55 protein-coding genes and 1 tRNA gene (1 of these 56 only partly in view) are annotated in these 57,671 nt (G+C 44.6%); 28 read left to right on the top strand and 28 right to left on the bottom strand.

Annotated elements, in window-relative coordinates; all coding sequences use genetic code 11:
* The 12 genes from LZG74_RS01340 to LZG74_RS01285 all read left to right on the top strand — a co-directional run.
* Positions 1 to 950 carry the final stretch of a sialate O-acetylesterase gene (locus LZG74_RS01340; protein ID WP_233794857.1) on the top strand. The gene continues 1,201 nt to the left of window position 1, outside the view, so only the last 950 of its 2,151 coding nucleotides appear in the window; the start codon falls outside the window, past its left edge; its stop codon occupies positions 948 to 950.
* 197 nt (positions 951 to 1,147) lie between these two features.
* Positions 1,148 to 1,522 (top strand): NADH-quinone oxidoreductase subunit A, encoded by a 375-nt coding sequence (locus LZG74_RS01335; protein ID WP_026629367.1) that lies wholly within the window; start codon positions 1,148 to 1,150, stop codon positions 1,520 to 1,522.
* 26 nt (positions 1,523 to 1,548) lie between these two features.
* Positions 1,549 to 2,091, top strand: coding sequence for an NADH-quinone oxidoreductase subunit B (locus tag LZG74_RS01330; RefSeq protein WP_233794856.1), 543 nt, complete (start codon positions 1,549 to 1,551; stop codon positions 2,089 to 2,091).
* Between the two features lie 6 nt (positions 2,092 to 2,097).
* A complete protein-coding gene (locus tag LZG74_RS01325) occupies positions 2,098 to 2,598 on the top strand; it encodes an NADH-quinone oxidoreductase subunit C (protein WP_233794855.1) in 501 nt (166 codons plus the stop codon).
* Positions 2,599 to 2,616: 18 nt separating this feature from the next.
* Positions 2,617 to 3,843: an NADH dehydrogenase (quinone) subunit D gene (nuoD, locus tag LZG74_RS01320; RefSeq protein ID WP_026629370.1), complete on the top strand. Its 1,227-nt coding sequence runs from the start codon at positions 2,617 to 2,619 to the stop codon at positions 3,841 to 3,843.
* Between the two features lie 13 nt (positions 3,844 to 3,856).
* Positions 3,857 to 4,354, top strand: coding sequence for an NADH-quinone oxidoreductase subunit NuoE (gene nuoE, locus LZG74_RS01315; RefSeq protein WP_233794854.1), 498 nt, complete (start codon positions 3,857 to 3,859; stop codon positions 4,352 to 4,354).
* A 23-nt stretch (positions 4,355 to 4,377) separates the two neighbouring features.
* Positions 4,378 to 5,718, top strand: coding sequence for an NADH-quinone oxidoreductase subunit NuoF (gene nuoF, locus LZG74_RS01310; protein WP_233794853.1), 1,341 nt, complete (start codon positions 4,378 to 4,380; stop codon positions 5,716 to 5,718).
* Complete coding sequence (locus tag LZG74_RS01305; RefSeq protein ID WP_233794852.1) at positions 5,718 to 7,235, top strand: glycosyltransferase family 39 protein; 1,518 nt, start codon at positions 5,718 to 5,720, stop codon at positions 7,233 to 7,235. Before nuoF ends, LZG74_RS01305 begins: the two co-directional genes overlap by 1 nt.
* Positions 7,236 to 7,256: 21 nt before the next feature.
* On the top strand, positions 7,257 to 8,372 hold the full coding sequence (locus LZG74_RS01300) for a 2Fe-2S iron-sulfur cluster-binding protein (RefSeq protein WP_233794851.1): 1,116 nt from the start codon (positions 7,257 to 7,259) through the stop codon (positions 8,370 to 8,372).
* A gap of 42 nt (positions 8,373 to 8,414) precedes the next feature.
* Entirely contained in the window at positions 8,415 to 9,494 is a 1,080-nt protein-coding gene (gene nuoH, locus LZG74_RS01295; protein WP_233794850.1) for an NADH-quinone oxidoreductase subunit NuoH, read from the top strand.
* 15 nt (positions 9,495 to 9,509) lie between these two features.
* Positions 9,510 to 10,103 (top strand): NADH-quinone oxidoreductase subunit I, encoded by a 594-nt coding sequence (locus LZG74_RS01290; RefSeq protein ID WP_233794849.1) that lies wholly within the window; start codon positions 9,510 to 9,512, stop codon positions 10,101 to 10,103.
* Positions 10,104 to 10,137: 34 nt separating this feature from the next.
* A complete protein-coding gene (locus LZG74_RS01285) occupies positions 10,138 to 10,656 on the top strand; it encodes an NADH-quinone oxidoreductase subunit J (protein ID WP_233794848.1) in 519 nt (172 codons plus the stop codon).
* A 251-nt stretch (positions 10,657 to 10,907) separates the two neighbouring features.
* Here the strand turns inward: LZG74_RS01285 and gcvP are convergent, their stop codons facing one another.
* The 3 genes from gcvP to LZG74_RS01270 all read right to left on the bottom strand — a co-directional run bounded on the left by gcvP (position 10,908) and on the right by LZG74_RS01270 (position 15,492).
* A complete protein-coding gene (gene gcvP, locus LZG74_RS01280) occupies positions 10,908 to 13,802 on the bottom strand; it encodes an aminomethyl-transferring glycine dehydrogenase (protein WP_233794847.1) in 2,895 nt (964 codons plus the stop codon).
* A 132-nt stretch (positions 13,803 to 13,934) separates the two neighbouring features.
* Entirely contained in the window at positions 13,935 to 14,141 is a 207-nt protein-coding gene (locus LZG74_RS01275) for a hypothetical protein (RefSeq protein WP_233794846.1), read from the bottom strand.
* A 94-nt stretch (positions 14,142 to 14,235) separates the two neighbouring features.
* Entirely contained in the window at positions 14,236 to 15,492 is a 1,257-nt protein-coding gene (locus LZG74_RS01270) for a metallophosphoesterase (RefSeq protein WP_233794845.1), read from the bottom strand.
* 83 nt (positions 15,493 to 15,575) lie between these two features.
* Here LZG74_RS01270 and LZG74_RS01265 point away from each other — a divergent pair, with 83 nt between their 5' ends.
* Positions 15,576 to 15,809, top strand: coding sequence for a hypothetical protein (locus LZG74_RS01265; RefSeq protein WP_409014418.1), 234 nt, complete (start codon positions 15,576 to 15,578; stop codon positions 15,807 to 15,809).
* A gap of 12 nt (positions 15,810 to 15,821) precedes the next feature.
* Here the strand turns inward: LZG74_RS01265 and LZG74_RS01260 are convergent, their stop codons facing one another.
* Positions 15,822 to 16,382, bottom strand: coding sequence for a YqgE/AlgH family protein (locus tag LZG74_RS01260; protein ID WP_233794844.1), 561 nt, complete (start codon positions 16,380 to 16,382; stop codon positions 15,822 to 15,824).
* Between the two features lie 119 nt (positions 16,383 to 16,501).
* On the opposite strand from LZG74_RS01260, the gene LZG74_RS01255 reads away from it, so the two are divergent.
* The gene (locus LZG74_RS01255; RefSeq protein ID WP_233794843.1) at positions 16,502 to 17,026 is read left to right on the top strand and encodes a gamma carbonic anhydrase family protein; all 525 of its coding nucleotides are present in this window, start codon (positions 16,502 to 16,504) and stop codon (positions 17,024 to 17,026) included.
* A gap of 3 nt (positions 17,027 to 17,029) precedes the next feature.
* Here the strand turns inward: LZG74_RS01255 and LZG74_RS01250 are convergent, their stop codons facing one another.
* Both LZG74_RS01250 and LZG74_RS01245 read right to left on the bottom strand, forming a co-directional pair.
* Positions 17,030 to 17,659 carry a DedA family protein gene (locus tag LZG74_RS01250; RefSeq protein ID WP_233794842.1) on the bottom strand — a complete coding sequence of 210 codons (630 nt, stop codon included), beginning with the start codon at positions 17,657 to 17,659 and terminating at the stop codon, positions 17,030 to 17,032.
* 51 nt (positions 17,660 to 17,710) lie between these two features.
* Complete coding sequence (locus LZG74_RS01245; RefSeq protein WP_233794841.1) at positions 17,711 to 19,627, bottom strand: ABC-F family ATP-binding cassette domain-containing protein; 1,917 nt, start codon at positions 19,625 to 19,627, stop codon at positions 17,711 to 17,713.
* A 138-nt stretch (positions 19,628 to 19,765) separates the two neighbouring features.
* On the opposite strand from LZG74_RS01245, the gene LZG74_RS01240 reads away from it, so the two are divergent.
* The 3 genes from LZG74_RS01240 (at position 19,766) to LZG74_RS01230 (ending at position 22,442) form a co-directional block, all read left to right on the top strand.
* A complete protein-coding gene (locus LZG74_RS01240) occupies positions 19,766 to 20,752 on the top strand; it encodes a formylglycine-generating enzyme family protein (protein ID WP_233794840.1) in 987 nt (328 codons plus the stop codon).
* A gap of 23 nt (positions 20,753 to 20,775) precedes the next feature.
* Positions 20,776 to 22,122 carry a Gfo/Idh/MocA family protein gene (locus LZG74_RS01235; protein WP_233794839.1) on the top strand — a complete coding sequence of 449 codons (1,347 nt, stop codon included), beginning with the start codon at positions 20,776 to 20,778 and terminating at the stop codon, positions 22,120 to 22,122.
* 125 nt (positions 22,123 to 22,247) lie between these two features.
* A complete protein-coding gene (locus LZG74_RS01230; protein WP_233794838.1) occupies positions 22,248 to 22,442 on the top strand; it encodes a hypothetical protein in 195 nt (64 codons plus the stop codon).
* Here the strand turns inward: LZG74_RS01230 and aroC are convergent.
* Both aroC and LZG74_RS01220 read right to left on the bottom strand, forming a co-directional pair.
* Complete coding sequence (aroC, locus tag LZG74_RS01225; RefSeq protein ID WP_233794837.1) at positions 22,439 to 23,518, bottom strand: chorismate synthase; 1,080 nt, start codon at positions 23,516 to 23,518, stop codon at positions 22,439 to 22,441. The genes LZG74_RS01230 and aroC overlap by 4 nt on opposite strands.
* 7 nt (positions 23,519 to 23,525) lie before the next feature.
* Complete coding sequence (locus LZG74_RS01220; protein ID WP_233794836.1) at positions 23,526 to 24,929, bottom strand: BatD family protein; 1,404 nt, start codon at positions 24,927 to 24,929, stop codon at positions 23,526 to 23,528.
* A gap of 105 nt (positions 24,930 to 25,034) precedes the next feature.
* Between LZG74_RS01220 and LZG74_RS01215 the strand changes: the two genes are divergently transcribed.
* Positions 25,035 to 25,241 (top strand): hypothetical protein, encoded by a 207-nt coding sequence (locus LZG74_RS01215; RefSeq protein ID WP_084439472.1) that lies wholly within the window; start codon positions 25,035 to 25,037, stop codon positions 25,239 to 25,241.
* Positions 25,242 to 25,315: 74 nt separating this feature from the next.
* On the opposite strand, the gene LZG74_RS01210 is transcribed toward LZG74_RS01215, so the two are convergent.
* The 6 genes from LZG74_RS01210 to LZG74_RS01185 form a co-directional block, all read right to left on the bottom strand.
* Entirely contained in the window at positions 25,316 to 27,079 is a 1,764-nt protein-coding gene (locus LZG74_RS01210) for a tetratricopeptide repeat protein (protein ID WP_233794835.1), read from the bottom strand.
* Between the two features lie 90 nt (positions 27,080 to 27,169).
* A complete protein-coding gene (locus LZG74_RS01205; RefSeq protein WP_233794834.1) occupies positions 27,170 to 28,126 on the bottom strand; it encodes a substrate-binding domain-containing protein in 957 nt (318 codons plus the stop codon).
* 221 nt (positions 28,127 to 28,347) lie between these two features.
* Positions 28,348 to 29,172, bottom strand: a complete 825-nt coding sequence (locus LZG74_RS01200) for an energy transducer TonB (RefSeq protein WP_233794833.1) — start codon at positions 29,170 to 29,172, stop codon at positions 28,348 to 28,350.
* Positions 29,173 to 29,201: 29 nt separating this feature from the next.
* Positions 29,202 to 29,783 (bottom strand): biopolymer transporter ExbD, encoded by a 582-nt coding sequence (locus LZG74_RS01195; protein ID WP_026629394.1) that lies wholly within the window; start codon positions 29,781 to 29,783, stop codon positions 29,202 to 29,204.
* Between the two features lie 36 nt (positions 29,784 to 29,819).
* Positions 29,820 to 30,434 carry a biopolymer transporter ExbD gene (locus tag LZG74_RS01190; RefSeq protein WP_233794832.1) on the bottom strand — a complete coding sequence of 205 codons (615 nt, stop codon included), beginning with the start codon at positions 30,432 to 30,434 and terminating at the stop codon, positions 29,820 to 29,822.
* Between the two features lie 61 nt (positions 30,435 to 30,495).
* Positions 30,496 to 31,335 (bottom strand): MotA/TolQ/ExbB proton channel family protein, encoded by an 840-nt coding sequence (locus tag LZG74_RS01185; RefSeq protein WP_026629396.1) that lies wholly within the window; start codon positions 31,333 to 31,335, stop codon positions 30,496 to 30,498.
* 619 nt (positions 31,336 to 31,954) lie between these two features.
* Between LZG74_RS01185 and gatC the strand changes: the two genes are divergently transcribed.
* Entirely contained in the window at positions 31,955 to 32,242 is a 288-nt protein-coding gene (gene gatC, locus LZG74_RS01180) for an Asp-tRNA(Asn)/Glu-tRNA(Gln) amidotransferase subunit GatC (RefSeq protein ID WP_233794831.1), read from the top strand.
* Positions 32,243 to 32,267: 25 nt separating this feature from the next.
* On the opposite strand, the gene LZG74_RS01175 is transcribed toward gatC, so the two are convergent.
* The 3 genes from LZG74_RS01175 to ruvX all read right to left on the bottom strand — a co-directional run bounded on the left by LZG74_RS01175 (position 32,268) and on the right by ruvX (position 34,224).
* Positions 32,268 to 33,065 carry an amidohydrolase gene (locus LZG74_RS01175; protein ID WP_233794830.1) on the bottom strand — a complete coding sequence of 266 codons (798 nt, stop codon included), beginning with the start codon at positions 33,063 to 33,065 and terminating at the stop codon, positions 32,268 to 32,270.
* A 110-nt stretch (positions 33,066 to 33,175) separates the two neighbouring features.
* Entirely contained in the window at positions 33,176 to 33,760 is a 585-nt protein-coding gene (def, locus tag LZG74_RS01170) for a peptide deformylase (RefSeq protein WP_233794829.1), read from the bottom strand.
* Between the two features lie 50 nt (positions 33,761 to 33,810).
* Positions 33,811 to 34,224, bottom strand: coding sequence for a Holliday junction resolvase RuvX (gene ruvX / locus LZG74_RS01165; protein ID WP_233794828.1), 414 nt, complete (start codon positions 34,222 to 34,224; stop codon positions 33,811 to 33,813).
* A 119-nt stretch (positions 34,225 to 34,343) separates the two neighbouring features.
* Here ruvX and recJ point away from each other — a divergent pair, with 119 nt between their 5' ends.
* A complete protein-coding gene (gene recJ / locus LZG74_RS01160; RefSeq protein ID WP_233794827.1) occupies positions 34,344 to 36,056 on the top strand; it encodes a single-stranded-DNA-specific exonuclease RecJ in 1,713 nt (570 codons plus the stop codon).
* Between the two features lie 42 nt (positions 36,057 to 36,098).
* Entirely contained in the window at positions 36,099 to 36,830 is a 732-nt protein-coding gene (lptB, locus tag LZG74_RS01155) for an LPS export ABC transporter ATP-binding protein (RefSeq protein WP_233794826.1), read from the top strand.
* A 357-nt stretch (positions 36,831 to 37,187) separates the two neighbouring features.
* Here lptB and LZG74_RS01150 read toward each other — a convergent pair whose 3' ends face one another.
* Together LZG74_RS01150 and recO are read right to left on the bottom strand one after the other, a co-directional pair.
* Positions 37,188 to 37,904, bottom strand: coding sequence for a hypothetical protein (locus LZG74_RS01150; protein WP_233794825.1), 717 nt, complete (start codon positions 37,902 to 37,904; stop codon positions 37,188 to 37,190).
* Positions 37,905 to 37,972: 68 nt separating this feature from the next.
* Positions 37,973 to 38,668, bottom strand: coding sequence for a DNA repair protein RecO (gene recO / locus LZG74_RS01145; RefSeq protein ID WP_233794824.1), 696 nt, complete (start codon positions 38,666 to 38,668; stop codon positions 37,973 to 37,975).
* Between the two features lie 227 nt (positions 38,669 to 38,895).
* On the opposite strand from recO, the gene LZG74_RS01140 reads away from it, so the two are divergent.
* Together LZG74_RS01140 and LZG74_RS01135 are read left to right on the top strand one after the other, a co-directional pair.
* Positions 38,896 to 40,788: an amidophosphoribosyltransferase gene (locus LZG74_RS01140; protein WP_233794823.1), complete on the top strand. Its 1,893-nt coding sequence runs from the start codon at positions 38,896 to 38,898 to the stop codon at positions 40,786 to 40,788.
* Positions 40,789 to 40,919: 131 nt separating this feature from the next.
* Positions 40,920 to 41,435: a DUF6265 family protein gene (locus LZG74_RS01135; protein ID WP_233794822.1), complete on the top strand. Its 516-nt coding sequence runs from the start codon at positions 40,920 to 40,922 to the stop codon at positions 41,433 to 41,435.
* A gap of 50 nt (positions 41,436 to 41,485) precedes the next feature.
* On the opposite strand, the gene LZG74_RS01130 is transcribed toward LZG74_RS01135, so the two are convergent.
* The 8 genes from LZG74_RS01130 to LZG74_RS01095 all read right to left on the bottom strand — a co-directional run bounded on the left by LZG74_RS01130 (position 41,486) and on the right by LZG74_RS01095 (position 49,741).
* The gene (locus LZG74_RS01130; protein ID WP_233794821.1) at positions 41,486 to 41,932 is read right to left on the bottom strand and encodes a DMT family transporter; all 447 of its coding nucleotides are present in this window, start codon (positions 41,930 to 41,932) and stop codon (positions 41,486 to 41,488) included.
* 23 nt (positions 41,933 to 41,955) lie between these two features.
* Positions 41,956 to 42,267: an NADH-quinone oxidoreductase subunit NuoK gene (gene nuoK, locus LZG74_RS01125; RefSeq protein ID WP_026629408.1), complete on the bottom strand. Its 312-nt coding sequence runs from the start codon at positions 42,265 to 42,267 to the stop codon at positions 41,956 to 41,958.
* Positions 42,264 to 42,782, bottom strand: a complete 519-nt coding sequence (locus LZG74_RS01120) for an NADH-quinone oxidoreductase subunit J (RefSeq protein ID WP_233794820.1) — start codon at positions 42,780 to 42,782, stop codon at positions 42,264 to 42,266. The genes nuoK and LZG74_RS01120 overlap by 4 nt, the downstream gene beginning before the upstream one ends.
* 11 nt (positions 42,783 to 42,793) lie before the next feature.
* The gene (locus LZG74_RS01115; protein ID WP_233794819.1) at positions 42,794 to 43,777 is read right to left on the bottom strand and encodes a 4Fe-4S dicluster domain-containing protein; all 984 of its coding nucleotides are present in this window, start codon (positions 43,775 to 43,777) and stop codon (positions 42,794 to 42,796) included.
* 116 nt (positions 43,778 to 43,893) lie between these two features.
* A complete protein-coding gene (locus LZG74_RS01110) occupies positions 43,894 to 44,520 on the bottom strand; it encodes a thioredoxin family protein (protein ID WP_233794818.1) in 627 nt (208 codons plus the stop codon).
* Between the two features lie 46 nt (positions 44,521 to 44,566).
* On the bottom strand, positions 44,567 to 45,832 hold the full coding sequence (locus LZG74_RS01105) for a glycosyltransferase family 4 protein (RefSeq protein ID WP_233794817.1): 1,266 nt from the start codon (positions 45,830 to 45,832) through the stop codon (positions 44,567 to 44,569).
* Positions 45,789 to 47,633 carry an alginate lyase family protein gene (locus LZG74_RS01100; RefSeq protein WP_233794816.1) on the bottom strand — a complete coding sequence of 615 codons (1,845 nt, stop codon included), beginning with the start codon at positions 47,631 to 47,633 and terminating at the stop codon, positions 45,789 to 45,791. The genes LZG74_RS01105 and LZG74_RS01100 overlap by 44 nt, the downstream gene beginning before the upstream one ends.
* The gene (locus LZG74_RS01095) at positions 47,630 to 49,741 is read right to left on the bottom strand and encodes a bi-domain-containing oxidoreductase (protein WP_233794815.1); all 2,112 of its coding nucleotides are present in this window, start codon (positions 49,739 to 49,741) and stop codon (positions 47,630 to 47,632) included. Before LZG74_RS01095 ends, LZG74_RS01100 begins: the two co-directional genes overlap by 4 nt.
* Before the next feature lie 116 nt (positions 49,742 to 49,857).
* Between LZG74_RS01095 and LZG74_RS01090 the strand changes: the two genes are divergently transcribed.
* The 5 genes from LZG74_RS01090 (at position 49,858) to LZG74_RS01070 (ending at position 57,404) form a co-directional block, all read left to right on the top strand.
* Entirely contained in the window at positions 49,858 to 51,015 is a 1,158-nt protein-coding gene (locus LZG74_RS01090) for a Gfo/Idh/MocA family protein (protein WP_233794814.1), read from the top strand.
* A 249-nt stretch (positions 51,016 to 51,264) separates the two neighbouring features.
* Complete coding sequence (locus tag LZG74_RS01085; RefSeq protein WP_233794813.1) at positions 51,265 to 51,699, top strand: hypothetical protein; 435 nt, start codon at positions 51,265 to 51,267, stop codon at positions 51,697 to 51,699.
* Between the two features lie 63 nt (positions 51,700 to 51,762).
* Positions 51,763 to 52,146, top strand: coding sequence for a hypothetical protein (locus LZG74_RS01080; protein ID WP_233794812.1), 384 nt, complete (start codon positions 51,763 to 51,765; stop codon positions 52,144 to 52,146).
* 28 nt (positions 52,147 to 52,174) lie between these two features.
* Positions 52,175 to 55,264, top strand: coding sequence for a T9SS type A sorting domain-containing protein (locus LZG74_RS01075; protein ID WP_233794811.1), 3,090 nt, complete (start codon positions 52,175 to 52,177; stop codon positions 55,262 to 55,264).
* A 208-nt stretch (positions 55,265 to 55,472) separates the two neighbouring features.
* Positions 55,473 to 57,404: a T9SS type A sorting domain-containing protein gene (locus LZG74_RS01070; RefSeq protein WP_233794810.1), complete on the top strand. Its 1,932-nt coding sequence runs from the start codon at positions 55,473 to 55,475 to the stop codon at positions 57,402 to 57,404.
* Between the two features lie 90 nt (positions 57,405 to 57,494).
* Here the strand turns inward: LZG74_RS01070 and LZG74_RS01065 are convergent.
* Positions 57,495 to 57,569 (bottom strand) — tRNA-Val (locus tag LZG74_RS01065).
* Between the last annotated feature and the right edge of the window lie 102 nt (positions 57,570 to 57,671).

The raw sequence follows: 57,671 nt of genomic DNA, 5'->3' as shown, positions 1-57,671 counted from the left end.
CGAACCCTGCTCCAATCCCTGATATCGAAGCAGCTTGTGTAACTGAAAATAATGCTGTTACCATCACTTTACCAACCGGTTTCGCTTCGTACCAATGGACGAACGGCGCCACCGGCAACAGCATTACGGTTTCTGATGCAGGAACTTACCGCGCAACCGTAAAGGATAATGCTGGCAATTCAATTTTAACTTCTGTTGTTGTGCTGGATAATGGTGCAAAACCAGTTCAGCCGACGATTCAGCAACAGGGCGATCAGCAGGCTTGTTTTGACTCTCCTTTCCAATTCTCCGTGGCTGATGGAACGGACATTTACAGCTGGTACAAACAAGGATCAAACACAGTGGTGGCAACCGGCGCAACTGCACAGATTGCGGAAAGCGGTAATTACTATGTGAAGGGAAGAAATATCTTCGGCTGTGTTTCTGAAAATTCAGCCGCTTCTTCGCTCGTCATCAGACCTGAAATTCCTAAACCGGTTATTGAACCGTCAGGCCCTTTCAGCATTATGGCTTCCATACCGGCAGATCTGGATGCGAAATTCCTGTGGCGCAGGCCGGGAACAGAGTCGGATACGACTGCTAACCTGATCAAAATTCTGAAAACCGGCGAGTACTCGGCAAGAGCACAAGTGGTTTTCCAGCTTGGCGATGATTTGCTGACTTGCTATTCAGACACGGCTTCCCGCGAGTTCAAAACGAATGAGCAAAACGAAGTTGTGATCTACCCGAATCCAAGCGAAGGCAATTATGTTTATATCGAGTCAAGAGACAACATCCGCAATGCAGCCGTAACGATCTTTGACATTTATGGAAGGGTGATCAGAACAACGACACCAAGACTTCTGGACAGCCGCATTGAAATTGATACAAGATATCTGCCGACAGGTAAATACATTCTGAGAGTAACCGGCGAGGGTCAAAGCCTTACCAAGCAGATTGTGATCCGATAAGGTTCAAACCTCCTATTTTTTGTTCATAAGCCCCGGCCATCCGGGGCTTATTTAGTATCATACTAATTAGGCAAAAGATAAAGTAAAGAATTTGATTGATAAATTTGCAAAGGCTAATTTTGAGAAACCAGAAAGAAAGTAACCGCAGACAACATTTTCGCGTTGATTTCGTAGATAGTAACTGAATAACTGACTCAATGAACAATTCATATTTCCCTTCTGATTACCTGCCGATATTGGTACAATTCATCCTCGCTGCCGGCTTCATTGGTGGCACAATGATTGTAACGCACTTAATTGGCCCAAGCAGGAAAAGCAAGCTAAAAGACGATCCGTTTGAATGTGGTATCGAATCCGTGGGCGATGCGCGCACGCCGATATCCGTAAAATATTTTCTTGTTGCCATCCTATTCGTTCTTTTTGATGTTGAGGTGATATTTATGTATCCCTGGGCGGTAAATTTTAAGGGTTTAGGAATGTTTGGGTTTGTAGAAATGTTATTGTTCATGGCATTGCTGCTTTCCGGATTCTATTATGTGATCCGCAAAGGAGTTTTGAACTGGGAAGAGTAATCAACAAACTTGAATAACTGGAAATTATGAAAGAAGTAACGATTGTGGAGGCTCCGCAAGGACATAGCGGATCTGGTTTTTTTGCAACTTCATTTGATGAAGCCATAGGTTTGGCAAGAAGTTATTCCCTCTGGCCACTTCCTTTTGCAACTTCTTGCTGCGGAATTGAATTCATGGCAACGATGGGTGCACATTACGATATATCCCGGTTTGGATCGGAAAGACCTAGTTTTTCACCTCGCCAGGCAGACTTGCTGATGGTTATGGGAACGATCGCCAAGAAAATGGCACCCGTGGTGAAGCAGGTTTATTTACAAATGTCTGAACCCCGCTGGGTGATGGCCGTTGGTGCGTGTGCTTCAAGTGGCGGTATCTTCGACACTTACAGCGTTTTGCAGGGAATTGACCGGATCATCCCGGTTGACGTGTATGTTCCCGGCTGTCCGCCCCGTCCTGAGCAGATCATTGATGGCTTGATGCATATTCAGCATTTGGCACAAAATGAAAAGCTTCGCCGCAGAAATACAGACGAGTATTCTGAATTATTAGCATCATATAATATTCAATAATCCCCTATGCTAAGTAACCAGGAGGTAGCCGAAGCGCTTTTGGAAAAATTTGGTGATCAGGTTTTTGACTTTGAAGAGCCTTACGGATTGCTGACGCTTTCAACCTCTCGTGAGGAAATAATGCCGCTATTAGAATTTTTGCACAAGCATAAGACCTACCAGTTTATCTTTTTAACAGATATTACCGGAATTCACTATCCTGACAATGCAGGGCAGGAGTTTATGGTTGTGTATCATATGCACAGTTTTGTGCACAACTTCCGTGTTCGCATCAAGGTTAGCCTTGCCGAAGCGGACATTCACATTCCAACGGCAACAGGCTTGTTTGCTTCCGCCAACTGGATGGAGCGGGAGACGTACGATTTCTTTGGGATCATGTTCGACGGACACCCCAATTTAAAGCGCATTCTGAATATTGAGGAGATGGATTACTTCCCGATGAGACGGGAGTTTCCGATGGAAGACGCGACGCGCGAAGACAAAACAGATGCCCTTTTTGGCCGATGACCCTATACTGAGTAAGATATGGCAGATATTGAATTATTACCACATAATGTTCCCGCAAACGCCGATCTACCTGAGCTGGTTGAAGAACTGACCACGCTTAACCTCGGTCCTACTCACCCTGCAACCCACGGTATTTTCCAAAATATCCTGAAAATGGATGGTGAAAAGATCGTTTCCGGTGAACAAACCATTGGATATATACACCGTGCATTTGAGAAAATAGCCGAAAGAAGGCCATTTTACCAAATCACGACCCTTACCGACCGCATGAATTACTGCTCCTCCCCGATCAACAATCTGGGATGGCATATGACGGTTGAAAAGTTGCTGAGCGTGGAAGTGCCGAAAAGAGCCCAGTACATCAGGGTGATTATGATGGAGCTTGCTCGGATTACCGACCACCTGATCTGTAATAGTATTTTGGGTGTGGATACCGGCGCTTTTACCGGGTTCCTGTATGTAATGCAGAAGCGTGAGGAAGTTTACGAAATATACGAGGAAGTTTGCGGTGCGCGTCTTACGACCAATATGGGCCGTGTAGGCGGAATGGAAAGAGATCTTTCTACCACAGCGATCCGCAAGATCCATGAGTTTATCAAATCATTCCCGCCTGTTCTGAAAGAGTTTGAAAAATTGCTCAACCGTAACAGGATTTTCATGGACAGGACCATTAATGTAGGTGGTATCTCCCTGGAAAGGGCATTATCGTATGGTTTCACAGGCCCTAATCTTCGTGCAGCCGGTTTGGATTATGATGTAAGGGTGATGAATCCTTACTCTTCTTATCAGGATTTTGAATTTGATATTCCTGTTGGCCAGCATGGCGATACTTATGACCGTTATATGGTCCGGAATGAAGAAATGTGGCAGAGTCTTAAAATTATAGAGCAAGCCATTAATAACCTTCCCGAAGGCCCTTATTATGCCGATGCGCCTGAATATTATCTGCCTCCCAAAAATGAGGTTTACAGGAGCATGGAAGCCCTTATTTATCATTTTAAAATTGTGATGGGAGAAATTGACGCTCCTATCGGCGAAGTTTACCATGCAGTGGAAGGCGGCAATGGCGAGTTAGGTTTTTACCTGATCAGCGATGGCGGCCGGACTCCTTACAGACTGCATTTCCGTAGACCAAGCTTTATTTATTACCAGGCATATCCCGAAATGTGCAAAGGAAGCACGCTTTCTGACGCCATCCTGACCATGAGTAGCCTGAATGTAATTGCAGGTGAGCTGGACGCCTAAAAATATTCAAGAAATGACTGAATCATTAAATCCGGTTGCATTTACACCGGAAAGACAGGAAAAAGTAAAAGAGATCATAGCACGTTATCCTGAGGGCCGTCAAAAATCGGCTCTTTTGCCTGTTTTACACGTAGCCCAGGAGCAATGGGGCTGGTTGAGCAGCGAAGTAATGGATCATGTCGCCAGCTTATTAAGCCTGGAACCCGTTGAGGTTTACGAAGTTGCGACTTTTTACACCATGTATCACCTGGATCCTGTCGGGAAGCATGTCATTGAATATTGCCGCACAGGCCCTTGCTGCTTAATGGGCGGAGAAGACGTATATGGACATTTGAAACAAAAACTAGGCATCGAGGCCGGACAAACAACTGCGGACGGCAACTTCACATTGAAAGAAGTGGAATGTCTGGCAGCATGTGGCTGGGGACCTGTTTTTCAGATTCGTGAGAAATATTACATGAATTTGACGAATGAAAAAGTGGACGGAATTATTGAAGAGTTGAGTAAATAGCGTAAGCTGAAATTGATCCTCTAATGGCTATAAAGATCTTAACGGAACATATTAATACACCGGGTATTGAAACTTTCGACGTTTATCGTCAAAAGGGAGGATATACGGCCGTTGAAAAAGCAATAAAATCCATGACTCCGGAAGAAGTTGTGGAAGAAGCAAAGAAGTCGGGTGTGCGTGGAAGAGGCGGTGCAGGTTTTCCAATGGGCATGAAATGGGGCTTTTTGGCTAAACCAGAAGGCGTTCCGCGTTATCTGGTGTGTAATGCGGATGAATCCGAGCCGGGAACATTCAAAGATCACTATTTGATGAAATGCATTCCGCATTTACTGATCGAAGGAATGATCATATCCAGCTTTGCATTGGGCGCCAACAAATCGTTTATATACGTGCGTGGCGAGCTGATGTATGTGATCCGGATTTTGGAGAAGGCCATTGAAGAAGCAAAAGCACAGGGTTTTCTTGGTAAAAATATATTAGGAAGCGGTTACGATCTCGAACTGATCGTTCAGCCGGGAGGAGGCGCATACATTTGCGGTGAAGAAACGGCGCTTTTGGAATCATTAGAAGGTAAAAGAGGAAACCCAAGAAACAAGCCGCCATTCCCGGCAGTAAAAGGTTTATATCAAAGCCCTACTGTGGTGAATAATGTGGAGTCTATCTCCAATATGCCTTGGATCATTAACAATGGCGGAGATGCTTATGCAGCCATTGGTGTAGGCCGCAGCACAGGAACGAAGCTGATTTCTGCTTCGGGACACATTAATAAGCCCGGGGTTTACGAAATTGAATTGGGTGTCAGTGTTGAAGAATTCCTGAATTCCGACGAATACTGCGGTGGTGTCAGAAAAGGACATCATTTGAAAGCACTAGTTGCGGGAGGATCGTCTGTCCCCATTCTGCCAGCCCATCTGATCATGAAAACGGCCAATGGTGAAGATCGCCTGATGAGCTATGAATCATTGTCGGATGGTGGATTTGCGACGGGAACCATGTTAGGTTCGGGTGGTTTCATTGTTTTTGATGAAACAGCTTGTATCGTTCGCAACACCTGGAATTTCTCCCGTTTTTATCACCACGAATCCTGCGGACAATGCAGCCCGTGCCGCGAAGGAACTGGCTGGATGGAAAAAGTGCTTCACCGTATTGAGCATGGCCACGGAAGTATGCATGACATTGATTTGTTGGTTGATATATCTAAAAAAATAGAAGGTAACACCATTTGTCCATTGGGAGACGCCGCTGCCTGGCCGGTTGCCAGCGCAATCCGGCATTTCAGGGATGAGTTCATGTGGCACATTACCCATCCACACGAAGCATCGCAGCCCGGCGCAGTATACCAGGGCGAAATGGCATTAGTATAATGGAAATCAATAAATCGCTGATTTGGGTCCGGGATAAGTCCTTCATGATCGCTTTGTTCTTCGGGCTCATCAGCGCATTGATATTACTGATAATCAAATTCCAGGCATCCATCAGCTACCATCCCGATATTTCAGGAAGCGAGGGCAGCACGATTGTCCCTATCCAGCTTCTTGTATCGGGCAGCCCGATTTACCTGGATCCGGAGGATGCACCATTCAGGTTATCCCAATACGCACCGATTTACTCGACCATCGTTGCCACCTTTTGTAAGGTCGTGGGTTGGTCGGCGCTTGAAGTGCATAAGATATACCTTGCAAGCCGATTATGGTCAAATATTTTCGTTTTGTCTACGGTTGGACTGGCCGGGCTATTTCTGAACCGGGTTACCAAAAAGCCCTTCATTGCCATCATTGCAGCTTTATATATTTTTCACGTCCTGAGCTTCTGGCTTTTAACCACTTCACGACCAGATAGTTTACTGATCCTGCTAACCACTGTCTTTATATTTTTCTGCTACAATGCATTGAAGGAAGATGGCAACCCATTTTGGTTCTATGCCGCCATTTTCATTGCAGTAACGGCATTTTTTGTAAAGCAAAGCGGAGCGATCCTGGCTATTTCAGTCGGGGTTTACTGGATATTAAAGCGGGAGTGGAAAACGCTGGTGAGCCTGACTGCGTTTGGTATTTTGATAATGGGCTTTTACCTCGCGATCCTCCCTATTAATACAATTGAGCTGTTTTTTACCAATATTATCGGAGGTGTTGCCAATTCAGCAAGCTGGGAATGGTTTTACGACTGGACGTTTCAACACTGGCTTTTGCAATTTGCGCCCCTGATCATTGCCAACGTTATTGTAAGCGGTTATATCGTTTATCATAAGTATTCCAATTTCCTTCTGTTTCTGACACTTTGCTGCTTTTTGTCTTTTGTTTTCTCGACTTCAACAGCATTCAAAATTGGTGCGGGCGTTGGCTATTATCAGGATTATCTGTTACTAGCAGTGATCCAGGTTACACTTTTCATTGCGCATCCGGCTAATGCATATCGTTTTGATCAGAGTCTTTTGAAAATGGGAGCGTCGTTCTATATGGTCCTCGCATTTTTGCATTGTACACTGTTTGTTTTTATGAAATACAAATCGGTGATCCATTCAAACTTTGAGCGCAATTATATAGATGAGCGTAATGTCTCGGAATATTTATATAAAGAGAAAAACTTGAAACCGAAGGAGTGGGTTTATATTTGCGGCGGGAATCAAATGGAAGGGTATTTCCTGAATCATTTTTTAGTCAATAATGCGTTAATCCCATTTCCGGACCTTGTTTATCTGGCAGATCTGAACGGAACCTTTAGCTTTGACAAATTTAAGAGCATGGTTAGGAGAAAGGATATTAAATATGTAATTTCATTGAAAGGGATTGTGCCTGTTAACATTCTCAATGTTGATTTTACAAACACTTTAAAATATAGCTCAACCGTGGGCCCGTACGATATTTACGAGGCCGACAAATAGCATAATGATATAATTTTTGGCATGGAAGAGACCAAACCTCAGTTAGTAAAAATTACATTCGACGGCATTGAAGTCGAGGTGGAACCGGGAACAACGATCATGCAGGCTGCGCGGAAGATTGCGGAAGCGGATGAAAGTCAGGCTGCGCTCGTGCCTCCTGCAATGTGTTTCTATAAGCCTTTGACTGCCTCCGGTGGCAAGTGCCGGGCGTGCCTTGTGCGCGTAGCGGAAGGTTCAGCAAAAGATCCGAGGCCAATGCCGAAGCTGGTCCCATCTTGCATTACCCAGGTTCAGGAAGGAATGGTTGTTGAAAACACAACAAATCCGGCCGTACTTGACACGCGAAAAAGCATTGTTGAATTCCTGCTGATCAACCACCCGCTCGACTGCCCTATTTGCGATCAGGCGGGAGAATGTCATTTGCAGGATTTTGCATTCGAGCACGGCTCTGTAAAAACGCGTTACGAGGAAGATAGAAGGACTTTTGATAAAATCGATATTGGTCCGTATGTGCAGCTGCACATGACGCGCTGCATTCTTTGCTATCGCTGCGTTTACACGGCCGACCAGATCACAAACAAGCGTGTACACGGTGTAATGAACCGCGGAGATGCTTCTGAAATCAGCACTTACATTGAAAAAGCGATTGATAATGATTTCTCCGGAAATGTGATCGACGTTTGTCCCGTAGGTGCTTTGACCGACAAAACATTCCGTTTCAAAAACCGCGTTTGGTTTACCAAACCTGAGGATGCGCACCGCGATTGCGACAAATGCTGCGGTAAAACGACAGTTTGGTACAGAGGAGACGAAATTATCAGGGTTACTGCCCGCAAAAATACATGGGGAGAAGTCAACGATTTCATTTGCAACACCTGCCGTTTTGAAAAGAAAAAAACCAGCGACTGGGTGCTTGAAGGTCCTACCAAAGTAAAACGCAGTTCTGTTATTTCAGCCAACAAATACCGCGCTGATCTTGTGAAGAAACCTGATTTCGCTATAAAACTGGCGGACAGTTCTTACAAAAAAATTGACGATACACGTCCTTTCGTTACGGATGAAGAAACGATTCGTCACCAAAGCATCGAAAACAACGACAAAGCAAATCACCGCTCGTTGTTGGCCAAAAATAACTAGTTCAACGGCCTGACAGCCTGTTTTTAACCTTGTTTACAAAAAATGGATTTAACGGAGTTTCTCATTAAAACCGCAACAATATTCGTTGTTTTTGTTCTTACCCTGGTCATTGCCATGTATTCAACCTGGGGCGAACGCAAAGTTGCCGGCTTTATCCAGGACAGGATGGGCCCGAACCGTGCAGGACCGGGTGGTTTGTTGCAGCCGCTTGCTGATGCCGGTAAAATGTTTTTCAAAGAAGATTTTATTCCTGCGCTTGCTAACAAATGGCTTTTTATCGCCGGGCCAAGTTTGGCGATGCTTACGGCTTTGCTTGCGAGCGCTGTCATTCCTTTTGGAAGCACTTTCCGGATCAATGGTCATGAAGTTGCTTTGCAAGGCGTGGAATCTAACATTGGTATCCTTTACGTTTTTGGCGTTGTAGCACTGGGCGTTTACGGCATTATGGTCGGCGGCTGGGCTTCCAACAATAAGTTTTCGCTGCTGGGCGCCATTCGTGCGGCCTCGCAGAACATTAGTTATGAAGTGGCTATGGGCCTTTCGCTGATTGCTCTCCTGATGATGAGCAGCTCGCTTTCGTTGGGAGAGATTGTAGCGCAGCAGCATGGCGGTAACTGGAATATTTTTTACCAGCCATTAGGCTTTATTATCTTCATCACCTGCTCGTTCGCTGAATGTAACCGTGTGCCTTTTGACCTTCCGGAATGTGAAACTGAGCTTGTAGGCGGTTATCACACAGAGTATGGAAGTATGAAACTTGGCTTCTATCTCTTTGCCGAGTACATTAACATGTTCATTTCGTCGGCCATTATCTCGGTTCTTTATTTTGGCGGATACAATTATCCTGGAATGGACTGGGTTTATACGCAACTGACGCAAGCATTCGGTCCGGAAACGGGACATAATGCAGCTACATTGATCGGAACCGCGGTATTTTTCGGAAAAGCGTTGTTTTTCATCTTCTTCTACATGTGGGTGCGCTGGACTATTCCACGTTTCCGCTACGATCAGCTGATGAACCTGGGCTGGAAGAAACTGATCCCGCTTGCTATTTTTAATATTATTATCACCGGTGCTGCCGTGCTTTTCCTTAAGCCGCTGGTAACTGCGTGGTTGAATTAATAAAAACACATTGCCATGCAACTGACAAATCGCTCTAAGCAAGTAAGCAATAAAGAAATGACGCTGATGGAACGCGCCTACTTGCCTGCTATTGCAACAGGACTAGCGATCACCATTAAGCACTTTTTTGCGAAAAAGGTAACCATTCAATATCCTGAGGTGAAGCGTTACCTGGGCCCGGTTTTCCGGGGAAGGCACATTTTGAAAAGGGATGAAGATGGCCGGGAACGTTGCACAGCCTGCGGGTTATGCGCCGTTGCTTGTCCGGCAGAAGCCATTCAAATTGTGGCTGCTGAGCGTGAAAAAGGAGAAGAAAAGCTGTATCGCGAAGAAAAATATGCGGCTGTTTACGAAGTGAATATGCTGAGATGCATTTTCTGCGGACTTTGCGAAGAAGCCTGTCCGAAACAAGCCGTTTATTTACGCCACGATGAGTTCGTGCCAGTATTCGCGGAGCGCGACCAGGTGATCTGGGGTAAAGATCTGTTGGTTGAAGACATGACCAACAGATATACCCGCGAGGCCTGGACCAAAGAAGAAGCCCGCGCATTGGACTTGAAAAAGGCCAGCGGTGAAGTTACCAATGTTGTTCCGAGAGCCATTCCCTGAACACATTCATTGAGCATATCAGCTATCTAATTTTATGAATTCAGTTATTTCGTTTTTCTATTTCCTGTCGTTCCTGACTGTCCTCAGCGCAGTAATGGTGGTTGTTTCGCGCAACCCGATCCACAGCGTCCTGTATCTGATCCTGACGTTCTTTACGCTCTCAGGACATTACATCCTGCTTAATGCACAGTTTCTGGCGGCTGTTAACATTATCGTCTACGCGGGAGCAATCATGGTTCTCTTCCTCTTCGTGATCATGTTCTTGAATATGAAACAGGACAATGAAGAGTCTAAGACCAACCTAACCAAAATTGCGGCCACAATCGTAGGCGGAACTGTATTTGTGATCCTTTTCGGGGCATATCGCAAAAGCATTATCCCAGGATTTGATCCGCAGCAGTTTGATTCACAAATCGGGATGATCGAAAACCTTGGACATTTACTTTTCAGGGATTATCTGCTTCCATTTGAGTTGGTTTCAATTCTCCTTTTAGTAGCAATGGTAGGTGCGGTTATGCTGGGTAAAAGAGAAATTGGCGAAAGACATTTCTAAGCAATATTTGCTTCATTAATAAAAGAAAAAAGGAAATGCTCGGTCGAGCATTTCCTTTTTTCTTTTATGATCAAAAATAAATCTTTTGATCTCCAGGATAAATCTTTTGTTATCCCCAGGATAAATCCTGGGGCAAAGTATAGATTGCCGCTATGCGGCTTGTAAGATGCCAGCCGGGTCACCGGCGACCCATATTTCGCCCAGGATTTTAATCCTGGGAAAAAGGGCTAGCTATTAATATTTATCGCTTCTCAATTGGCTTCAACTTCTGCATATGCTTCAACAGGGATGCAAGAGCAGATCAAGTTTCTATCGCCATAAGCGCTGTCAACGCGGCTTACACTTGGCCAGAACTTATTAAAACGCAGATGCGGCAATGGGAATGCTGCTTTTTCGCGGCTATAAGATCTGTTCCAATTTTCACTTAGCAGGATCCGGGAAGTATGCGGCGCATTTTTAAGCACATTATCCGTGCGATCTGCGACACCATCCTGAATCTCCCGAATTTCATTTCTGATCGCAATCATTGTGTCACAAAAACGATCGAGTTCAGCCTTCGATTCAGATTCCGTCGGTTCAATCATCAATGTTCCTGCAACAGGGAATGACAATGTTGGCGCGTGAAACCCGTAATCCATCAAACGTTTCGCCAGATCCTCCGCTTCCACACCAGCCGCTTTGAACGACCGGCAATCCAGGATCATTTCATGTGCGCAGCGACCGTTTGTGCCTGTATAAAGCACATCGTAATGTCCGCTCAGGCGCTCTTTGATATAATTGGCATTCAGAATGGCATATTTGGTTGCATTCGTTAGTCCCGCCTCTCCCATCATAGCAATGTATGCGTAGGAAATGGTCAGAATGCTTGCGCTTCCGTAAGGTGCTGCTGAAACGGCTCCTGCTTCTCCTGCTGGCAAATGCTCAGGCTGCGTGCTGAAATTAACGTGGCTTGGAAGGAAAGGCATCAAATGCTCAGCCACACCAATCGGGCCAACCCCTGGTCCGCCACCTCCGTGAGGGATACAGAATGTCTTATGCAGATTCAAATGGCAAACATCAGCGCCAATGGTTGCCGGACTGGTAAGTCCAACCTGCGCATTCATATTGGCACCATCCATATAAACCTGACCGCCAAACGAATGGATCATTTCGCAAATTTCAATGATACTCTCCTCATATACACCGTGTGTTGAAGGATAAGTGACCATTAAGCAAGAAAGCTCGTCTTTGTATTGCTCCGCTTTCGCTCTTAAATCGGCTACATCAATGTTTCCTCTTTCGTCACATTTGGTAACCACCACTTTCATTCCCGCCATTACAGCCGATGCAGGGTTGGTGCCGTGAGCCGAAGAAGGGATCAATGCAACATTCCGGTGCACGTCGCCACGACTTTCATGATAAGCACGAATCGCCATTAAGCCGGCATACTCGCCTTGTGCGCCCGAATTAGGCTGGAATGACATTGCTGCAAATCCGGTGATCTCGCAAAGCCAGATATTCAGCTCGCTTACCAGCTGCGCATAACCGCCAACCTGATTGGTAGGAGCGAACGGGTGGATCGCACCAAATTCCGGCCAGGTCAACGGGATCATTTCGGCCGTTGCATTCAGTTTCATGGTACAGCTGCCCAACGAAATCATGGAATGCACCAGTGATAAATCTTTATTTTCAAGTGATTTCAAGTAACGCAGCATTTCGTGCTCGGTATGGTGCGTATTGAAAACAGGATGCGTCAGATATTCGGATGTGCGGGCAAGATTTGCTGGCAGATCGAGTTCAAGTTCTTCATCAATTACCATTTCACCCTGGAAGCCAGAAACTTCGGCAAACACATTCAATAGCGAAATGACATCGTCAAAGGTTTTGGCCTCATCAAATGAAACCGAAACGCTTTCCTCACCATTGTATTTGAGGTTAATGCCCCACTTCACCGCGGTTTCACGCAGTTTTCTGGTCAAACCAGTCTTAACCGTGACAGTATCAAAGTAATGTTCGGTTACGACTTCATAATGGAACTGCTTGATGGTGTCAACAAAAAGCTTCGTGAGTCCGTGAACGCGGGCGGCAATGTTCTTGATGCCTTCCGGTCCGTGATAAACGGAGTAAGCACCTGCAATCACTGCCAAAAGAACTTGTGCAGTACAAATGTTGGAAGTTGCCTTTTCCCGACGGATATGTTGTTCCCTGGTCTGCAAGGCCATGCGCAACGCACGATTCCCTTCCGTATCCACAGAAACACCGATAATCCGGCCTGGTATATGTCTTTTGAATGAATCTTTCGTTGCGAAATAAGCCGCGTGCGGGCCGCCGTAACCCATAGGAACGCCAAATCGCTGCGAGGAACCCACAACCACATCCGCTCCCATTTCGCCTGGTGATTTCAGCAATGTTAATGCAAGCAAATCAGCAGCCACAGCAACCGAAAGTCCTTGCTCGTGCGCAGAGGCTATAAAGTCTGTGTAGTCAATGACTTCACCATTGGTTGCCGGATATTGAACCAGCACACCGTATAAATTCTCGTCTGTAAGATCCACGGTTGCATGATTTCCTACGATAACGTCAATGCCAATGGGCTTCGCTCTCGTATGAATCAGGTCAATGGTTTGCGGATGGCAAAGTTCCGACACGAAAAATGTGTTTGCTTTTTTACGTGATGCCGGACGCAGGCTGTGCAGCATGGTCATTGCCTCCGCAGCCGCCGTCGCTTCATCCAGAAGTGAAGCATTCGCTATTTCCATTCCTGTCAAATCCGTAATCACGGTCTGGAAATTCAATAGCATTTCGAGCCTGCCTTGTGCGATTTCGGCTTGGTAAGGCGTGTAAGCCGTGTACCAGGCTGGATTTTCCAGAATGTTCCGCAGAATTACATTAGGCGTAATGGTGTCGTAATAACCTGTTCCGATGTATGATTTCAAAACAGCATTTTTGCTTGCGATCTTCCGGATACCCTGCAAAAATTCCTGCTCGGTTTTCGGTCTTGGCAAGTTCAACGGCTTTTGCAATCTGATGGCCGGAGGAAGTGTCTGGTCAATCAATTCATCCAGAGATGCGGCCCCAATCGTGCTCAGCATTTCCTGCAACTCCTGCGCATCTTTACCGTGGTGACGGTTTTCGAATTTATCCTGGTTCCGAAGATTAATTTTCATTCAACTTGGGCTGACAACGTCAATATTAGATGGTTTTTAAAAGACAAAAGTAAGCAAATCCAATCGAATCTTTTAGAGAATGATGGCCCTGCTTACTCTTGATTATATGCAATTTTTGATGCGATTCGAATGTCAATGATTGGGACAGCCGCAATCCGTTTTCCGCTTGAATATTCCCAGGAATTTCTTGGATTTCGGCTTTTTATAACCCTTATACTTTTTCTTTTTGCCTAAAAGCTCTGTCTTCGCACTGGCTGGCTTTGCATTAACTGTGCTGACACCAGATATTCCGCAGATCAATGCGAGTACGAGAAATAAGGAAGCAAATTTTGTCATCATATTCATTTTTAGAATTACAGAACCTCATATACTCAACGCATTTAGGCTGTTATCCTATATAACTGATCCAACCCAATTACAAGTTCCCTTAATCTTACGCCCTAACCAACTCAATGATAGCGATTTCAGGCAAAATACCCACACGGCCTGGATAACCCAAATAGCCAAAACCACGATTTACATACAAATGCTGGTCGTTTTCGGTGTATAACCCTGCCCATTGTTTGTACCTGTATTGTACCGGACTCCATTTTAATCCAGCGATCTCTACCCCAAACTGCATGCCGTGCGTATGACCGGCCAGTGCAAGATCAATGTCCTTGTATTTTGGTAAAACCTGCGCTTGCCAATGGCTCGGATCATGTGAAAGCAATATTTTGACAGGAAAATCCTCCGTATGCTGATACGCCTTTTGCAGGTTACCATATTTGGCAAAATTCCCCGCACCCCAGTTTTGAATGCCTATCAAGCCGATTTCCTCTCCATCGACGCGGATAGCACGGTTTTCGTCCAACATTAAATTCCAGCCCAGCAATTGATGTGCTTTTCTCAAGTCCGCCAGATTGCTCGTTTTGGCTTCCACGCTCGGCCATTGGAAATAATCGCCATAGTCGTGGTTGCCCAAAACCGAATGCACACCCAGCGGAGCCTTTATCTTATTAAAAATATCAATGTATTCCCGCACTTCCACCGCGCGGTCATTCACAAGATCGCCGGTGAAAAATGCGATATCCGGCTTCTCCTTCATCAACATTTCCACGCCTCCTTTTACAGCTGTTCTGTTAAAAAAGCTTCCTGAATGAATGTCCGATAATTGGGCGATCTTAATGCCATCAAATGCTTTGGGAAGATTTTTAAGCGGAATACGGACGCGGCGAATGCGGTAATCATGCGCCCCGGAGATAATCCCGTAAGCAAATGTGCCCATCAGGCCGGCTCCTGCAACCATCGCCGTAGTCGCCAAAAATTGGGAACGCGGAATTGCCGGCTCACCGGTTGCAGGCGGAACAGGTGCCGCCGATGGAAAGAAAAAGCTGGCTATCCATTGTAAAAAACGACGGATGTCGTCCAGGAACAAAAGGAGAACGGCGAGCAGTTTGGATAAATAAGGAATGGCAATAAATGCGACAACAAATGTTCGCGTAGTGCTTTTGAAATAGTCCGGCGGAAGAAGCTGCATCGAGATGTAGGCTCCTAATGTGGCTGCGGTGAAAATCCAGTAAGTTCCTCCTATCCAGCGTTGTGTAAGCGGCGTTAGATTCCGGATCGCAAAGCGCAATCCCTGCCAAACGTACCAATCAATTGCAAAAAGAATGAATGTTAAAAATATAAAAAAGAATGTCCGGTTCATTTGGGGTGATTATTATCATATTTCTCGTAACACCGCGCAGGATTTTCTCGTTCGGCGACATTTCGTAATTTTGAAACCACTAAATGAAACAAAATATGCCGGAATTCGATTTTAAGCGATTTCACATCCGTTCGATGAATGCAGGCTCGGACGAGGATCGCGCGCAGATCAACCAGGAACTAAAAGATCTTTACGCTTCTCTGAATGAAGAAGATAAGACGGCTTTTAATGAGCAATTACAAAAATTCCTGACTAAGGAAGTAAGCAGGATCAAATCCGATTACGAATCTGTCAACGGGCTGGACCGGCCTAACTAACCGGATTTCGGCTTAATTGAGCCGCGGATCGATGGGATAATGGGCAATAGACCGGTATTCGCCGCCCATATTGCGCAGGATTTCCCGCCAGAAATTTTCTGGTGGAGTTGTAAAAAGAAATTCAGAATCGGTGCTTGAAACAATCCAGGAATCCTGCTTCAATTCCTCATCCAGCTGGCCGCCGCTCCATCCGGAGTAGCCGATAAAGAAACGGATATCGTCAGCGTGAAAGGTGTTCAGGTTCAAAAGCATTTTTACCTTATTAAAGTCTCCTCCCCAAAAAACATTCGGCATAATTTCCGCCCCACCAGCAACCAGGTCGGGACGTCTGTGAATGAAATGCAGTGTGTTTTTCTCTACGGGTCCGCCCAGATGCAAAGCAATGTCCTGATAAATGGTTTCGTCCAAAACATCCCCCAGGAAAAGGTCGGTAATCTGGTTCAGTACAAAGCCGAAGCTGCCTTGCTCGTTGTGTTCGCACATCAGAATAACACCTCTTTCAAAATTGGGATCTCCCAGAAACGGTTTGGCAATTAACAGACTTCCTTTTGAAATTTTCATGGTTGATGGCATAGTGGGCATGACTTAAAGATCAAAAACGTAATATATTTAATTTTTGGCAACAATTTTGTCCAGATTCAACAAAAGGAAGATTCGTTTACCTATTTTACACAAATCGAAAAAAGAAAAATATGCCATATATAAAATCTGTGCGAGGCTTTAATCCCACTTTCGGGGAAGCGTGCTGGCTTGCTGAAAACGCAACTGTTGTAGGAGATGTGGTGATGGGCAGCCATTGCACGGTTTGGTTTAATGCTGTGGTGCGCGGCGATGTGAACAGCATTCGGATTGGTGACTATTCCAATATTCAGGATGGCGCTGTGATTCACTGTACTTATCAGCGTTTTGCGACCACTATTGGCAGTTATGTGTCGGTTGCGCATAATGCAATTGTACACGGATGCACGATTGAGGATCACGTGCTGATCGGGATGGGCGCCATTGTAATGGATGGGGCTGTGATCGGCACCGGGTCCATTGTTGCTGCCGGCGCCATTGTCACACAGGGAACAAAAGTCCCACCGGGGACAATTTACGCGGGCAATCCGGCAAAATATCTGAAAGATGTATCCACGGAGCTGAATGCTGCCATTGACCGGACGGCCAATAATTACATTACCTATTCAGGCTGGTTTAGCGAAGAAGAAGGGAAGTGAGCATTAACCCATTTCCTTTCTTGCATTCAGATATCCTTTGATTACGGTGAATGTAGTGATCGCGAGGAAGAAAATGATAATGTACTGCACATAATCAACGATCCACGGAAAGCGCTCGCCGAAAAGGTAACCGCCACCCGTTAACGTCCCGATCCAGATTGCGCCGCCGGCAACATTGTTGATCATAAACGCAGGAACCGTCATTTTTACCAGGCCTGCCAAAATCGGTGCGAAAGTGCGGACGATTGGAAGGAAACGGCTGATAATCAATGTCCTGCTTCCATATTTATCAAAATATTTCCGCGTTGTTTCAATGTGTTTTTTCTTAAAAAAGAAAGAATCCGGCCGGTTTTCGAACATATCACCGAAGTATTTTCCGAAAATATATCCAACCAACGAACCTATTACCGCGGCTCCAAACAAACACAGCAGCAAAATTCCAATCGGAACACTCAGTATGCCTGTCCCGCAAAAAACGCCAGCCAGAAAAACCAGGTAGTCGCCAGGGAGGAAGAAGGCGAAGAACAATCCGTTTTCGGCAAAAACGATGAAAGTTATGACCAGCAGGCCGCCTGTGCGGATTAACTCTTCGGAATTAAGGATATATTGAAAAAACTCGGTGATTGAATTCATAATGCGGATTTAAACGGCTAATCGGAACAGAGGATCACAATGCTGCCAAATTTAAGCATTTTCAGATAGTTCAAGCCAGCGCATCTCCTTATCAGCCTGACTTTCGGTTAATTCCTCGATTTGCTTAGACCATTGTGCTAATTCTGCGTGTGATCCACCAGCGTGCAATTTGGCAACTAAACCCGTTTTCTGCTCTTCCATTTTGGCTATATCAGCTTCCAGCTGCTCCATTTCCTTCTGCTCTTTGTAGCTCAGCTTGCGCTTTGGCGTTGCAGCTGCAACGGGTGTTGGCGCTACGGCCGCTGCCGTTTCCTTCACGGGTTGAATTACGTGGGTTGTATTGCTTTTGCCTGCATTTGCATTGCCTCCCGAAGCTTTTTTCTCAGCTTCCTGTTCGTCCTGATATTCACGCAGCTCCGTATAATTTCCCGGAAAATCACTAATCTTCCCTTCTCCTTCAAAAACAAAAATGTGCTGTACAAGCCTGTCGAGGAAATATCTGTCGTGGGAAACGATTACCAGGCAGCCTGGGAAGTTTAATAAGAACTCCTCTAAAACATTCAAACTCGCAATGTCCAGATCATTCGTCGGCTCATCCAGGATCAGGAAGTTGGGTTGTTTGATCAATATTAAAAGCAGCTGCAACCTGCGTTTCTCACCGCCGCTGAGTTTTGAGATAAAATCATATTGTTTGGAAGGCGAAAAGAGGAAAGCCTGTAACAAATGTCCGACCGTAACCGTCTCACCGGTTCCCAGCTGCACCACCTCCGCAACATCTTTAACAATGTCGATCACCCGCTGATTTTCGTTAAAAACGAGATCAGACTGCTTGTAGTAACCAAACTGAACCGTTTCCCCTTTAACAATCTGACCTTTATCCGGCATTAATTCGCCCGTGATCATGTTCAGGAGCGTCGACTTGCCCATCCCGTTCTGGCCTACAATACCAATGCGGTCGCCTTTCCTGAATGTGTATTCGAAGTTTTTGATCAATTGTCTTTCACCAAATCCTTTGCTCACATTTTCGAGCTCGATGATCTTGCTACCCAGTCTCGAAGTGCGGACATTCAGTTCCATTTGTGTATCAAACTTCTTCTGGCTTGCCTTCTCCTTTAATTCCTCAAATGCATCCACACGATATTTTGCCTTCGTCCCGCGTGCTTTGGGCTGACGGCGGATCCAGTCGAGTTCCTTCCGCATTAAGTTGCGCGCCTTATCGATGCCAGCAGCCTCCATTTCTTCTCTTTCCGCCTTTTTTTCGAGAAAGTAAGTGTAGTTTCCTTTATATGGATATGCTGAGCCGTGATCCAGTTCTAGCATTTGATTGCAAACTGTGTCCAGGAAATACCGGTCGTGGGTTACCACCAAAAGCGTTGTATTGGACGTATTAAGGTAATTTTCCAACCATTCCACCGTATCCAGGTCCAAATGGTTGGTAGGCTCATCCAGGATAAGTAAATCAGGATCTTCCAGCAAGACTTTCGCCATAGCCACACGCTTGCGCTGCCCGCCGGATAATGTTCCGAAAAGATTCTCCGTGTGGTGAATGCCAAGACGACCCAGGATTTCCTTGGTCCGGTATTCAAAATCCCATGCATTAAACTTGTCCATATCCTCCATCACTTCGGCAAGTTCGTCGTGGTTGTCGGTTTCAATGGCATGCTCGTAGCGCTTAACAACTTGCGCCACAGGATTGTTTGAAGAAAAAATCACATCAATCACCGAAAGGCTCTCATCAAAAGCCGGACTTTGATCCAGGTAGCCCACCCGAATATCTTTCCTAATGCTCACTTCTCCCTCATCCGCCGGGATTTTGCCCGTCAGAATGTTCAGGAAAGTGGTCTTGCCCGTTCCGTTCGTTCCGATGAGCGCAACCTTGTCGCCCCTGCTGATTCCAAAATTGATGTTTTTAAAAAGCCACTGATCGCCAAATGACTTTGCTATATTTTCTGCTGAAAGGTAATTCATGATCCAAAGTAAAATTCAATTCCTACAAAGGTAGGACAGATCTCAAACAACAAAGAAAAAATTCGTTTTGAAAGGGTAAATAGCATAATATTGCTCTTTATATTTAGTTATATGGTTCCATAGAACACATTTTAAATCATGTCCAAGCAATTTTTATTCCTATTCTCAACCGTTTTCATTTGTTTCACCGCAGCAGCACAAGACCCCAATTTTAAGAATTATACGCAAAAAATAGGAGGTAGCCCGCAAGTCTACGATATGGTCGCGATTCCCGGCGGCGAGTTTATGATGGGAAGTCCTGATTCCGAAAAAGGTCGCAGACCGGACGAAGGCCCGCAGCACAAAGTAAAGATCGAGCCCTTCTGGATGGGCAAAACCGAAGTGAACTGGGACATATATGACCTTTACGCTTTCAAAAACATGGAAAAGGAAATGGCAGCACGTCACCCTGATCCCGACAAAAGTGTTCAGAAGACCGATGCCAGCACTCGCCCAAGTCCTCCCTATGTAGATATGTCGTTCGGTATGGGAAGATCCGGATATCCGGCGATTAACATGACCCAATATGCAGCCATTCATTTTTGCAAATGGCTATATGAAAAAACAGGTGTTTTTTACAGATTACCGACTGAGGCTGAATGGGAATACGCGTGCCGCGCAGGTTCAAAAACAGCTTACTCATTTGGAGCCGACGAATCTAAATTAGACGAATATGCATGGCATCGTAAAAACAGTGATGCCGCTTACAAGAAAATCGGGTTAAAGAAACCCAATGCTTTCGGCTTGCATGATATGCATGGCAATGTGATGGAGTGGACATTGGATCAGTACATTCCTGATTATTATGCAAAACAACCTGCGGGCGAAAAATACGCTCCGGTTACCGAGCTTTATCCAACAGCCGTTCGCGGTGGTTCTTGGGACGATGAGCCTGCTGACTTGCGCAGCGCGGCCCGCACGGCTTCAAAACCGGAATGGAAGATCCTGGATCCGCAGCTTCCAAAAAGCGAATGGTGGATGACAAGTGCATCATTTGTTGGTTTCAGGGTAGTTAGGCCACTGAAACAACCGTCTCAGGAAGAGATAAATGCTTATTACAGCCCAAAATTGATTGAAGATTATTGAGATCATATTAAACTCTTAACATAATGGAACAAAATAGACGTGATTTTCTAAAAGCAACCGGCCTGTTTGCAGCGGGCGGTGCAATGTTGAATCCGGTTCGCGGATATGGCTTTAACAGTGCGGTGGATGAGACGATCAAAGTTGCTTTGATCGGTTGCGGAGGAAGAGGAACAGGTGCGGCTGCGCAGGCATTGAGCACAACGCAAAATGTGCAGATCGTTGCCATGGCAGATGCTTTTAAGGACCGTCTGGACGAATCATATAAGAACCTGACTGCGAAAAAATACAAAAATGCAGCAGGAACGGTTGTGGATACAAAATTGAAAGTTGATGTTCCTGACGACCGTAAGTTTGTAGGTTTCGATGCATTCAAGAAAGCCATTGCTTTAAAAGACGTAGATGTTGTCATCCTGGCAACTCCTCCGGGCTTCCGTCCTTCGCATTTTGAAGAAGCGGTGAAGAACAACAAGCACATTTTCATGGAAAAGCCGGTTGCTACGGATGCTCCCGGAATTCGTAAAGTGCTTGAAATCGCCGAAGAAGCGAAGAAAAAGAAATTGAATGTTGTGGTTGGTCTGCAACGCCATTACCAGGCTAATTATCTGGCTGCGATCAAACGCATTCATGACGGTGCAATTGGTGATATCGTAGGCGGGCAGGTTTACTGGGTTGGCAGCAGCCCGTGGATGAAAGAACGCCAGCCAAACCAAACTGAAATGGAATACCAAATGAGAAACTGGTATTATTTCAACTGGCTTTGCGGTGACCACATTTCGGAGCAGCACGTGCACAACATTGACGTCGCTAACTGGGTGAAAAAAGGTTACCCTGTTTCAATTCAAGGAACTGGCGGTCGCGAAGTAAGGACTGGAAAAGCATATGGCGAGATCTTCGATCACCATACACTTGACCTTGTTTACGCCGACGGAACCGTTATTTCCAGCCAATGCCGTCAGTTTGAAGGCACATGGAACAAGGTTGATGAGGCTTTCGTAGGAACAAAAGGCCGTATTGACAGCTTTGACGGTAAGAAAACCATTTTGAAAGATTACAAAGGCGGCGTGATTTATCAGCACGACGATAAAGGTGATAAAAACCCATATCAGGTTGAACACGACGAATTGTTTGCGGCCATTGCAAAAGGTGAATACAAATTTGCTGACGCAGAAAATGGCGCAAAAAGCACAATGACAGCCATTATGGGCCGTATGGCTACATATTCGGGCAAAATGATCAAATGGGATGAGGCATTCAACTCAGACATTAACCTATTCCCGGACAAACTGGCCTGGGATGCTTCGCCAAAAATCCTTCCGGGTCCTGACGGACTTTATCCGGTTGCAGTTCCTGGTAAGACGCAGGTTATTTAAGTTAATATGCAGTAAAAAAGGGCTCCAAGGAGCCCTTTTTTGTTTGTAAGTTGTGATAGAATTTCTAAATTGGAGTAGGAATGTCCATATGATGGAATTCTAATGTTGTACCAACGATATCATCAGTGAAACTTAGCCTGAGAAACGCTGTGCTCATTCTGCTAACCGGCATGCTTTTGCTTGCGGTCGGTGCCTCACTAAGATCGGATCAAAACAAATTCAGCAATCCTGTTATCCTCACCGCCCTGGCCATTGAATTCCTGGGAACAATCTGGCTCGTTCTGAGCCTGAACCAAAGGCGCAAACGCAACAAGATTTAAACTTTGCTGGACCGGTTACGAAGGTAAAAATCGGCTAGTACCAATGCTGCCATCGCCTCTACAATCGGAACGGCGCGCGGCACCACACAAGGGTCATGACGTCCCTTTCCCTGCACAATAGCCACATCCCCATGCTGATCAATGCTTTCCTGATCCTGCATAATGGTTGCCACCGGCTTAAACGCTACGCGGAAATAAATGTCTTCACCATTTGAAATCCCACCTTGCACACCTCCTGAATGATTGGTGCGGGTGTGGACTTTGTCTTCATCATCAATAAAAAACGCATCGTTATGCTGAGAACCCAGCAATGTTACGCCTTCAAAGCCGCTGCCGTACTCAAATCCCTTCACTGCATTAATGCTCAGCATGGCCTTTCCCATTTCCGCATGCAGCTTGTCAAACACAGGCTCTCCCCAGCCAGCCGGAACGCCTGTAATCACGCAATTCACAACGCCCCCCACAGAATCTCCCTGCTTTCTTACCGAGTCAATGTAATCGAACATTTGCTGCGCCATTTCAGGATCAGGACAACGGACGGCATTTGTTTCTGTTATTGAAAGATCGAGATCCTGATACGATTTTTCGAGTTTTAATGCCCCGACCTGTGACACGTAGGATTGAATATTTACGCCCAGATCAGCCAGGAGCAGCTTTGCCAGTGCGCCAGCCGCAACTCTTGCAGCAGTCTCCCTCGCAGAGCTCCTGCCGCCGCCTCTGTAATCGCGGACGCCATACTTCACCTGATACGTGTAATCCGCATGTGACGGACGGAACTGGGCAGCAATGTGCGAATAGTCTTTGCTGCGCTGATCTTCATTCCGGATGATCAGAGCAATGGGTGTGCCGGTTGTTTTGCCCTCAAACACTCCCGATAGCACTTCAAATTCGTCTGCTTCCTTCCGCTGCGTGGTAATTCTCGACTGTCCTGGCTTGCGCCTGGTCAGCTCGCTTTGTATAAAGTCCGAGTCGAAATTGACGCCTGCCGGGCATCCTTCTATGATCACACCAATGCCTGCTCCGTGCGACTCGCCGAATGTGGCTATTTTGAATATCTTACCGTACGTACTTCCCATTAAAAATTTACTTTCTGAATACCCAAACCATTGCGATCAATAGCAGAATTACTATGCCGTTGGTGGTGTCTTTTAAAATCTTTTTATAATCTATTGAATCTTTGCTGCTATCAAGGCTTTCCAGGTTGTCGTACAGCCCGGAAGAGCCGCTCAGTGATAAGTTAGCAAGCTTATAGTCCTCGCCCTTTACAGAAAGCATCTTTGCGGACCGCAATGTATCATACTTTGCTTTTGACAAATTGAAATACACCCATTGAAAATACCGTCCTAGCGGAAATTCCCCGTCCTTTCTGGGAACAACAAAGTAATCGAAAGTTTTCTCCCCTACCACACTTTGGTAGCTTCTTTTAATGATTTGACTTACTTCCGGCGGATAAATATCAAATGTAGAGTTGGATTGGATCGTCGGTGCCGGAATAGCGGCAATGTTCCCAACGCCTTCCACCTTGAACATGTAACGCACGCTCTCGCCGGGATAAACGAGCGTGCTGGACAGATTTTCCTTTAATGCATACTGCCCCACCGCAACCTGATCCCTTAACGGATGATCCGGCAACTGGCGCACGACAATAGCCGCCTTGTTGGACCTGAACGACCTTACCACTTTCCGCTCCACATTTACTGCCTTGCTGTTATCGATAACAAGCATTTGCAGCGCGATGGAAGGAAAAACAATGTCTTCGGTCGTGATGGGGAAAAGCCGGGCCTGGTACATGTTATATTCCGTATACCGGCGACCTCTGATTGTTATGCGACGTTTAACAATTTCCTCAATGCCCACGTTCTCTTCCCAGCAATTTGCCGGCCGTAATTGTTTGAGGATAGATTGCAATTGTTCATTGAAGCGGTAAAATTCCATTTGTACCGGCGCATTCTCAGCAATGTATAGAGAAATGCGCAACGCAAATCCTTCCCTAATAAAAACCGCCTTTTTATCCGTCTGGACGGATAGGAAAATCCCGTCGCCTGTATCTTCCACATCCGCCTCAAAAGTAGGGCTTACGCCTACGGAAACAGCGTCTCCCGGGCTTGCTTGCTGAGAAAAGACAACCATTGTCTCTTCTGATTTTAATTTGAGGCTGTTGATCGTGATCACGAACGCGGGAATGAGGTAGTTCCCTGGCTTAGCTGCGAAGTATTCCTGTGTGATGGTTTGTATCACCACTTTCTTGCCATCCACCGTGCTGATGGCACTGGTTGCTGACTTGCTTCTTTTTTCCAACCCATTTATTTCAGGAAAAATAACCGCCGGCCGCGTTTCTGCATCGCGTAACACAACCGATATGAGGAAAGGCTGATCCAATGATAAGTTTTTGGATCCTAATTCAATGGTAGAGGCATCATTAATAGTCTGGGCCAGAAGCGTACCAGAAAAACACAAAATAATATTTAATAACGCATATAATTTCATTAAATATTTTCGTTAGCTTTATTAGGAATTGCCGCTCTCAGACGTTTTTAATTTAATTCTGATGCATATTATTCACTTCCCTAAACCACAAAATTACATAATACTATGGCCTCCATGCTTGAATACATAAAAATTATTCTGCAGAAAGTTAGTTTCGACCGCAGATTGTTTGAAAAAGAACTTAGAAAAGCAATCCGTATGTTGATGCCAGCCGAGGTAAAAAGATTACGACAATGGTGTTACGATAATTACGGAACGGTACATCTACCAGTACTCAATACTTGTTTTGCGCGCCTGTCTTCATTAGGCTAGCATTTTTTACATTTTTATAATGAAAGAAGCCGCTTGGATATCCAAGCGGCTTCTTTCGTTATAACCTAACCGAATTATTTTTTCTTCGGTGTTGCTGCTGCTTTTGTTTTCGCACCAGCTTTTGCGCCTGCTGCTGGCTGCGTTTCAGCTGTTGGCGTAGCTAATCCTAATGCTTCTTTTGCAGATATGTTATCCGGATCCACTTTTAGAAGTTTCTCCCAATATTCCTTCGCCTTTGCTTCATCTTTCAATGTAGTTTGAGCGTGGAATGCAAGATAGCCATATGCCAATTTCAAATAAGACTTGTATTTGCTTGGATCTGGATCTTTTTCAGCCAGTTCAGTCAATTTCAAATAGTAAGGCTGAGAAATTCCCTTGTCAACGTTTTCTTGTCTGTCATATGCATTGTAAAGCGTACTTGCTCTCCAATAGTATCCATATGGCCAGTCAGGAAGTTTCTGAGTAACAGTCGCGAAGATCGAATCTGCTTTCAGGAATAATGTACGTCTTTCCATAGAAATCTTCGCGCTGTCTGCATAGTTTGAATCTGCAGCAGTTGGAAGCACTTTTGCAGTAGCCATCTGGAAGTTAGATAAACCAGTGTAGTAATAGTCATTCGCGCTTGCTTTTGCAGTATCCAATGCGATACCTTTTTCAAAGGTTGCAGCAGCGTTCGGGAAATCTTTTGCAGCATAATACAGTGCAGCAACTTCTTTGTATGCAGTTGCAGCTTCTGCTTTGCTCGTATCCATATCAGCACCTTTCAAAATGTAAGCAACACCGGTCGAGTCATATCCTTTTCCGTCTGTTACTTTCTGGTTGTATGCACGACCCAGATATTTGTAGTCATCACCAATTACTTTATCAGGAGCGATTTTGATGAATTCAGTCAAGTTCTGGATAGCCTCGTCCGGCTTGTTAGTCTTGAAGTTAGACCAGCCATACATACGCAATGTGATCGGGTTGTTGATTTTCCCTTTGATCTCTTCAAGCAGTTGCAATGATTTTGCATAATCGTCAGCTGTAAATGCAAACTGAGCAGCACGCAATTTCATTTCAGGATCAGTAGTTCCGCTTTTCTGGATATACAAATCGAAGTTTTCAGCAGCTTGTTTGTATTTCTGAGCCAAGAAGTACAACTCCGCAAGGTCTTTGTATGCCGGTGCAAAGTTAGGATCTGCTTCAATTGCCTTTTTATAGTTTTCTAGCGCCAGGTTGTAGTTTTTACCACGAAGGTAAATCTGACCAATCGCGTTGTGAGCAGTTGCGTAGTTCGGTTTCGCTGTCAAAGCATATTCGTAGGCCGTTACAGCAGCACCACCTTCATTACGTAACATTAATGCATCACCTTTTGCAAGATAGGCGTCAGCAAGATTTTTATCTCTTTTAACAGCTTCATCTAGCAATCTGATCGCCTCAGCTGGATCGTTGTTTTTTTCGAAAAGCGTGTAAGCCTCACCTATTCTGAAAAGAATCTCAGCATCTTTTTTCTTCTTCTTCTCTGCTTCGTCGAAAAGCTCTTTCGCCTTTGCTTTTTCTCCTTTGGCAAGAGCAACTGTTCCCTGACCTACTTTATTCAAATAGGATTTATCATCAATCGTAAGACCTTTATCAAAGGCTTTTTGCGCCTCGTCCAGTTGATTGGTTTTTATATAGTAATAACCAAGGTAATATTGGTTATCAGCAGAAGGCGTTGTTTCTGCGAGTTTTTTGAATAAATCGCCTGCTTCATTGTAACGTTCTCCGTTGATCAATGCTAAGCCGTCCTGCGTCGTTTGTGCGTGTAAATTAACAAACGCTAATAAACCAATTACCAGTGCTACTAATTTCATTCTCATGTTTCTGTTCATTTTTTACCCGGTTAAAATAATGATAAAAAATTTGGCTTTCCAATAACAAGTCCCAAATCTTAAATTGTATTACACTTCTTAAAAATTCTTCCCCGTGGTTATTTCAAGCTCCCTGGGGTAAGGTACAGTTGGCAATAAGCCCATTTTTTGAATTATTAAACCTCCTACATCCCGTGCGATATAGGTCATTAGTCCGCCTCCCAATCCCGAATATCCTTCACGGCTGATGATATATAAATCCCGGTGGAGGGGATATCTTTTAAATTCAAGTCCGCTTTGAAAGGGCTGAATATAGTTCGACAAAGAATCTGGATTAGCCTTTTGAGCAACACCCAATACGTTGATTCCTTTTGACAATTCTCTTGTTGCTAATGAATGCCCTTCGCTGATCCAGCTTACGCCTATAAAACCCAAATGAAGTGGGTTAGACCTGATATCTTTGATTACATTCTCGTTAGAACCAGCTGATGTAATACGCAAACGTTGAATGTCCTTGATCCCAAATTTATTAAGAATGAAATTCAAGTTGCTTGCATTGGCATTGTCAAACACCAATGTTATAGGCCCTTTTTGATTTCCTTCCTTCAACTGAGACCAATCCGTAATTTTCCCTTCCAGTATTGCCTTGATCTCGGGCATTGTTATTAAGCTGTCCGTATTGGATTTGCTTACTACCAACGCCAGCCCATCAGTTGCAATGTGCTGAAACTTATGGGATCCTTTCTGCTTCTTAATGAGCTCTGTCTCCTTCTCACTTAACTGCCTGGTCGAGAAAATGATCCGGGCACTATCGTTAAGCAATTGACGAATCGCTTCCTGCTCTGGCTTATACTCTAGCTTAAAATGCGTATTCGGGTAAATTCCTTCGTATGCATTGGTTAGCGCATTAACAATCGGCTTGAATGATTCGTCTGAGGCAACGGTAATGGTTCCCTGCCTCGGGTTATCAAGATCACCATTAGAACCACCGCAACCTTGCAAGCTCAGAAACGCTACTGATGTGCCGAGCAATATTCCGGCTGACCAAAATTTCATAGTTCTTTTTGATTTCTTCTTCTCCAAACCCTGTAACCTCTATAAGCTCCGTACAAAATAAGTGTGCCAGCGAAAGCATTCCTTGCCAGACTGCCAACAGGTAACAACCTAAATGACAAGGAGGAGAGGACTAAAAAGACCCCTCCTCCTATGTATGTCAGAGCCATTAACACAGAGGTTAGATCACCGATCTTCTCATGCAATGGTTTTTCCCTCATGAGTTACTCCAGCTGGAAATTGATTGGCAAGTTGTACTTAACACGAACTGCACGTCCTGATTGCTTACCTGGTTTCCACTTCGGCATTGCTTTCACAACACGGATAGCTTCTTCATCGCAACCAAAACCAAGTCCTTTCAATACAGCCACATCTTGGATACTACCATCCGTATTTACTACGAATGACATAAACACCCTTCCTGAAACGTTGGCACGTGAAGCTGCACTTGGGTATTTGATATTTTTACCTAAATACTTGTACATTTCAGCAGTACCACCTGGAAACTCGGGCTGCTGCTCAACAACGGTAAAAACCTTTTCCGGTTCTGGCGCTGCTTCTACAACTGTTCCTTTGCTTGGTGCCGCAACTGCTTCGGGAGCAACAATGATCTCGTTCGCGTTGGGATCTCCTTCAACTGTTTTATCTGCAACAACAGCTTCCTTAATTTCTTCTACTGTTGGTGGCGGCACCTCTTCAGGCACTTCTTCATCCTTTTTAACCTCAGGAGGCAAGAACTTCACCGTGTTCACCTTAGGTTGTTCAACCGGCGGTGGTGGCGGTGGTGGCGGTTCTGCCGGATCAATTGGCGGCGGTGGTATTTTCATTAAATCCACCTCAACCATTGCTACTTCTTCTTCCTCGCCAGCCGACAGTTTATTAATAATTGACGGTGTAAACATTGCAAGAACAAAGAGAGCTGCTCCGATTATGGTAGCCTTCGTCACATCGGCACGATAGCCCTGACGAAGTGAAAATGCTCCGTACGCCTTATTTCGATCAGCAAACACTATATCATCCAGTGTAGCATTCGGGCCTATTTCTGCCATGGCGCTTTGAATTTGATTTGATTAAATTGTTATTTTTCTACGATTTTGTCACCCAAGAGCTTTTTCTCCGAATCTGTCAGAGTCTCTACAAGTGCATATCTCTTTGATTTGGTAATGGCCATTTCGTCCAATACGTCAACCATGTTTTTATAGGTTGAAACCGGCGTTGGCTTGATTACCACAACAAAAGGATCGTTTCCTTTTTCATCCTTTGGATTTGCAGCATTGATACGCTTAGCAGAGTTGAAAATCACACTTCTCAAATCGAACCCGTAGCGGGTTGTTTTCAAAGATGCTTCTGCTTTATCGTCATCCGCAGCTACTCCATCCAGATAATATACATCGTCGTTGGCTCCCATGAACAGGGTCAACACTTTTGACGCTTTTAGCGGTTCGGTTTTTTCCTGGTCTTTTTCATCCGTCTTATCAGGAACAGCCAGCGTCATAGATGTCGGTTTCGACATAGTTGTTGCTAGCATGAAAAACGTGATAAGCAAGAATCCCAAGTCCACCATTGGCGTCATGTCTACACGGGTAGACATCTTTTTGCCCCGAACCTTACCGTCACCTTTGCCATGCCCACCACCACCGGATTCTTCAATTGCTGCCATTTTCTCTTCTTATTAAAATGATCTCTTTAATTAAAATTAATCGTTCGTGTAGCCGGCAGGCGCTTGTTCGCTACCTGTGATCAGGTTGAACTTGTTAATGTTCTGCGACTGTAAGTTAGACAACACGTCCTTGAAAACCGGGAACTTGGAAAGATTGTCACCTTTCAAAGCGATCCTCAATTGACTGTTAGCTTTACGAGCTGCATAAACCCAGTCAGCCAGTTCACTTGCCCCCGTAGAGTCAACCGGGATACCTGGTTGCTTCACATTCGGCATTTGCTCCTTCGACATATTCAACCAAGGTTTCAATTGGTTCAATGGAAATCCAAAGCTTGATTGCAATGCAAATTTTGCCTTCTCAGTCTCAGTGAACGTGATCCCTTTTGATTGACCAATGTTTTCAAGCATTGCTGCTCTTACCGGTTTTGCATCCACTCCAAAGAACACTTTGCCCGCTTTGTCAATACTAATGACCATAATGTCATCATCAGGAACTTTAATCTGCGAAATGGAAGAGGGTGTTGTAATCTCCGCTTCATTCGACTTAAAAGTTGCCGTCATGATAAAGAACGTCAGTAGTAAGAACGCTACGTCAGTCATCGCTGTCATATCTGTATGCGGCGCATGCTTCTTAGGTCTTACCTTTCCCATAGCAAATATATAAGTTTTTTGTATATTAACGAAACTTTCATATTAATAGTTCAAAAAACTATTAATAATGTGTAGCAAAGTTTGATTGAAGGCTTAGGCCAATTTCATCAATGCTATAAGTAAGGTCGTCAACACGGCTGTTCAGGTAAGCGTATGAGATCGTTGCGATCGCAGAAGTACCGATACCAAGTGCCGTATTAATAAGGGCCTCAGAGATACCTGTTGCAAGAGCAGCGGAGTCAGGAGAACCTGATGTACCAAGAGCCGCAAAGGCTTTGATCATACCGATTACCGTTCCAAGAAGTGCCAAAAGTGTAGATGCACCTGCAAGTGTTGCGATAATCGTAAGGTTTTTCTGAAGCATTGGAAGTTCAAGCGTAGTTGCTTCTTCGATTTCTTTCTGAAGCGCTGCCAGTTTCTGCTCTTTGTCAAGTGCAGTCTCCGTAGTCAGTTGCTTATATTTCAAAAGACCTGCTTTGATAACGTTACCAACAGAACCTTTTTGTCTGTCACATTCTTTAATTGCTTCTTCGATTTGGTTTTTGTCAAGAAGACCTCTCAGCTTCACAACGAATGCATCGATGCTTCCAGAACCCTGAGCCTTGTTCAAAGTGATCAAACGCTCGATTGTAAATGTTAACACGATCAGGAAACAAGTCATCAAAATTGGTACGATAGGACCTCCTTTGTAAACGATTCCGTAGTAATCACCATCGATTGGGCCTTTTGCGTGATCGCCATCTTTAAAGTGTTCGGGAGCTCCCAGAACAAAAATGTAAACTGCCAATGCAATCGCAAATAGTAGAGGGATTACCAATGCCGGGTTCAAACCGCCTTTGCCTTTTGTTGCTGCCGCAGCAGGCTTTGGAGCTGGTGCCGGACTTGTAGCTTTCTTTTCCATCAGACTTACTTTTAAAGGTTAAATTGAGATTTTGGTTGTGAATTAAATAAAACTTTTGGTTAAAACTGGATTTGGTAAAATAAAATTTTGATTGCGTTTTAGATATTAGCCTTCTACAAAAGTATGAGTTTTCCTTTTAAAAAAAAGCAAGCATTTCGTCAGTTTTTTTCCCGAAATTTTTGACATAGCACTTACAAATTGCATAATTTAAAGAAACCCGCACGTTTAATTTTCTTAGTTATTCTCGAATTTGTACTGATTCAGAACTAAATGCAATCTAAATTCAAACTTATACATAATTGTACTCTTTACAATGATCGCTGCGAACATGTTTTTCAAAGCTGCCAATTGTATTTCAAAATATTTCAACAATCTCGTAGAAAAGCAAATATTATTTTTCTCCTACTATTAGTTAAACAACAATTTTAAATTTCGGATAACCCCTATTTTATGTGCTAGGGCAAATTTTACTAAAACAACAGAAGCAAGACACCGGTTTCCATCGTCAATGCTTACAGTTCCCGAATAATTTGTCACCATGGAAAACAGAATCGCAAAAATCAGGTAATTTTGACATCCGTTTCAGTCCCCGACGGTAACTTAACAAATTCATAACATCATGAAAATTGACAAGGAGTCTCTTAAAAAAATAGCCCACCTGGCCCGTTTGGAGATAAAACCAGAGGAAGAAGAAGGCATTTTAAAGAGTATGGACTCGGTATTGACGTGGATGGAGCAGCTGGATGAGGTAGATACTGATGGCGTTGAACCTCTGACTCATATCCTTAGCGAAGTGAACAACTGGCGCGAAGATGTGGGCGTGAACACAATGACGAGGGAAGATGCACTCGCAAATGCACCGGCAAAAAATGCTTCCTATATAATGGTCCCGAAGGTGATTGAGTAACTTATAGGACACTTTGTCCGTGTGCTCACCAATTTATCTGAAAATCGTCGGCATCATTCAATGCTGGGAAAGCGACCCGGTACGCATCAAGATCACCTTTATGGAAAGTGACGATCTTTTCCGTTTCTGCATTGGCCAGCATACTCAGCGGCTCCCCAAGATAATCGAGCGCAACCGAATCTCCCTGGTAAGTTAGCCCATTCGCATCCGAGCCAACGCGGTTCACGCCTACCACATAGCTTTGGTTTTCAATAGCGCGGGCTTTTAACAAAGTATTCCAGGCATGCGCACGCCTGGCCGGCCAATTCGCTATATATATAAGGATGTCGTAAGGATCGGAAGCACTATTACGGCTCCAAACGGGAAACCGGAGATCGTAGCAAACCAATGGGCAAACCTTCCAGCTCTTGTAATTAATGATTAGCCTGGATTTCCCGGGTGTATAGGTAAGGTGCTCATTTCCAAAACTGAAAAGATGCTTCTTATCATTAAATACATAGGAACCATCGGGAGCAACGCACATTAACCGATTGTAGAACCTCCCTTCTTCCTTTACAGCAAAGCTCCCGATGACCAGCGCGTTCGCTTGTGCAGCCATTTGCTTCATCCAGCGCGTGGTGGTGAAATTCATGGGTTCGGCAGCTGCGGTGTTCATCGTGAAACCCGAGTTGAACATTTCCGGAAGCACAATAATATCCACCGGACCCGACAGTGTCGCTATTTTTTCTTCAAGCGTTGCCAGGTTAGCAGTCGTGTTTTCCCAAAACAGGTCGGTTTGAATTAAAGCGACCGACAATGTTTCCGTAGACTGTTCTGCTATCATGGTGGATGCTTTAATGAGTGAATGAGTAAGTGAGTAAGTGAGTGGGCAATGACTTCATTGCTATTGTTTTATTCAGTCATTCACTCATTCACTCCTTCACTCATTAAAAATTATCTCCTTCCCGGAAACCGCATGCGGTAATCTGAGTCTACATTTCCTTTTGTAATGTCGGCGAGTTTCCTTTTGATCAATTGCTTTTTCAATGTTGGCAGGTAATCGACGAAAAGTTTACCTAACAAATGATCATATTCGTGCTGAATGATCCTGGCGGCCATTCCGGTATATTCTTCGGTATACTCATTCCAATCCGTATCGCGGTAACGGATTTTCACGCGCTCGGGGCGGTATACATCGCCACGGATCCCCGGAATGCTCAGACAGCCTTCTTCAAATGCCCATTCTTTACCATCTTCTTCCAGGATTTCAGGATTGATGAATGTTTTTTTGAAATCAGCCAATGAAAGATCCGGTTCATCGTCGTCGTCATCGTCCTTTTCACTGAACGGCGTAGCGTCCACCACAAAAACACGGATATTCATGCCGATCTGCGGCGCTGCCAGCCCTACCCCATTTGCACCATGCATGGTCTCAAACATATCTTCTGAAAGTTTTTTCAGATCAAGCTGGTCTTTTTCAATGAATTGGGTTGGTTTTCTCAGGATCGGATCTCCGTATGCTACGATGGGATAAATCATTGTAATGCGACTTTATTCGTTGTAATATAATGTAACCTGTAAATGCCCGCTCACCTTTTACTTTCCATATAAGACTGGAGAATGATCGTGGCGCTTATTTTATCAATGTTGCCCTTTTCCCGTCGGTCGCTCTTTTTCGAGCCCGACGCGATCATGGATTGCAGGGCCATCGACGACGTGAACCTTTCGTCGTGTGTGTGTACAGGAATGTCCGGAAATGTTTTTTTCAGAATCTTGATAAATGCGGTTACTCTTGCCGCATTCTCACTTTCCGTATTATCAAGCCTTTTCGGCATTCCTACTATAAATGCTTCGATTGGCTCACTGGCTGCGTATTTCTTTAAAAACTCCGTTAAGTCATGCGTCCTGACCGTATCAAGGGCAGTGGCAATGATCTGCAAAGGATCTGTAACAGCAATACCGGTGCGCTTGGCACCATAATCAATCGCCAGAAGACGCGGCATTTATCTTAAAGAATGTTAATTGCTTGCAAAGATAAGACCTTTCAATTAGCTTTTCCTGATAGTGCGGGCTCAATATAGATTTTGATACACGCATCACAGAATCCGATTATCTTTGTTTCATGATTGAAAAGCGCTGGATACACAACCCTGAATTTACTTCTGAACAAACACACATTGTCCTGGAACTGGCCGAATCGTTAAAAGTAAGCCCGTCGCTGGCTACTCTTTTGGTACAACGCGGCATCCTTGATTTTGAGCAATCCCGAAACTTTTTCCGCCCCGACCTTGCGCATTTGCATGATCCGTTTTTAATGCAGGACATGTACGCGGCCGTCAGCAGGCTGAATGATGCGATCAGAAATGGTGAAAAAATATTGGTTTACGGAGATTATGATGTGGACGGCACCACTTCCGTCGCATTGTTCTACGGTTTTTTAAAGAAAATTTACCCAAATCTCGATTATTACATTCCCGACCGTTACGAAGAAGGCTACGGCGTTTCCTGGCAAAGCATTGACTGGGCGCACGAAAACGGCTTTTCACTCATTGTAACATTGGATTGCGGTGTAAAATCGGTTGATAAAGTTACTGCTGCCAAAGAAAGAGGCATCGACTTCATTATATGTGATCACCACCGCCCCGGTTCTGAGCTGCCGCCGGCAGTTGCTGTCCTCGACCCAAAAAGAGATGATTGCGCATATCCTTATAAAGAACTCACAGGCTGCGGCGTTGGATTTAAACTACTGCAAGCCTTCTGTATAGACAATGAAATAGACCCGGCGGGTTTGTTCGATCATCTGGACCTGCTGGTGATCAGCATTGCTTCGGACATTGTGCCTATTACGGGTGAAAACCGGATTTTGGCATATTATGGTTTGCAAAGATTAAATGCTGCACCAAGATGTGGCGTTAAAGCATTGATCCAAATCGCCGGATTGAATGGTGTGCTGGACATTACCAATGTGGTTTTTGGTCTCGGGCCAAGAATTAATGCGGCTGGACGCATCAAGCATGCCAAGGAAGCAGTAAGACTTTTACTATGTGAGGAACACGAAGAAGCAGCTGATTTTGCACACGAGATTAACAAGCACAACAGCGAGCGACGAACCTTTGACACCAGCATCACGGAACAGGCGCTTTTCATGATTGAAAACGACGAGTGGTTTACGACTGCAAAAAGTACCGTATTATATAAGGAAGACTGGCACAAAGGCGTGATCGGAATTGTGGCGAGCCGGTGCATTGAAAAATACCATCGCCCTACCATTATATTAACGCAATCACATGGAAAAGCCGCAGGTTCCGCACGGTCGGTTCCGGGATTTGATGTATATGAAGCCATTGAGGAATGTGCGGACCTTTTGGAACAATATGGCGGGCATACTTTCGCAGCAGGGCTTACATTGCCTTTGCAAAATGTGGAAGCATTCAAAACGCGTTTCAATGACATTGTAAGCAGCCGTATCTTACCCGATCAACTCATCCCGATGATCAATATCGATATGTTGCTCGAACTGGATGTGATCACGCCGAAATTTTATAATATTCTCCGTCAAATGGGCCCATTCGGTCCCGGAAACATGACGCCGATTTTTGAATCCCGCAATGTTTCACTGGCGGGAAGGCCAACGATCATGAAGGAAAAGCATCTTAAATTCGATGTGAAGCAGAATGAGTCCGGAATATTCACGGCGATCGGCTTCGGCATGGCGCACTTTTATCCTGATTTAATTAACGGAAGGCGGTTTTCGATCGCCTATTGCCTGGAAGAGAATAACTTTCGGGACAAAAAAACGTTACAACTGTCTTTAAAAGACATCAAGTTTCTTTAAGCCCTCAGCATGCGCTCTGGGCCAGCAAACAGATAAAAAACAATGATATTAAGAACCGAAAACCTTGTAAAAAAATACGGGGTTCGTCTTGTCAACAATAATGTAAGCTATCAGGTTGAACAGGGCGAAATTGTAGGTTTGCTTGGGCCGAATGGTGCTGGTAAAACAACCTCTTTTTACATGGCCGTAGGATTGGTTAAGCCCAACAGCGGAAAAGTTTACCTGGACGATAAGGACATTACGAGCCTTCCTATGTACAAGCGTGCGCGCCTGGGCCTGGGCTATCTGGCGCAGGAAGCCTCTGTTTTCCGATCATTGACGGTTGAGGAAAACATTCGTGCTGTGCTGGAAATGACAGACCTCTCCCGCGCCGATCAAAGACAGAAAGTGGAAGAACTGCTGGAAGAGTTTCACCTGACGCACGTGCGGAAAAGTAAGGGAATGGTGCTTTCGGGAGGAGAACGCCGCCGGACCGAAATCGCCCGCGCACTGGCAGTGGACCCTAAATTTATCCTGCTCGACGAACCGTTCGCAGGCGTTGACCCCATTGCGGTGGAGGATATCCAAAGCATTGTGGCCAAACTGAAACACAAAAACATCGGCATCCTTATCACCGATCACAATGTAAATGAGACGCTGTCGATCACCGACCGGGCTTATTTATTATTTGAGGGAAAAATATTGAAGCAAGGAAGTGCCGAGGAACTGGCAGAGGACGAAGTGGTAAGGCGCGTTTACCTGGGACAGAACTTCGAGTTGAAGCGCAAAATCTAGCAAGCATTACACATAGAAAAGGGAACGCTTCGCGGCATTCCCTCTCTTATAATTATTCACCATGAACTGTTTGGGCTCTTTTCAGATCCCGCAGTTATTATTTTTTAGGACACTTTTTACAGTGCTTCCCTTTCTTTTTATATTTCTCGCAGCACTTCTTGAATACACATTCCGTATTCTCGCCGAATGATTTCATCCAGGTCACCTCTCCAACTGCACAGTCCGCAGGATCATTCAATGTAAAAGCGCTCATCGTTTGCTATTAATGTGTAGCAAATGTAGTCGCTATTTAGAATCATTCAAACAAAAGCCGAAAATTATTTTGAACAGATCTAAATTATAGCTTTTCGGAGTGGCTTACTGGATCTTTTCCCAAATCTCATGAATAGGCTTCCCATCGCTGCTTTTGCCACTATGGTCCCAGCGGCCGTTTTCAAGCTTGTGATCAAATGTCAGAGACGAGCCGACCCGATTGTTGTCTTTGGAGAAAAACTGGATTTTTTCAGTGTATTTACCATTCTTAACCGTATAAGTGCCTCCGCCTGTTGCGTAAAAGCCTTTCACACCCGGATCAATGGCGAACCATTGAAAACGGGTTGCTGACAACAATTTCAATGTTTTCCGTGTGCCTTCCTGATGAATTTTCACCAATGCACCCTGATCGCCTGCCTTCTCTGTAATGTGCCATGCGCCGGCCATCGGTGCAGATTTTGCATCATCCACGCGCATCCAAACCATGGCCTCTTCATATTTCAAAGTGAGAATATCGTCTTTTACAGTCACCGTAAAAACAATCGGAATGCCAATTTTCAGGGAATCCGCAGAATTGAACTCAGGTGTATAAGTCATCTGGTCGCCACTCATTGTGAACGGGCCGCCTTCTGTTCTTTCAAAGTATTTATTACCAGTACTATAGGAAGCAATTGCGAGGTAATTATCAGCGACAATGAGCGTAGATGCGCTCCCCGTCGGTTCCTGGGACTTCCATGCGCCTTTCGGAACTTGCGGCAGGCGCTCCTGGGCAAATCCGATGAGGGAAGCTAGAACAAATGTGGCTGTCAGTAAATGTTTCATGGGTTGTTTAGATTTTTGATATGCAATATACGTTATCAAAATTATGCCACCCGGCCCGGCGCCTTGCCCTACTTCAAAACCTCCCGCAAAACTTCAAGCGATTTGATTTCCCCCAGTGCTTCCATATGTATTTTGAAGAAAAAGATAAGCTTTTCCAATATCATGATCCGTCGCTTCCGGTCTAATGGGACATTTGCGCCGTACGCACCGATTACCAAACGCAATGTTGCATCTCGCTCGACGGCGTCGGGCATGTGTGGGAAATGGTTGTTTTTCAACTCACTTTCGAGATCTTCCACGGTTTCTATCCCAAATCCCAGAAATGAAGCAAACTGGATCAAAAACTGTATGTGAAAATTTTCAAATGTATTTTCGGCTTCGTCCAGAAACAGGACAGATTCCTCAATAAAATGGAAAAGCATGGGGTTGCTTTCCTCCTCTTTCAATGTTTTGCTCAACATTTCCGTGACAAAAAGCGCCAGGCTTGACTTCACAACATCATAAGGCAGCGTCTGAAACGGCATGTAACATTTCATCTCCGAAATGCGATGCATGGTATCCTCCTTATTTTTATGATAAACCACCATATCCAGCAATGTCAGCGGCTGAAACAGGGCAATACGGTTGTTACGCGATTTACTGCTTCTGACTCCGTTCACTATATATGTCTGAATGCCAAAGCCTTCCGTATAAATCTTCGCAATGATGGAAGATTCGCGGTAACGGATATAACTCAGGGCGACACCTCGCGTTTTATGTAACATATAAATTAGCTGGCCTTTTGGTCAAAAATAGTTATCTTTCCATTAAAGAATTGCACACAAAAACCGGCTTGTAAAATTCGGAGAAATTTGAAGTTTTTTAAGCCAAAGGATTTGTACCTTTGCGACGCATAACGAACTATTTTAGATTATTAATTCGTTAAGTTATTATTCAGGGAATACAATTTGCATACAGCAAATAATAATATTTCTAACGCATAACTCTTCATATGAGCGACGCCATTAAGCATGAGTGCGGCATAGCACTTATCCGTCTTAGAAAGCCTTATCAATACTACATCGACAAGTACGAGACACCGCTATACGCAGTCCACAAGCTTTCGGTAATGATGGAAAAACAGGTAAACCGGGGACAGGATGGAGCCGGAGTAGCCAATATCAAGATAGATGTCCCGCCAGGGAAACGATACATCAGCAGATACAGATCCGTAGAGCCTCAACCACTTACGGATATTTTTTCCAAAATCCACAAGAAATTCCGCAAGGGTTTAAAGAACCACAGAGACCGCGCCAATGATGGCAAATGGTTACAGGAAAACCTGGCTTTTACGGGCGAGGTTTGGCTGGGTCATTTGCGTTACGGAACGCACGGATCCAATGAAGTTGAGAACTGCCACCCTATGCTACGCCAGAGCAACTGGAGAAGCCGCAACCTGGTCATGGCGGGGAATTTCAACATGACTAATGTGGACGAGCTCTTTGGAAAACTTGTTTCACTCGGACAGCATCCAAAAGAAAAAGTGGATACTGTGACGGTGATGGAGAAAATAGGACATTTCCTGGATGAAGAGAACCAGAGAGTGTTCGAACGCTTCAAAGGAATTTACGAAAATCCGACACTTTCCGACGTTATAGAAGAGAATATCGACCTGCCGCGTCTGCTTTACAGATCGTGCAGGGACTTTGACGGAGGTTATGCCATGTGCGGATTAACTGGCTATGGTGCTTCATTCGTGATCCGTGATCCAGCTGGAATTCGTCCTGCATTCTACTATGCAGATGATGAAGTGGTTGTCGTTGCCTCTGAAAAACAAGCAATTAAGGCTGCTTTCAATGTTGATTATAATCAGATTCAGGAAATCACGCCAGGCTCAGCATTGATCGTTGATAAAAACGGTGAATACAATGAGTTCCCGATCTTGCCACAGCTTGAAAAACGCTCTTGCAGCTTCGAAAGGATTTATTTCTCCCGTGGAACTGATCCGGATATTTACAACGAGCGCAAGCAATTGGGCAAGCTGTTAATCCCGCAAATACTAAAAGAGGTCAATTACGACCTTGAAAATACAATCTTCTCTTACATCCCGAACACGGCTGAAACGGCGTTTTTGGGAATGATAGAAGGTTTGGAAGAATATCTTTCGAAAAAGCGCAAGCAGGCCATTATGGAAGGCATTCTTTTCGAAGCCGACCTGGAAAAACTGCTTTCTTTCAGACCCAGAATTGAAAAACTAGTTACCAAAGACGTAAAATCGCGCACGTTCATTACTGCTGACGCTTTGCGTGACGATATGGTTTCCAGCGTTTATGACACCACATTTGAAGTGGTTCGCAAGAATGTGGATACGGTTGTGATTATCGACGACTCCATTGTTCGCGGAACAACGCTTGAAAAGAGCATTCTGACAATGCTGGACCGGTTAAGTCCTAAGAAAATCGTTGTGGCATCATCCGCTCCGCAAATCCGTTTCCCGGATTGCTACGGAATAGATATGTCCAAAATGAAGGATTTCGTTGCTTTCAGGGCGGTGCTCAAATTGCTTGAAGAACGTGATCTGGAATATTTGCTGGAAGATACTTACATGCACAGTGTGACTTCTATCGCAACCAAAAATCCATATCATACCAACTTTGTGAAGGCACTTTACGAGCCTTTTACAGATCAGGAGATTTCAAACAAAATTGCTGAGATCATCCGTCCGAAAGATCTGAATGCTGAGCTTTCCGTTGTGTTCCAGACTGTTGAGAATTTACATAAGGCTTGTCCGCAACATTTGGGAGACTGGTATTTTACCGGAAATTATCCAACATTAGGCGGAAATAAAGTGGTTAACAAAGCATTCGCCAATTCGCATGAAGGAAAATTGGAAAGAGCTTATTAAGTATAAAATATAGAAGTAGGAAGAGCCGCTGCACATTTGCAACGGCTCTTTTTTTGTATTTCAGCTATTTTTATAGAAATTGGAACCTCCGGAGAATGTCTGATCCGAAATTTATTTAAACCTAAATCCTAATGATGCAATCTACTAAAGTGACATTGCTGAAAGCGTGTTCCCTACTTTTTGCCCTTTGCGTGCTTACAAATTTTGCAAACGCACAAACAACCACCGGCAGCCTTAATGACCTCAGTTTTCTGGAAGGACATTGGAAAGGCACTTACAACGGCGGCCCTATTGAAGCTGGCTGGACAGCTCCCGAGGGAAACAACATTATGGGTTACATTCGCATGATTAAGGATGATAAACCTGCTCTGTATGAAGTATTTGCATTCGAACCAGGTGAGAAAGGGCCGATCGCACGCGTAAAACATTTCAAGCCAGGGCTCATTGCATTGGAGGAAAAAAACGTTTCGGACACTTACAATTTCATCGAAGCCAAGAAGAATCAGGCATTATTTGAGAAAGATGACGTTTCTGTGCGGATTATTTACGAAAGACGCTCGCAGAACCAGCTGGTTATTCAGCGCGGAAAAATGGAGGATAACAAATGGGTTTTTATGGACCTCTTCGTGTTTACAAGAGTCCCCTAACTAGTTGATTTACAACATTTGTAAAAGCGATTCGAAAACGGATCGCTTTTTTAGTTTTTCAGAATCAGGTAAACGCCAGCAACTAACAGAATAGCCCCGGCAATGCGCGGCAATGTGATCGGATGCACGGCAAATCCTTGCAAACCGTAATGATCAATAGCGATGGCGGCGATCATCTGGCCGGCTACAACCAGGCAGATCATATTAGCTGGACCAATATTTCGGACAATAAAAATTACGGTTAGCACATAAAAAGCGCCCAAAACGCCTCCCATAAACCTTGTCCAGGAAACCTGCTTAATATCTGAAATGCTGGGAATGGGGTTTTGATTAAAACAGGCGAATGCAATCAACAGCACTACGAAACCCACGAAAAAGGATGTCAATGCCGCTAAAATCGGATTGTTGAATGACTCACGCAATTGCACATTCACGCCGGACTGAACCGCGTTGCTGATGCCAATCAAGAAAGCTAAAAAGAGGAAAATCCAGTGCATGCAACAAATGTTTCAATACAAATTTACTTCTTCAGTTCATCCACTTCGTCCGGATCAACCGTCTGATAATGACCATATACACGTAGGATTATCGCCAGCGCAATAGCCACTTCGGCCGCGGCAACTACAATGACAAAAAGCGCAAAAAGCTGCCCGCTCAACCGTTCCGGATCATACTGACTGAATGCTACCAGATTGATATTCACTGCATTCAGCATTAACTCGATCCCCAGCAATATGCCGATAAAATGTCGTTTAGTGACGGCAATAGCAAGACCAATGCAAAACAATGCGGCAGCAACGATAAGAAAATGTTGTAACGGAATGGAGGTCATGGCGAAGGATTACGGTTCATAGCGAGATAGGCAGCGCCAACCAAGGCAACCAGTAATAAAATAGCAGCGATTTCGAACGGGAGCAGATGGCTGGTCATGAGTTCTACACCAATCGTCTTAATGGTGGACCGGCTGCTGATCAGATCGCCAGTCATCTTGAAATTTGCGGACGAAATGATTTTCACGAGCATCACAAAGACGCCTGCACCGAGCAAAAACCCCCATACTTCACGACTCAGCAGGATTTCAACACGATTATGATGCTGCGAATCGTCGCTTTTCTTTTTCTGCGTAAGCATGATCCCGAAGATCAATAGAACCAGGATCCCGCCAACGTAAATCATGATCTGCGTTACCCCAAGAAAGTCTGCGCCGGCCAGAATGTATAATGCTGCAACGCCTAAAAAAGCCAGGAACAGTGCAAATGCACCATAAATGAGGTTTTTGGAAAATAATATGAAAAGCGCAGCAATGATTGCGAGAAGTGAAAACCCATAAAATGCTGCAATTTCCATGTAGATCAATGCTATTCTTTAGACTTCGGTTTCATCGTTGGCTTGAAAACTGGCCGTGCTGCTGGTTTGGGAGCTTCCGCTGGGCTAACTTCCTCACCAGGAACAACATCCGTAGGAACAACATCGGTCTTTTCTTGTGAGGCAACCTTCGGTTTCATGGATGGCCTGAAAGGCAGTTTAGGTGCCGGCTTAGGCGCCTCCTCAACTTTCGCTTCGAATGTTTCTTCCTTAATTACCGGATCGGCATTAACCGGATTAACATTAACCGGCTCTGCATTAACCGGGTCAACACTAACAGGATCCGTCTTTTCCGCAGCAGGGGCTGGTTTCTTTGGTAAGAAAGCCGGGCGTGGTGGTTTTGCAACCGGCGCTTCCTCTTTCGCCTCGGGTTCAGTATCCTGGACTTTCGGCTTCATACCCGGCTTAAACACAGGCCTTGCCGGAGTTGCCGCTGGTTTTTCAGCCGTCACAGCCGGTTTCGGAGCTGCTTTTAATGCTTCTTTTTCTTTCTGGAATTGTTCAAGCAGGCGGCGTTTCTCATCTGCTTCTTCGGGCGTCAGATTGGTATAATTGTAAACCATATCCCGAACGTCCAACTCACTGTAATCGAACGTCTTGGTCATGGTGAGACATTCTGTCGGGCAAACTGTCGTGCATAGTCCGCAGTAACAGCATTTCGCCATATCAATGTCGAACTTCGCGGCATACAACCGGATCGACGATCCGTCAGATGCTTTTCCAATTTCCTCTATTGCCTTAATCGGCTCAATATCAATACAATCAACCGGGCAAACTTTCACACATTTATCGCAGACAATGCAATCGTCGATTTCATTGTGCAGACGATAGCGGCCATTGTCGGGGATCGGAATGGTTTCCTGCGGATACTGGATCGTAACCATCCCCTCCTGCCCTCCAAAAAAATCATCTGAACGGATATCCACCATTTTACGGCGCTTCCGTGCATTCCACAAATGCCTCAGCGTCAACCGCATTCCGGTCACTGTGGTGCTGATTCCTTCCGATATGTTTTTAAAATACGTCGACAAACCCCTTTGTATAATTTTACTAAGCTTATTCTGCCTATCGCAAATATAGACTAAACTGATTTTTAAAACTCATTTTTCAACCAAACACCTTCCAATAGCACCCGTAATTCCCGCTGCAAACTCAGCGACTTGTCTGCGATATACCAGCGCTGCATTTCTTCCGAAAATTCCTGATAACTTTTTACCGGATTGGCCTTATAAGCCCTCATCATTTCCTGTCCTTCTTCCGGCCGGGGTCCCCAGGTGAAAAGCTCATTAAAATCCTCGTCTACAGCAATCAATTTAGGAATCGATTTTCCGCCGTTGGTCAGATAAGCGTCCATGATCGTCGGATTTTCATCACGCAATAAAATTTTGACTGTGATCAGCGGATTAGTTAATGTCGCCGCAACAATGGGCGGGATATTTTGTGAAGCATCACCACACCACGCTTCCGTCAGAATATACCAGGTCTGCGGGATCGTAACGTTGGCAATGGTTTCTTTCAACTCTTCCGTCACCACCACTGTCTTGTTCAGGCGCTGCATCCGGGCCAGGTTCAGCCTGGTATAATGGTTAAGATCTTCGGATTGTTTCTCGCCGGTTGTCCTTTTTTCCAAGACAACTTTTTCCATTAAGCGCATATAATCAGCGTAGGAATATGCATTTTCAGTGACGGCCAATGGAAAGAGATCTGCTACGTTTTTCATTTGATTTCTTTATTAAAAAACCCTTTGAAAGCGCTTTCGGTTCCTGTTATGGCGCGGTTTGAGACTGCGTTTCCTGCATATTTTCAATGTATTGCAAGTATTTCTGAGCCAAATGCGCACGGTCAAAAAATTGGCGTGCATACACATAGCCATTGCGACCGTGAAGCTCCGCGAGAGCGGGATCTTCGAGATATAGTAAAACCTTTTTTGCAAAATCACCCGGATTCTCGGGTTCAATGTAAAGTCCCGCTTGCGCATCCTCAATCAGCTGTCTCGATATCCCATCGATAGCAAGCAAAACGGGTTTTTGGCAGGCGAAATAATCGAAAGTCTTGTTGCTGTAAATGGTTTTAAAAATTTCGGTTCGTTTCAAAACAGAAGTGCCTGCGTCGGCCGCGAGGATGTATTTGAAAATGTCCGACTTTGAAACTGTATTGATAAATGTAACATTGCCCAGTTTTTTGTGCCTTGCCTGGGCCACCAGCTTCTTTTTATCCGGACCGTCGCCAATGAGCAGAAAATGCGTGGCAGTCTCCTTCAAAATTTCAGCCGCGTCGATGAGTTGCATCAAATGATTGGCTATGCCGTGCGCACCAACGTAAATAATGATGAAACAATGGTCCAACCCAAGCGACTTTCGGAATGCAACCCTGTCAAAATCTGTATCCAGATTATCTGAAAAGGTAAAATCAGCCGCATTGGGAATGAGCCAGATTTTTTCGGGCTGAACATTCTTTTGATGTATCAGAATGGTTTTGAATGCCGGCGTCACCCCAGTAACGGCTTCTGCATGGTGATACAGAAACTTTTCAAGCCTAAATGCTGCCTTTATCAATGGCTTACTTTGCAAAACACCCGTCTCCACGGCTGACTCTGGCCATAAGTCCCTGATTTCCAAAATGAACTTAGCTTTTTTAATCCAGGAAATCACCAAACCAGCAATGCCCACAAACAAAGGCGGCGACGTAGAAAGCACCACATCATATTCTCCCTTTAAATAAAAAGCTCCACCCCAAATTGCCGAAAAAACAAACGAAAACTGCGCCAAAAGCCTTGCTATGAAGCCATTACCAGTAGACGTAGGAACATAACAGCGAACAACTTTCACTCCATTTCGATTTGTCTGCATTACAAAACTTTTCTGACCCGGAGAGGACAAATTGCCTTTCATATAATGCGTTGTTCCAGCCAGAACTGTCACCCTATGTCCCGCTTCGACCCAAATCCGGCTCATCTCGTTCCACCGCGACCCGCCGCCATCATTGTCTTCAAGAAAATATTGGTGGATCAAAAGAATGTGCATTTGTCTCATAAAGTCCTTTTTCTGAAATCACCGTCCTGATGAATCCGCTAAACGTCGAAAACACCAATCTTCGACAAAACTCCTTACTTCCGTAAGTGCCGGAATACCAGCCTTCTGTTTCCTCAAATTCAATGATAGATCCCTCTTTATCAGAGGAAATCATATCATAATGTTCAAAGAAATCCGGGCAAGGATGCCAGATTTGATGCATAGGAAGGTGTTTTGGAGCATTTTCCATCCGGTCTTCAATGATCCATTGATGCCATTTTTTTGACTTTGTAACGCGGCGGTGATGTTTGATGCCTTTGCCCAAATGATAAAAGCCCTCAAATTCCGCCTCAATTTCGAATGCATTAACCCGTTCAGTTACAAACCCTGACGTTTTCTTGATCCAGCCAAACCAAATAAAACGCGGGCCTTTTTTCATCTGATCAAAATCTCCCAGCATGACCGTATTGTGCGAGGCGCTCCCATTGAAATATTTTGTCCATTTACCTTCTGTGTTGTAAGAAAATGAACCGGCGTCGCGCATGATGTTTTTACCATTTGCCCAAATGTCCAAATGCAGGTGATCGGCCTGAAAAGGCCGGTTTGTGTACGTGCCGCAGCGTAGGAAGGTCAATGCGTTTTGATCGCGGACTATATAATATCCGCCGTTTTCAAAAGCTGTTATGGACGTAGGTTTGAAATCAGGATCATCTCCTATAACCTTGCTAAGCGCAGTTAATTGCGGGCGAAAATCCCGAAAATGGGTGTCTGCGAGCGGGAAAAACAATGCGCCATCGTTATTGCCATAATTAGGAAGCCATCCGCTCACATCATCCTGACAGGTCTGCAAAAACCGAAGCGATTTTCGCGCACGATCGTAAATCACATCATCGAATTTTTCCCCGTCCGACTCAGCCACTTGTATGGCCAAAGTCAGCAATTGCACGGCCACGCGGTGGTAGTTCATTGAGAATTGGAGAAATGTCCCGTCCGGGTAAATCTGGTAAGCGATTTCTTTTTCAAACCATTTTTTACCGTTGATTTTCCATTTCAAGCTTTCCGGAAACTGCGGAAAAGCGTATCCTATCACATACAAGGCCAACGTCTCGGTCAATGCGTGATTATTTCTGACCACATTCCTTGAAAAATGAATGTGGTCTGCCACATGCCTCATCTGGTCGTAAATGCTTTGCGTAATCTTTTTGAAAATCTCGGCCGAAAGTGTTTCTGAATTTTTATAATAATGTAAAGCAGCAGTCCAGTTGAAAACGCGTAATGAAATTTCCTGGCTGCAAATCCAGTTCGGGCCACGGTTGACAGGATTTTGATCGATCCAGTCTAAAATCAATGCAAAGACGAGTTCAGATTGATCTTTTTGAAAATGATAATCATAGCGCAAAAGATCAAAAAGGAAGCAGAAACGCGATTTTTCCCAGACATATTTAATGTCTCCTGCCTCTTTTGGAAGCGTTGGAATTGCGCTCCAATGGGTATTTTTATTGTATTTAAATCCATTTTCAGGATTTGTATGCCAATCGGGAACTGTGTACCACCGGTTGTGGAAAAAAAGAAAGCGGTTTCGCCGGATGTGCTCAACCCTTTCCTGCAAGCTGGACGACGCTGTGTTTTGTATTAAATCTGTTCTGGCGGGATCAAGTGGAAAGTGAATGTTTTGATCGAGCCAATCTTCCTTTGAAAAATGCGGCAAAGGCCTTCTGTGAACCGGAAAGCGAAGCATTAGCAATCCTGTGCCGCGCTGGAATTCGTGCCAAATGCGGCAAAGAACATATCGAAAGCCCATATTTTTGAAAATCTGGATCATATGTTAATCCAGGTTTTCAGTTTCAGACTTTCCAATGCTGCTAATGTGGCTTCCGTTGTATTTATGATATCTTCAAACGGAATCGGTGCGTTTCCTCCATTTCTGATAAAGTCCAGCAGCGTTTTGAATGCCTCCCTATGCCCCTTGTTCTGGCTGGTTTTCAACCTGGAAAAGTGCTTGAAACCGTAACCATGCAAGGTTTTGAAATTATCCAGGATCAAGGTGCGTCCGGATGCATGGACCTCAATGCGTTCTTTGGGATAATGGGAATGCCCGTTTGAAAAATAATTGACGACCCCTGTTGAGCCATTTTCGCATTTGAGCAAAATCGAAGCATTATCAGTCGTTGCAGCCGGGTTTGGCATCATCGCATTCGTGCAAACCGACTCAATTCTGCTTCCCGCCAGAAATGCAATCAAATCAATAAAATGGCAAGCTTCTCCCAGGATCCGGCCACCCCCGGTTTGTCGATCATGTATCCATGCATTTTGCGGGACAAAACCCGCATTAACATTGATAACAATATTCATCACAGCATCTCCCAGCAAGCTTTTCATCTGCTGTACATGTGGTGAGAAGCGTCGGTTAAACCCGACTGTAACCGATACATTCGCTGGGTTTTCGTGTTGAAAAACGTTGGTAAACGCACTTAGTTCGTCTTGGCAAATAGCCAGAGGCTTTTCGACAAAAACATGCTTTCCGGCCTTTACAGCATCACAAGCCATTTGCGCATGCAGGTTATGCCGCGTTGTAATCATCACCAGATCAACTTCCGGATCACCGAGCACATCCTGATAATCCGTTCCGCAAAATGCAATGTTGTATTTACGGGCCAGATTGGCCGCCGATAATCCGTTTGCGCTGACAATGTGCTTGATCGACGCATTTTTCAATAGCGGAAGCAACGTTGCCGAGGTGTAATGCCCGGCCCCTATGATGCCGATTACCCCATCATTTCCCGAAAAACTTTGCCTGAATAACTGAATTGATCTTTTTGACGAGCATGTTTCAGGATAATCCAGGATCACCGCGATGCTTTTTTGAGCATCCAGATTGGCATAGGCAGCCTTAAAATCATTTAGCGGGAAATTTCCACCAATCAAATAGGAAGGATCGAACGAGCCGTTCGACATCAAATGAAGCACTGCCTGAAAGTTGCGGTTCTCTGTCCAGCGGACATAAGCATGCGGATAGTCATTACCATTTTGCTCATATTCAGCATCATAGCGACCCGGGCCGTAGGAGCAAGAAACCTGGAATGTCAATTCTTTTTCATAAAAATCCGAGCGGTTGATCCGAAGATCAACCGTTCCGATCAATACAATTTTACCTCGTTTTCGCGTAAGCCGTGCTGCTTGCGATAAAATATGATCAGATTGAGAAGCAGTGGCAATGATGACGGCGTCGGCACCAAAGCCGTTTGTGAGGCTTTTGATGCAATGTTCAGGGGTTAGTGAATTTGGGTTAATAGCTGCAAAACCTCTCGAAACGGCCACTTTAAGCCTTTCCTCGTTCGTCTCAATGCCAATTACATTACATCCGCTGATTTTCAGCATTTCGGCAGTCAGCAAGCCAATAAGTCCCAGCCCGATCACAACGACAGTCTCTCCGAGGGAAGGCGACACGAGCCGGACCGCATTCAGTCCAATGGACGTCAGTACAGTAAAAACTGCCTGATCATCAGCAACATTCGCAGGAATTTTTGCCAGTAGATTTCTTGGAATGCAAACCATTTCTGCATGCGGCCCGTTGCTCACAATCCGGTCTCCGACTTGAATGTCCTGCACGCCTTCGCCTATTTCTAAAACGTGTCCCACATTGCAGTAACCTAATGGAATGGGCTGAGCGAGCCTGTTAGATATGCTTTTGATTGCAGAGATCAAGCCATCGGATCTTATTATCCGGATGGCGAGCAGGAATTTGTCAGGCTGTAATTTTGCCTTTTGAAATGGATTTGCTTTTGAGAAACGGATCAATGCGCGCTCGGTTCCTGCTGAGATCAGGCTTTTGTGCGTCTGGATCAGCACATAACCCGGCTGAACAATCGGAGGTGGGACTTCCTGCAACGAAGTTTCCCCCGTTCGCAGGTTTTGCGTAAGCTGCTTCATGAAATATAGTGTGTTATTGAGTGCCGGAAATTACAATGTTAAATGCAATAACAAAATTTTAATATTTTTGATAATTACAATTCAAGTAAAAAAAGCAAATCCAGCTTAATTAAAGCATGAAAAAACTGAATATTGGAATCGTAGGTTATAAGTTTATGGGCCGCGCGCACAGCAACGCCTGGAAGAAAGCACCGCAATTTTTTGACATGCCCGCAACGCCCGTGTTGAAAGCAGCATGCGGCAGACATGAAGGTTCACTGAAAGAATTTGCCGAAAAATGGGGCTGGGAAGAAACCGAAACCGACTGGAAAAAGCTCGTTTCCAGACCAGATATTGACATTATCGACATTGCACTGCCTCAACAACTCCATTATGAAGTTGCCCTGGCTGCTGCTAAGGAAGGCAAGCATATATTTTGTGAAAAACCGCTTTCCATGAACAGCAAGCAAGCAGAGGAAATGCTGAAAGCCTGTGAGGATAACAATGTCAAGCATTATCTCAACCATAATTACAGAAGAACACCGGCGGTTTCTTTTGCCAAAAAGATGATTGAAGACGGCAAAATCGGCCGCATCTTCCACTGGCGCTGTGCCTATCAGCAAGACTGGATCATTGACCCCAACTTCCCATTAACCTGGCAGTTACAAAAAGAATATGCACAGGCCGGCCCGCAATGGGACTTGAATTCCCACGCTGTTGATCTCGCACATTATCTTGTGGGCGACATTGCAAGCGTTTCCTCATTAACCACAAATTTCATTAAGAGTCGCCCGATTGTGGAAGGTGGCGGAACAACTGGAAATCTGACGGCAGGCGAAGTAGGCACCGAAATGGGCGAAGTAACCGTGGAAGACGCTGCATTGATGATGGTGATGTTTAAAAACGGCGCAATAGGCTCATTTGAAGCCACACGTTTTGCCGCAGGCCGCAAAAACAGGCTGACTTTCGAGATCTACGGAAGCAAGGGCAGTCTCTGTTTCGATCTGGAAAGGATGAACGAGCTGCAATATTTTTCGCGGGAAGATGAAAGCGGACAGCAAGGTTTCAGGACCATTCTAGCAACCGAGGCAGCGCATCCTTATGCCGGAAACTGGTGGCCAGCCGGGCACATTATAGGCTACGAACATTCATTTGTGCATGCTGTTGTGGATTTTGTAGCGGCCATTGAAAACGATACGGCGATTAAGCCCGATTTTTCAGACGGCTTAAAGATCATCCAGGTTCTGGAAGCTGGCCTAGAATCCGCGGCATCCAAGCGCCAGGTTGATCTGTAAAATATCTTCAAGCCACCTTTGACAAACTTCAACAATAAAATGATGACACGTATATGCATATTCGTTTGTTAAAGGTGGCTTTAAATGCTGGTTTCAAGGCATTTGAGATAATTACGGTTACAAACTATTTACCGTTAATTTACTGATCCTAACCGGAGAATCATCGCTTATTCCAAGCGATGCAATTATTTCTACCTTCCGTTCTATTAAATGCTAAATGATGGCATTCACCATGAAACGGAATTGCGTATGAAACAACACTACTTTTTATCTCATTTTAAATCTTCTCTTATACCAGCCTTGCTGCTGCTAGTAACATGCTCATTAAGCAGCTGCTTCCTCAAACAAGACCGCACAACCACGGTTTACGGGACGATTACGGATCAGAATGGGAAGCCGGTTGATAGTATTATGGTGATTGCGCAAGGCACACGTTACCTTACTTTTGAAACATTAAATCATACATATTCCGACCGGAATGGCTATTTCGAAATGGTTATGGATGTACCCAAAAAATTTGGCACTCTTGATCTGGTCATACCGTTTTACCCAACTAAAAATCCCAAGTATCAGAATAATTATAAGGGAAAACACACTACAAAGAATGATGTTAGAACAAATAACTGCTGCACAGCATCAATCGGCGAAAAAACAAAATATGATTTTCAATTAATTCCTAAATAACACGCTATGAAGCACATACAGCGAGATTTATCAATTTTATCTAAACACGTACTATACATTTTCATGCATTTACTAGCCATTATTCACCTCCAAAGCTGTTTTCTCAAACAAGACCGCACGACGACGGTTTATGGGACGATTACGGATCAGAATGGAGAGCCGGTGGATAGTATTTTGGTAATGTTAACAGGTCTCAAATTGAATAGTGGGACCGTTCTGAAAGAAGTCTATTCTGAGAGGGATGGGAATTTTGAGGTAGTTGCTGACGTCCCGAAAAAATTTAGTGCTATTAATGTAGAAGTGCCTTTTCTTCCCCACAAGAATTCAAAATTCCAGAAAAATTATAATGGCTTTGAGATCGAAAGAGACGGAGTTTCTACGAACAATTGCTGCACTGCTTCCATTGGTACAAAAACCAGATACGACTTTCAATTAATCCCCAAGTAACCTATTTTTAACTTAATCATACACTAAAATGTATCACTTTGCAGCTGCTGCAAGGAAAGGACGCTATTGTCTTCTTCCAGCCCTCCTTTTTGTCTTTTCTATCACTTTTGCTCAGGATTACGAGCAGCTCCGGCAACAAAAACTCAACAGTCTAGAGCTCTCCGGCCTTGGGCAAATGCTATTTCTTAATGCTGGCCTAACTAATCAAAATGAAATTGATTACTTCAAAAATTTAAACAGACAACAAGGAAAAACTCCTGAGCCGGTGTCTTCCGAGGAATGGCAGAATTTATATGAGAGACTGGTCGATACAGACCTGAGGCCCGCTCAGGATCGGCTTCCGGAACTTGCAAAACTTGTTGAAACGGATGCCGCAAAACTTACAAAAAGCAATATCATCCCGATTGCATTTATCAATCTCGAAGGCATTTATCTATCTGATGGTGCGCTTAATAAAAACGAAGCACTTAAAAAAGCCGGAAAATCGGTAGATTTTGCGAAATATGAAAAGGTAAGAATCGTATCTGCAGCGGTAATGCAGGAAGATTTGTACCAGTCCGATGTTTCTTTTCTACTGGACGAAGCTCTAAACATTGACAACCATGCTGACAAAATCGATTCTGTGGAGATTGATTTCAATGACGGGCGAGGCTTTACCGCTTATCCGGTAACAAAGAAGTTAATTCCCCATCGTTTTAATTCGATCGGCGAGCATAGCCTAAGAATTCGTTTTGCCATTGGTAATACTAATTATCTCTTTGAAACGAAAGTGAATGTAAGGCAAATGGAACGCCTAAAACCTTACATGGAAATGGAAGTGACTGCAAAGCCGTTTCAATCTGTCGCTTCGGATTCATCTGCCAGAACAGCATTGGCAGGAGGCACCATTCGCATTATTAAAGGATGTGATCAAATATTTGACAAACCCATCATTATTGCAGAAGGTTTTGACATGGGGCAGGATGTAAATCTCGATGCCATTGAAACAAATTATAAAGATCCGCTCAACCAGTTTTTGATTGAAGGTTACGATCTGGTACTGCTCGATTACAGCGACGGGCGAGCTGCTATTCAGGATAATGCACAGGTCTTAAAAGCGGTCATCGAACTTGTAAACGCGCAAAAGACCGGCAATGTAGAATCTATCATTATCGGTGAAAGCATGAGCGGGTTGGTTGCCAGGTGGGCATTGCGGGAAATGGAAAATGCAGGACAAGCACACCACGTAAAGCTGATGCTCTGTTACGATACGCCGCATCAGGGTGCGAATGTGCCAGTTGGGCTGACGCAGCTGGCATATGAGGCGCACCCAACAATGCTTACCAACTTCATTCTCAAATTTTTTGCCAAACGCTGGCGAAATTATTACAAAGCATTGGGGACACCTGCTGCAAAGCAACTATTGCTACATCAGGCAGCGCATCCAAATACGGGCATGAAGCACGCCGACTTTGATAGTTTCCGCACGCAACTCACCGCACTCGGAAATGGCGGTTATCCTGAGAATTGCCGCAACATCGCCGTAATTCATGGCAGTATGGATGCGGGCGACCGTGCATTGTTTAATAACTATAACTATGGCAGCAGATTGCTACTAAGCTGGACACCACTAGGACTGCAAAACACAAATATCGACATCCATACCAATGATATCAATAAAGCTAGCAGTGTGTTCAAATTCGCTTCGTGGGGACATCTATGGAATAGAAAAGCTGTTAACAGGACTTACCTAAGTGCTTTAAACGATGATTTTCTTCCTGGTGGACGCACACAATCCGGCGTTCCCAATAAGTTGATTGGTAAGAAGACCCATTTTGAGTTTTGTTTCGTGCCAACATTTAGTTCAATAGATTATCAGGGGCCTAGGTCTACACAAACAGAGAGAGAATTATTAAATGTTTGGAACATTAGTTCAGCGCAATCACCTTTTGCAGACATTTATGGTGATGATGAAAATACGGCGCATGTGGCAGTGGCATCAGCCAATTTCACGGCAATCGGCCTCGCCGAAGGCCTGCTATCCGGCAATGCAGCCTGCCCGGCGCTTCCTGTTCCGCCAATTCCTGTAATCGTCCCTTTCAACACATGCTATCCATTCGGCAAGAAGCGTACGACCGAGGACAACACAGCAAACATTTCGGTTTCCTTGAAGAATGCTTCCAATGGGCAGTATGTGCATAACTGGACGGTTTTGCCATCCAATCAATATTTTACAACCACCGGTGACCAGATTACATTTCAGGCTGAAAAAGCGGACCATTATGAAGTTACCTGTGTTCGCACTTATCCAAACCGCAGGGATTTGAGCGCGACATCAACAGCAACGATCTGGGTTTATGATTGCGATAATGTTCCTGCGAAGCCGGATGAAGACCAATTGGTGTTTGCAGATGCGGCTGATGTTTGGGAAGGTGATTTCTTACTGACCACGGCTGTGGATTCACTTGCCGTCTTTGCACACTATCACCAAGCGTCCAAGGTTTTATACGCGTCACTCCAAAACGGTACATTCATTCCAAGCAGCAAGCTCAAAGCCAGTGGCATGTTTGATGAATTTGCAGCGCTTTTCGCAGAAGAAGATCCTGGCAATCCTCTTCCCGTACGGTTGGTTTTGTTTGATGCTGCGGCCGAAGGCATGAATGCATTACTGACATGGGCGACAGCAGCAGAGATCAACAGCGATAAATTCATCATAGAGCGAAGTACGTCCGGTAAAGACTGGATCGAAATTGGTCAGGTGAAGGCGCGAAGTCTGAGCGTAGCAGGGGAAGCATATGAATTTTATGATCGGGATGTAGATCTTAAAATGGGCTACTATCGCTTGAAAATGATAGATACGGATGGCACATTCGCTTACAGCAAGATCAAAACGCTGAGATTCGACGGTATGGAACCCGCCATATTTCCAAATCCGATCGGCAATGATGGATTAATACATTTGGCAGACGGTGCCAATGCTGCAAACATCGCCATTTTCGATATTTCCGGACTGAAAGTATTTGAAAAGAGTGGTGCAGCAACGCAGATTAATGTTGAGAAACTTCCACCGGGAAATTATATCGTTCGTATCCGATTGAAAGATGGAACTGAGACGAGCCGGTTAGTTGTGAAGAAATAGGTAATAATATTGAAAAATCCTGATCACGTATATCCAATTTCGTTCGTTAAAGGCATCTTTTCAAACTCCCGTAAATTGTTGACGTTTAGGGCATAAGTAAAAAAGTATTGACTTATGCCTTAACTATTTGATAGCGATTTCTTTATGAAACATTAACATGCCCTTGAACAACTTAAATAGATACACTATAACATTAACACGTCTGGCCATGAGAAAACATTATCTAATATTCTTTATCTGTCTGTCGACAGTAACATCCTCCGCTCAGTGGGTTGACGATCCAAAAGTCAACAATACCATACATGTTCCACTGGCTTCTGACTATATAAATCAACATCATTTGATGGAGGATGGATTAGGTGGGGCGGTGTTTGTTTGGGACACTAAAAGCGATGATGCATCTCAAAGTAAAAGCTTCGGGCAAAAAGTGGATGCAAACGGAGTGTTGAAGTTTCCCCCAGCTGGGCAGTATTATGGATTAGGGGACATTGTAAATGCTATTCGAGATCCAAAAACAAATGGAACTTTCATTTGCCGAAGGTCATCAGCACATCCAGGAAGCTCCAACTTTTATATCCAATTAAACGATGCAGCCGGAAATTTGGTTTGGCAAGCTGACATTGGGACTGTTTCATATTCCGGACAACCTGTTTTCCACCATCAGGTTATAAGCGACGGCCTTGGTGGCGCATTCATTGTCTGGAGAAAGTATATTAACACATCATTTTGGTCCGAAATGAGCGACTTATACATCCAACGTGTGAACTCCGCAGGAGTGGTGCAATGGCAAGAAGGCAGCGTCCCTTTATGCACGGCAGAAGGCATTCAGGATAGAATGCAAATTGCAACGGATAACATGGGAAACGCAATTATAACCTGGGTTGATCTCCGGACACCATACAACAGAAACATTTACGCTCAAAAAATCAACGCCGCTGGTGAGATACAATGGCAAAAGGATGGAATATTGGTATGCGGGGCAACAGGCCATCAAATAAATCCTTCCTTAATAAGCAACGGTGAAGGAGGCGCGATCATCGCCTGGGAAGATAGCAGAGGGGCAAGAACCAACACTTACATACAGTCGGTGAATGGGGATGGTTCAATGAAATGGGCAGTTAACGGGATAAGAGTTATTGATGACGTTAGTATTCAGACATCTCCCCGCCTTGTTAGCGATGAAAGAAATGGGGCTATATTGACGTGGCAGGATAATCGCAAGAACGAGTACAACGTCTATGTCCAGCGAATCAACGGTGATGGGCAAATGATGTGGGAAACAGCAGGCAAGGTTGCTTGTATTGCACCTGGATACAAAGAACCTCCCAAAATAGTAAAGGATGGTTCCGGTGGAGCAATATTGGTATGGGGTGACTGGCGTATCCCCGAAAACACTAACATATTTGCCCAGTTGATTGACGGCGACGGTCATGTAAAATGGACTTTGAATGGTGCCGAAGTCGCCACAAATGAATCTTACCAGGCAGGCCCGCAGATTATCTCTGATATGAAAGGTGGTGCCATCATTTCCTGGATAGAGGGCAGAGACACGGACGACGGGTTAAAATACCTCCTTCAGGCCTCCCGCATCAAAAACGATGGCAAGCTCCCTGTTACACTGACCTATTTTGCAGTCAATAAACAAGATGGAGGAAACTTGCTGACTTGGGAAACTTCTCAGGAAACAAATAGTGAAAGCTTCTCCATTGAACGCGGTGCCGATGGTAAGACATTCGAAATTATAGGCACCGTCCAAGCCATTGGAACTTCAAACCAAAATAAATCATATCGCTTTTTGGATGTAAATCCCAATCCCGGCAACAACTACTATCGGTTGAAGCAAACAGATTTGGATGGCAAGTTTGCTCACAGCAAAATGATTAATGTTCGACATGACAGTGTCGGCGATGACCTCACTGTGTCGCCGAGCCCTGGAACTGGCTTGTTTATCGTGCACCTGAAAAGTATTAATACAGGAACTATTAAGGTTGTATCTTCGAATGGAAAAGAATTGTACCGCAAAGAATTCAATAACCAAAACGAGATTCTTATTGACATTCAAAATGTACAAGCCGGCTCCTATGTCCTGCAAGTCGTTTCGGAAGGAAACATTTCAAGTAAAAAAATATTAAAATTTTAGACCGTCCCCGACCCTCTGCTTGCGAGCGGACGCCGCACGGGCAGTTATAAATGAAAAAAGAGCACCGATTGCTCGATGCTCTTTTAATCGTGGGAGTTGAGGGATTCGAACCCCCGACCCTCTGCTTGTAAGGCAGATGCTCTGAACCAACTGAGCTAAACTCCCTTTTTCCCCGTCGTTTGGGAGTGCAAATATGTAGGACGAAAATCTTCTCTGCAACTTTTTTGATAAAAAAAATTTAAAAAAATTGCAATTCATTGAAGATCA

Origin of the sequence: Dyadobacter sp. CY327, from assembly GCF_021390415.1 — a bacterium.
Lineage (GTDB): Bacteria > Bacteroidota > Bacteroidia > Cytophagales > Spirosomataceae > Dyadobacter > Dyadobacter chenhuakuii.
This window is presented reverse-complemented; position numbering and strand designations above follow the sequence as displayed.

Excerpts from the sequence above, each read along its gene's own strand:
- LZG74_RS01260 (WP_233794844.1), bottom strand. The coding sequence starts at position 16,382 with ATGCCATCAACCATGAAAATTTCAAAAGGAAGTCTGTTAATTGCCAAA.
- LZG74_RS01305 (WP_233794852.1), top strand. The coding sequence starts at position 5,718 with ATGGAAATCAATAAATCGCTGATTTGGGTCCGGGATAAGTCCTTCATG.
- LZG74_RS01110 (WP_233794818.1), bottom strand. The coding sequence starts at position 44,520 with ATGAAAAACGTAGCAGATCTCTTTCCATTGGCCGTCACTGAAAATGCA.
- LZG74_RS01205 (WP_233794834.1), bottom strand. The coding sequence starts at position 28,126 with ATGAAATTTTGGTCAGCCGGAATATTGCTCGGCACATCAGTAGCGTTT.
- LZG74_RS01070 (WP_233794810.1), top strand. The coding sequence starts at position 55,473 with ATGAGAAAACATTATCTAATATTCTTTATCTGTCTGTCGACAGTAACA.
- LZG74_RS01270 (WP_233794845.1), bottom strand. The coding sequence starts at position 15,492 with ATGAACCGGACATTCTTTTTTATATTTTTAACATTCATTCTTTTTGCA.
- LZG74_RS01140 (WP_233794823.1), top strand. The coding sequence starts at position 38,896 with ATGAGCGACGCCATTAAGCATGAGTGCGGCATAGCACTTATCCGTCTT.
- LZG74_RS01150 (WP_233794825.1), bottom strand. The coding sequence starts at position 37,904 with ATGAAACATTTACTGACAGCCACATTTGTTCTAGCTTCCCTCATCGGA.
- LZG74_RS01120 (WP_233794820.1), bottom strand. The coding sequence starts at position 42,782 with ATGGAAATTGCAGCATTTTATGGGTTTTCACTTCTCGCAATCATTGCT.
- LZG74_RS01135 (WP_233794822.1), top strand. The coding sequence starts at position 40,920 with ATGATGCAATCTACTAAAGTGACATTGCTGAAAGCGTGTTCCCTACTT.
- def (WP_233794829.1), bottom strand. The coding sequence starts at position 33,760 with ATGATTTATCCCATCGTAGCATACGGAGATCCGATCCTGAGAAAACCA.
- LZG74_RS01275 (WP_233794846.1), bottom strand. The coding sequence starts at position 14,141 with ATGATGACAAAATTTGCTTCCTTATTTCTCGTACTCGCATTGATCTGC.
- LZG74_RS01330 (WP_233794856.1), top strand. The coding sequence starts at position 1,549 with ATGAAAGAAGTAACGATTGTGGAGGCTCCGCAAGGACATAGCGGATCT.
- LZG74_RS01335 (WP_026629367.1), top strand. The coding sequence starts at position 1,148 with ATGAACAATTCATATTTCCCTTCTGATTACCTGCCGATATTGGTACAA.
- recO (WP_233794824.1), bottom strand. The coding sequence starts at position 38,668 with ATGTTACATAAAACGCGAGGTGTCGCCCTGAGTTATATCCGTTACCGC.
- LZG74_RS01200 (WP_233794833.1), bottom strand. The coding sequence starts at position 29,172 with ATGGCAGAAATAGGCCCGAATGCTACACTGGATGATATAGTGTTTGCT.
- nuoF (WP_233794853.1), top strand. The coding sequence starts at position 4,378 with ATGGCTATAAAGATCTTAACGGAACATATTAATACACCGGGTATTGAA.
- LZG74_RS01245 (WP_233794841.1), bottom strand. The coding sequence starts at position 19,627 with ATGAATTACCTTTCAGCAGAAAATATAGCAAAGTCATTTGGCGATCAG.
- LZG74_RS01240 (WP_233794840.1), top strand. The coding sequence starts at position 19,766 with ATGTCCAAGCAATTTTTATTCCTATTCTCAACCGTTTTCATTTGTTTC.
- LZG74_RS01290 (WP_233794849.1), top strand. The coding sequence starts at position 9,510 with ATGCAACTGACAAATCGCTCTAAGCAAGTAAGCAATAAAGAAATGACG.
- LZG74_RS01115 (WP_233794819.1), bottom strand. The coding sequence starts at position 43,777 with ATGCGGTTGACGCTGAGGCATTTGTGGAATGCACGGAAGCGCCGTAAA.
- nuoH (WP_233794850.1), top strand. The coding sequence starts at position 8,415 with ATGGATTTAACGGAGTTTCTCATTAAAACCGCAACAATATTCGTTGTT.
- LZG74_RS01175 (WP_233794830.1), bottom strand. The coding sequence starts at position 33,065 with ATGATAGCAGAACAGTCTACGGAAACATTGTCGGTCGCTTTAATTCAA.
- LZG74_RS01190 (WP_233794832.1), bottom strand. The coding sequence starts at position 30,434 with ATGGGAAAGGTAAGACCTAAGAAGCATGCGCCGCATACAGATATGACA.
- nuoE (WP_233794854.1), top strand. The coding sequence starts at position 3,857 with ATGACTGAATCATTAAATCCGGTTGCATTTACACCGGAAAGACAGGAA.
- gatC (WP_233794831.1), top strand. The coding sequence starts at position 31,955 with ATGAAAATTGACAAGGAGTCTCTTAAAAAAATAGCCCACCTGGCCCGT.
- LZG74_RS01235 (WP_233794839.1), top strand. The coding sequence starts at position 20,776 with ATGGAACAAAATAGACGTGATTTTCTAAAAGCAACCGGCCTGTTTGCA.
- LZG74_RS01075 (WP_233794811.1), top strand. The coding sequence starts at position 52,175 with ATGTATCACTTTGCAGCTGCTGCAAGGAAAGGACGCTATTGTCTTCTT.
- LZG74_RS01220 (WP_233794836.1), bottom strand. The coding sequence starts at position 24,929 with ATGAAATTATATGCGTTATTAAATATTATTTTGTGTTTTTCTGGTACG.
- LZG74_RS01195 (WP_026629394.1), bottom strand. The coding sequence starts at position 29,783 with ATGGCAGCAATTGAAGAATCCGGTGGTGGTGGGCATGGCAAAGGTGAC.
- LZG74_RS01185 (WP_026629396.1), bottom strand. The coding sequence starts at position 31,335 with ATGGAAAAGAAAGCTACAAGTCCGGCACCAGCTCCAAAGCCTGCTGCG.
- gcvP (WP_233794847.1), bottom strand. The coding sequence starts at position 13,802 with ATGAAAATTAATCTTCGGAACCAGGATAAATTCGAAAACCGTCACCAC.
- lptB (WP_233794826.1), top strand. The coding sequence starts at position 36,099 with ATGATATTAAGAACCGAAAACCTTGTAAAAAAATACGGGGTTCGTCTT.
- LZG74_RS01130 (WP_233794821.1), bottom strand. The coding sequence starts at position 41,932 with ATGCACTGGATTTTCCTCTTTTTAGCTTTCTTGATTGGCATCAGCAAC.
- LZG74_RS01300 (WP_233794851.1), top strand. The coding sequence starts at position 7,257 with ATGGAAGAGACCAAACCTCAGTTAGTAAAAATTACATTCGACGGCATT.
- LZG74_RS01085 (WP_233794813.1), top strand. The coding sequence starts at position 51,265 with ATGAAACAACACTACTTTTTATCTCATTTTAAATCTTCTCTTATACCA.
- LZG74_RS01090 (WP_233794814.1), top strand. The coding sequence starts at position 49,858 with ATGAAAAAACTGAATATTGGAATCGTAGGTTATAAGTTTATGGGCCGC.
- LZG74_RS01100 (WP_233794816.1), bottom strand. The coding sequence starts at position 47,633 with ATGATCCAGATTTTCAAAAATATGGGCTTTCGATATGTTCTTTGCCGC.
- ruvX (WP_233794828.1), bottom strand. The coding sequence starts at position 34,224 with ATGCCGCGTCTTCTGGCGATTGATTATGGTGCCAAGCGCACCGGTATT.
- LZG74_RS01325 (WP_233794855.1), top strand. The coding sequence starts at position 2,098 with ATGCTAAGTAACCAGGAGGTAGCCGAAGCGCTTTTGGAAAAATTTGGT.
- LZG74_RS01215 (WP_084439472.1), top strand. The coding sequence starts at position 25,035 with ATGGCCTCCATGCTTGAATACATAAAAATTATTCTGCAGAAAGTTAGT.
- aroC (WP_233794837.1), bottom strand. The coding sequence starts at position 23,518 with ATGGGAAGTACGTACGGTAAGATATTCAAAATAGCCACATTCGGCGAG.
- LZG74_RS01285 (WP_233794848.1), top strand. The coding sequence starts at position 10,138 with ATGAATTCAGTTATTTCGTTTTTCTATTTCCTGTCGTTCCTGACTGTC.
- LZG74_RS01105 (WP_233794817.1), bottom strand. The coding sequence starts at position 45,832 with ATGAGACAAATGCACATTCTTTTGATCCACCAATATTTTCTTGAAGAC.
- LZG74_RS01250 (WP_233794842.1), bottom strand. The coding sequence starts at position 17,659 with ATGAATTCAATCACCGAGTTTTTTCAATATATCCTTAATTCCGAAGAG.
- nuoK (WP_026629408.1), bottom strand. The coding sequence starts at position 42,267 with ATGACCTCCATTCCGTTACAACATTTTCTTATCGTTGCTGCCGCATTG.
- LZG74_RS01080 (WP_233794812.1), top strand. The coding sequence starts at position 51,763 with ATGCATTTACTAGCCATTATTCACCTCCAAAGCTGTTTTCTCAAACAA.
- nuoD (WP_026629370.1), top strand. The coding sequence starts at position 2,617 with ATGGCAGATATTGAATTATTACCACATAATGTTCCCGCAAACGCCGAT.
- LZG74_RS01255 (WP_233794843.1), top strand. The coding sequence starts at position 16,502 with ATGCCATATATAAAATCTGTGCGAGGCTTTAATCCCACTTTCGGGGAA.
- LZG74_RS01210 (WP_233794835.1), bottom strand. The coding sequence starts at position 27,079 with ATGAGAATGAAATTAGTAGCACTGGTAATTGGTTTATTAGCGTTTGTT.
- recJ (WP_233794827.1), top strand. The coding sequence starts at position 34,344 with ATGATTGAAAAGCGCTGGATACACAACCCTGAATTTACTTCTGAACAA.
- LZG74_RS01265 (WP_409014418.1), top strand. The coding sequence starts at position 15,576 with ATGAAACAAAATATGCCGGAATTCGATTTTAAGCGATTTCACATCCGT.
- LZG74_RS01095 (WP_233794815.1), bottom strand. The coding sequence starts at position 49,741 with ATGAAGCAGCTTACGCAAAACCTGCGAACGGGGGAAACTTCGTTGCAG.